We start from the raw sequence: 56,287 nt of genomic DNA, 5'->3' as shown, positions 1-56,287 counted from the left end.
TCAGCACCTGGCCGGGCTGCTCGCCGAGCACGGCCTGCGGTTGGAGCAGGGCACGCTACCCCGGGTGAACACCCGCACCTCGACCCGATTCGCGCAGATCATTCCGCCCGCGCGGGTGCGCTACCTGGCCGAGATCGCACAGACCGTGCGCGACTATCACGCGGTGACGGCCGCGCAAATCGTTGCGGCGCAACGGGTCCAGCGGGTCGAGCAGGTGGCCGCGGAACTGCCGGCGGACGAGGCGGTCGCCGAGCTGGCGGGCCAGGCCAGGGCCGCACTGACCGCCGAGAACGCGGCACTGCTCGCCGAATGGCCCGCGCTCGCCGCGACCTACCGTGGTGACGAGCAGGTGGTGCGGGTACGCGACCGCGAGATCCGCACGCCGCTGCGCCGGGAAACACTGTCCGGCAACTCGATTCCGCGCGTCGCGCTGCCCCGGTTCACCGATCACGGTGAGCTGCTTCGCTTCCTGCGCGCGGAGAACCTGCCGGGCCGCTTCCCGTTCACCGCGGGCGTCTTCCCGTTCAAGCGTGACAACGAGGATCCGGCCAGGATGTTCGCCGGTGAGGGCGACCCGTTCCGCACCAATCGGCGCTTCAAGGTGCTCAGCGAATACGCCGACGCCAAAAGGCTGTCCACCGCGTTCGACTCGGTGACCCTCTACGGTCACGATCCCGCCGAGCGCCCCGATATTTACGGCAAGGTCGGCACCTCCGGCGTCTCGATCGCCTCGCTCGACGACATGAAGGCGCTGTACGACGGTTTCGATCTGACCGCGCCGACGACCTCGGTGTCGATGACCATCAACGGGCCCGCCCCCACCATCCTGGCCTATTTCTTGAATACCGCGATGGACCAAGCGCTGGAACGTTTTTCGTCCGACGAAGGACGGGAGCCGACCGCCGACGAGACCGCCGATATCCGCGCGAAGACCTTGGCGACGGTGCGCGGCACCGTGCAGGCCGACATCCTCAAGGAGGATCAGGGGCAAAACACCTGCATCTTCTCCACCGAATTCAGCCTGCGCATGATGGCCGATATCCAGGAGTGGTTCGTGCGCAATGGCGTTCGCAATTTCTACTCGGTCTCGATTTCGGGATATCACATCGCCGAGGCCGGCGCGAACCCGATCAGCCAGCTCGCCTTCACCCTCAGCAACGGATTCACCTATGTGGAGGCCTATCTCGCGCGTGGCATGCGGATCGACGACTTCGCCCCCAACCTGTCGTTCTTCTTCTCCAACGGCATGGACCCCGAATACTCGGTGATCGGCCGGGTGGCCCGGCGCATCTGGGCCGTCGCCATGCGAGATCGCTACGGCGCCAACGACCGTTCGCAGAAGCTGAAGTACCACGTGCAGACCTCCGGTCGCTCGCTACACGCACAGGAGATGAACTTCAACGACATTCGCACCACACTGCAGGCGCTCATCGCCATCTACGACAACTGCAACAGCCTGCACACCAACGCCTACGACGAGGCGGTGACCACCCCCACCGAGGAATCGGTGCGCCGCGCGCTGGCCATCCAGCTGATCATCAACCGCGAGTGGGGCCTGGCGATGAACGAAAACCCGTTGCAGGGCAGTTTTCTCATCGACGAGCTCACCGATCTGGTGGAGGAGGCGGTGCTGGCCGAGTTCGACCGGCTCAGCGAACGCGGCGGCGTGCTCGGCGCGATGGAAACCGGGTACCAGCGCGGCAAGATCCAGGACGAGTCCATCCGCTACGAGCACCGCAAGCACGACGGCTCGCTGCCCATCGTCGGCGTCAACACCTTCCGCAACCCGCACGGCGAGCCGAAGCACGACATCGAACTGGCTCGCGGCACCGAGGCGGAAAAACAGTCCCAGCTGACCCGCGTCCGTGAATTCCAGCACCGGCACCGCGACCCCGCGCACGACGCCCTCGCCCGCCTCGAGGCCGTCGCCCGCACCGACGACAACATCTTCGAGGTCCTGATGGACGCCGCCCGAGTCTGCACCCTGCAACAGATCACCGACACCTTCTTCACCGTCGGTGGCCAATACCGCCGCAATGTGTGAGCTGAACGCTCAGCAGATGCACGCTGAGCGGTGCCTCGGTTCGGGGAATCGGAGAATCTGAACGAACAAAGCTGGTGGCGTGTGACAATCGCCGGGTCAAGGCCATCGGCGCGGTTGGGACGGCGGACATGGAGCTATCGGGTATTCGGATCGTCGACGCACATATCCACCAGTGGGATCCGTTCACCACCCCACGGGTGTTCAGCGGGACGGCGAAGTTGCTCAGGGCGCTGCCGCTGCCGATCGATCTGGCCAAACGGGTGGCGCCGCGCCGAGATCGCGAATTCACCGGGGACCCTACGGCTTTCAGCTGCCCGTACCTGCCTGCGGATTATCGGGCCGACGCCGGTGCCGAGCCGATCGACACGGTCGTGCACATCGAGGTCGGCTGGGTCGGCAAGGACGCGCTGGCCGAGGCCGACGAGACGGCGTGGGTGGCTCGATTGCCGTTCGGCGGCGACCATCCCGAGCTCGGCGCGATCCTCGGCTACGCGGATCCGGCGGCACCCGACTTCGCCGCGCTGCTCGACGCGCACCTCGCCGCCGCGCCGATGGTGCGCGGTATCCGTTCACACGCGGCGCACCATCCCGATCCTGATGTCCGGCCCTACACCGACCACGCGGGTGCGCTCGCCACGAAGGAATTTCTGAACGGGTTCGGCGAGCTTGCCGAGCGTGACCTGTCCTTCGAGGCATGGGTGTACTCGCACGCTCTGCCCGATGTGACGGCGCTGGCCGAGCGGTATCCGGAGGTGCCGATCGTGCTGAACCATCTCGCCACTCCGGCAGGCATTTTCGGCCCGATCGGCAAGCACACCGGCACCAATCCGAGCATGCGGCGCGCGCTGTTCCTGCGCTGGCGCGACGACCTGTCCGCACTCGCCGAACGACCGAATGTGGTCGCGAAGGTGAGCGGCCTGATGATGCCGGTCCTCGGTCACCCGGTGCCGCCGCGCGGCACCGCCACCCCGGTTCCGGTGCTGGTCGACCGCATTCACCCGCTCATCGAACACGCCGTCGACGTGTTCGGCGCGGACCGACTGATCTGGGGCTCGAATTTCCCGGTGGACAAACCGATCACCACCATCACCGGCAGCATCGAGGCGGTCGCCGCCTCGGTGACCGGGCACGGCGGCGGGCAGGCGGAGCTCGCGCACATCTTCCGGGATACCGCCAGGCGCGTGTATCGAATCGGCAACGCGGCAGCATGACGCCGAAAACCGTTATCCCGCAGGCGTAATGACCTCCGGCGGCAGGTACTGGGTGGCGAGCAGCGCACCGAGTCGGCAGGTGTGTTCGATGATGCGATCACCGTCGATGTCCATCGCGCCGGTGCGCCACGCGGTGAGCAGCTCGATGAAGCCGCCGATGCCGACGACGGTACTCATCCGGAACTCGAGCTCGTCGGCGTCCGGGCGCAGGTACGGCCGGGAAGTGACCACGAGCAGGTCGGTGGCCTCGGTGAGCATCGTTTTGCGACGTTGCTCGAGCACGGCGCTGCCCGCATGGTCGGCGAGCAGGATGCGGGCGCGCCCGTTGTCGTCGGATTGCAGGCGCACCGCGCGGGTCACCGCCGCGCGCAGGATATCCAGCGGGGGCAGCGCGAGGTGATCGGTGAAGATCGCGGTCAGGTCGGCGAACACCTCGGTGCAGACCACGTCCCACGCGGCGCCGAGCAGGTCGTCGCGGTCGGCGAAGTGCTCATAGAAGTAGCGGTCGTTGAGCGCGGTGCGCTGGCAGACGCCGCGCATGGTCACGGCCGCCCAGCCGTTCTCGATCCAGCTGTCGAGGGCCGCGTCGATCAGCCGCGCGCGGCGTTCGGCGCGCCGCTCCTCGGTGGTGCGGCCGCCCCAGGTCCGGGCCGGTACGCGCAGGCTCATGGTTGACAAAGTACTCCGCCGCGCGCCTAATTGGTGGCATGTGCGGCCAATTACCGATCGGCCGCGCTCGGCACCGGGTCGACACCGCCGTCTACGCCGCGGACACGGCCCATGACGCACGGGGCGGTGGCATGAGTAGCAACGCAATCGATCACGAGGTGATCATCGTCGGGGCGGGGTTCGCCGGTATCGGGGCCGCGATCAAGTTGCGGGAGGCCGGATTCGACGATTTCCTGATCGTCGACGAGGCCGACGGCGTCGGCGGCACCTGGCACTGGAACACCTATCCCGGTATCGCCGTTGACATTCCGTCGTTCAGCTATCAGTTCTCCTTCGAGCAGCGCGCCAGCTGGTCGCGGACCTACGCGCCCGGCCGGGAATTGAAGGCGTATGCCGAATCGTGCGTGGACAAATACCAGCTGCGACCGCGAATCCGGTTCGATACCAACATCACCGAGGCCGAGTTCGACGAGGACGGCTGCCACTGGCGGCTGCACACGGCCGACGGTGGCGAGCTCACCGCACGCTTCGTCATCAGCGCCACCGGGGTGCTGACCCGGCCCAAGCTGCCCGAGATCCCGGGCGTCGGGGACTTCGCCGGGGTCACCATGCACACCTCCCGCTGGGACCATCAACAGGACCTGCGCGGCAAGCGGGTCGCCATCATCGGCACGGGAGCGTCTGCGGTGCAGGTGATTCCGGAGACCGCGCCCGAGGTCGAGCAGCTCGTCGTCTTCCAGCGCACGCCGATCTGGTGCCTGCCCCGGCTGGACCTGCCGCTGCCCAAGCCGGTGCAGTGGGCGCTGCGGATACCCGGCGCGCGGTCGCTGACCCGGCTGATCAGCCAGACGTATGTGGAGATCACCTTCCCGATCGCCGCGCACTATTACCAGAGTCTGCCGACGGCCACACTCGGCGAGCGTGCCGGTCTCGCGCATCTGCGCAGCCAGGTGCATGATCCGGCGATTCGCGAAAAGCTCACGCCGCGTTACGCTTTGGGCTGCAAGCGGCCCAGCTTCTCGAACGACTATCTCGCCACGTTCAACCGCGACAATGTCGTGCTGGAGACCGACCCGATCGAGCAGATCACCAGCACCGGCGTGCGCACCGCCAGCGGCACCGAATACCCGGTCGACATCCTGGTTTTGGCGACCGGCTTCAAGGTGATGGAGTCCGGCAACATGCCGACCTACGACCTGCGCGGCATCGGCGGCCTCGATCTGGAGAAGTGGTGGGACGAGAACCGGCTGCAAGCCTATGAGGGCGTGAGCGTGCCCGGCTTCCCGAACTTCTTCTCGATCATCGGCCCGTACGGTTACAACGGCTCGTCCTACTTCGCGCTGATCGAGAACCAGACCAGGCACATCCTGCGCTGCCTGCGGCACGCCCGCGCGGGCAACGCGACGGTGGTCGAGGTGACCCGCGAGGCCAACGACCGCTTCTTCCAGGAGATGCTCGACCGCCGCGGCGGACAGGTGTTCTGGCAGGACAGCTGCGCCGCATCCAACAGCTACTACTTCGACAAGCACGGCGACGTGCCACTTCGCCCGTCGACCACGGTCGAGGCAGCTTGGCGCAGTGGACACTTCGACCTGACCGACTACCGGTTCGCAACGTCGGCATAACAGCGGCGAAGGTAAGCGCGCCCTCGAACGATTCCATCGCTACGTAGATCCCGGTCCCTGCGAGTGGCACCGGCGCACTGGCCGGTATCACCGGCACGGGTGGACTCAGCGTGGACGAGGATGGTAGCCACCACATCTGGTTCGACTACGAACTCGGCTGAGCACCGCCGGGGAAGGCCGCCGCGAGCTGCTGGGTGAGGGTTTGCCGTGCGGTGGCCAAGGACGGGCCGTACCAGGTGAGGCTGCGGCCCTCGACGAGCGCCACCGGGGTTCCCGGAAATGCGTCGGGGCCATCGGTTCTGGTGAAGACGTAGGGCTCGTCGGGCAGGACGGCGAGCTCGATACCGGTGGTCAATTCCCGCTCGGTGAGGCGGGGATAGCGGTCCGGGCGGTCGGCGTGCACGAGGTGCAGGCCGAGGCGCCCGGCCAGGTCGCCGGTGAAGGTGTCGCGGCCCACCACCATCCACGGATGGCGCCAGATCGGGATCACCGCGTTGCGGGACGGCGGCGGCGGTGCCGCCCAGACGGATTCGGCCTCGGCGAGCCACGGCGGGACGGGGACGCCGAGGGCAACGGTGAACAGGCGCGTCAGCGAGGCGAGCGCCTCGTCCACCGTCTCGATTCTGGTGACCCACACCGGAATTCCGGCCGCACGAAGGCGATCGACATCGATGCGCCGGTTCTCCTCCATGTTGCACAACACCAGATCGGGCGCGAGTTCGATGATGCGGCGCACCTGCGGGTTCTTGGTGCCGCGCACGCGTTCGACAGCGAGATCGGCCGGCTGCGTGCACCACTCGGTCGCGGCGACCAAGACGTGCGGACACGTCACGGCGACGGCCTCGGTCAACGAGGGCACCAGCGACACCACCCGTCGAGGTGGCGCCGCGAGCCGGACAGCGACGCCGAGATCGTCGCTGCAGCTCATCGGACCGGACGCCGGCCACGAACTATTGCCTGCCACGTCTACCAGCCTAGGCACGGCCCGGGCGCTGCCCGAAGTTCGGTGCAAGGGCAGCGGCTGGGCAACCCTCGGGCAGTTCCCGGGCGGGTCCCGCGCGCGCAGACTTAATGAGGCATCCGGTGTCGGGAAGTCCCGGTCCCTGTGTCACCGGACCTGATCCCGCCCCGAAAAGTCCGGAGACTACCGCAAGCCCCGACGCCGGATGCTCACCAAGCTCGATCAGGCCTCGAACATGCGATACAGCGCGGTGAGGTCGCGCAGGCCCGCCGCGGCGATCGGCTCTTCGGCCGAGGTCATTCGCATCGCCTTGCGCAACAGCAGCGGGTCGAGATCATCCGGTGCGGGCCGGAATTCGATCTTCGGTAGGTCCGGCAGCTCGGCATCGTCGCCGTACGGATCGGCGGAGTCGGTGGACTGCGGTTCGCGTTCGATGCCGCCGATGAGCGTGTCCAGGTCAAGGCCACGCAGCGTGAGGATCTCCCTGGGGCGCTCGTCCAGCCGTTCGGCAAGCAGGTAGCAGACCGCGGCCACGTGTTTACACGGCCACCCCGGGTCGGGGCAGGTGCAGGTGAAATCCAGGTCGGCGGCCGTGGTCGGCAGCAGCAGCGGGCCGAGCGCGGTCGGCAGCGCGCCGGACGCGATCTCGGCGAGCATGCCGGGCGCGTCGCGGATCGTCTCGATGAGTAGCTCGAGCTCCTCCTCCCGCAGCGGCCGGACGGTGAACACGGCGGTGAACGGACGCGGTTGACTGCCTTGCACTTCCGCGGTCACCGAGCCGGGCTCGATCCGGTAGCTGACCACCTGCCCGGCCCGCGCGTAGGTGCGCCCGCGCGACAGGCGCCCGGCGTCGGCCATCTGCTCGATCGCTTCCAGCAGCGCCTTGCCCCACCAGGTGCGTCCGAAACCGCCACGGCGACTGCGTGCCTCGACTCCGCCGCGCACCGGACGGCGCTTGCCGTACTCGTTGTAGTCGATGTAGGGACTCATTCGCCGACCGCCTCCGCGCCGAGCGTGAACAGCTCACGCAGGTCGTCGGTGCTCATCTCGGTAATCCAGTTCTCCCCCGCGCCGACGGCCAGATCGGCGAGTTGCCGTTTACCGTTGATCATTTCGTCGATCCGCTCTTCGATGGTGTCGACGCAGACCAGCTTGCGCACCTGGACATTGCGCTGCTGCCCGATCCGGTACGCGCGGTCGGTGGCCTGATTCTCCACCGCCGGATTCCACCAACGGTCAAGGTGCACCACATGATTGGCGGCGGTGAGGTTGAGTCCGGTGCCACCGGCCTTGAGCGACAACAACATCAGCGGCGGACCGTCCGGCTCCTGGAACCGGGTGACCATGCTGTCGCGACGCTGCTTGGGCACCCCACCGTGCAGGAACGGGACCTCCGAGCCGAACCGCTCGACCAGGTAGGGCGCGATGAGCTCGCCGAACTCGCGGAACTGGGTGAACAGCAACGCCTTCTCGCCGTCCGCGAGCACCGCGTCGAGCACGTCCTCCACCAGCGCCAGCTTGCCCGAGCGGTGGCCGCCGCGGTGCAGCACCGTGGAGCCGTCGCCGAGAAAGTGCGCCGGATGGTTGCACACCTGCTTGAGCCTGGTCAGCGCGCTGAGCACAGCGCCCTTGCGGGCCATGCCTTTCGCGTCCTTGATCTTGGCCAGCATGTCGTCGACCACCGCCTGATACAGCGCGGCCTGCTCGACGGTCAGGTTGGCGCGCACCGTCATCTCCAGCTTGTCCGGCAGGTCGGTGATCACCGCGGGGTCGGTCTTCACCCGGCGCAGCACGAACGGCTGGGTGATCATCCGCAGCCTGCTGATCGCGTTCTCGTCCCGCTCGCGTTCGATGGGCACGGCGAAGCGGGCGCGGAACGTCTGCGGGCTGCCGAGCACCTTCGGCACCGCGAAATCCATGATCGAGCGCAGCTCCTCCAGGCGGTTCTCCACCGGAGTTCCGGTGAGCGCCAGCCGATGTCGCGCGGGCAGGCCGCGGGCCGCGCGGGACTGCCTGGTGGCGGCGTTCTTGATGTGCTGTGCCTCGTCGAGCACGATCCGGTCCCACGTTTGCCGCTTCAGCTCGTCGAGATCGCGGGCGAGCAGCGAGTACGTGGTGATCACCAAGTCCGCCTCGGCTACTGCCGCATCGAGTTCGTCGCCGGAGCGCCTGCCGACCCCGTGATGCACCCACACCCGCAGGTCCGGCGCGAAACGCTCGGTCTCGCGTTGCCAGTTGCCGACGACCGACATCGGGCACACCAGCAGCGTTGGGCCCGGCATGCCGTCCAGCCGAGCGCCGTCCGGGCCGTCCTGCCGGACAATGCTCTCCTCCGACGCTCCGGCTGTCTTGCGACGCCGCCGCGCATCGAGCGAAATCACTTCCGCGCCTTCGGCACTCGCAGCTACCGGCGCAGGGGCGCGACGTGTCGCCTTGCCCTTGTTCGCCCGCGAGCCCTTGCCCGCGTGCGCACTCGCCGCTGCCTCACGTTCGTGCACCAGCAGCGCGAGCACCTGGACCGTCTTGCCGAGGCCCATGTCGTCGGCCAGGATCGCGCCGAAACCCATGCGGCTCATGGTCGCCAGCCAGGCGAGGCCGCGTTCCTGATAGGGGCGCAGCTGTGCCTTAAGGCCGGCCGGCGCGGTGATCGGTTCGAGCTCGCGAGTCCGGTCCAGGATGTCGGCGGCCCAGCCGGTGGCGGTGACCTCGGTGACCGGCACCTGTTCGACGCGGCCGCCGGCGAGTTCGCCGATCAGGTCGGCGAAGGTGATCTCGGAGGTGTCGGTGTGCGCGGCGACGTAGCGGGCGGCCGCGGCGAGCACCTTGTGATCGGCCTGCACCCACTCGCCGCGCAGCTGCACCAGGTCGGATTTGCTGCTGACCAGCCGTGCCATCTCGGCCTTGGTCAGGATGGTGTCGCCGAGCGCGAGTTCCCAGCGGTAGGAGACGAGTCCCGGCATGCCGACGGTACTTTCGGCGGCGGGCACCGCGCTCTCCACGCGCAGCCGCATGGTCGGGGCGCTGACGCTCCAGGCGCGCGGCAGCAGCAGGCGCACGCCGGAGGCCTGCAGGGCGTGCGCGCCGTGCTCGACCAGATCGACGACCACCTCGGTCGGCAGCAGCAGGTCCATCGAGCGTGGATCGCTCGGCAGATCGCGCAGCCGAGGGTATGCCCGCTGCGCCTCACCCAGCTTCTCCACCGCGATCCGCAGCAGGTTCGGATCAGCGTGCAGCAGCACGGGATTCGGCGCCTCGCCGTCGACCCGCAGGCACACCTCCAGGCGCCACAGCGCGACCGACTCGTCGGCGGTGCCGAGTTCGCCGTCCGGTTCGAGCAGGCGCAGCACCAGTTCCGGCTCGTCACCGGTCAGGGTGGCGCGCCAATGCTCCAAAGTCTCGGCGACCCGGTAGCTGCCCGCATCGAGGGCGACATCGCGGATGAGCGCGTCCACCAGCGGGTGCGCCGAGTCCGGCGGGTCGATCAGTGCCCGCGCGATCGGGTCGGTGAGTTCGGTGACCAGGTCGTCGAGCAGCGCGTTCGGCCTGCCCGCCACCTGCAGCGCGGCGGGCATGGCCACGGCCAGCTCGGCCAGCCAGGCGCGCTGCCGCTCGCCGCCGACCAGTCGCCAGCGCACCCACCACTGACCGTCGGCCCGGTGCACTTCCGGCACGATCCGGCCGGCCCGCGCCCAGCGCTCCACCCCATGCGCGACATGCGCGAGGAAGCGCAGATCGCCCGACACCGCCTCAGCCGGAAGTCGCTGCCGCAGCGCCGCGGCGGCGGCCGCCGGAGCCATCGCGTGCGCGCGAACCTGCTCGGTGTCCGCGCCGTCCGGGCCGATGACCAGTACGTCGGCCCGGTGCCGGAATTTGGACGCGCTCAATACGCTGCCCAACGGGTCGGGCAACGCAGCGAGGGGTGCGTCGTGCCAGAGCAGCAACCCGGATCCCGGCGACCACAGACCGTGCAGCATCAACCCATCCAAGCAGGTGGGTCCGACAGCGATCCACGCGCGGCGGTCCCGCTTCGCTGGATTTCTGGGCCTGGCCGGAACATACTTGGATATCCGCTGGTCAACGGAGGCAATCATGACGATTCTGCTCCAAGTTCTCGAGCAGAGCTTCACGCCGACGACGCCGTGGGAACGGCGCAAATTCACCTTCATCAACGCCGAGAAGATCGTCGGTATGCGGCTCGACGGTCAGTCCGGCGTGTGGCTCGACCTGTCCCGCCCCGGTGAATCACAGCGCCTGGCCAGAACCCTCGACTCGCACGACGCCATCGCCTTCCTGCTCGCCACCTTCGCCAAGCTCGCCGAGTGTGAGGAACGCGGCGGCTCGTGGCTGATCGGGCACGACGGCGCGAACGCCGAGTCGATTTCGGCCACTCGGTTCCCGCCGAGGGCAAGCGAGGTCGCCGATGACGACCTGCTCGCGCGGGCCTGGTTGTGAGGGTTGTGTCGCCGCGCTGCTGACAACTGCTCGTGTTTCGGGTTCAACGAATGTCGGTCCCTCCGTGTATCTCTGGCGCCATGGACATTCGGCGTTGGGTCGTTGGCGGGCTCGTCACGCTGTGCGCCGCCGGGTGCGGTCAGCTCGGCGTTACCCCGGTGGCACCCGCGCCGGGTAGTCCGACCCGGGTCGAGTTGGCGCGACTACTGGCCGGTGTGCGCGTGGTGCCGGATCGGCCGCATCCCGGCGGTTACGACAGAGGTTGCAAGGCGGGGCAGGGTTGTGTGTTCGGGCCCGCGTGGACCGACGACAACGATGGGCCGGGCGGACACGATGGCTGCGATACCCGCAACAACGTGCTGGCCAAGCAACTCGCCGGGGTGAGTTTCCGGGCGGGGACGCGTGATTGCGTGGTCGTCGGCGGCACGTTGAACGATCCGTACACCGGCAAGCGGATCCCGTTCAAGAAGGCCGACGCCAACGATGTGCAGATCGACCACGTGTATCCGCTGGCCGCCGCCTGGGATCTGGGCGCGGCAGGCTGGCCGCCCGAGCGGCGCGTCCGCTTCGCCAACGACCTCGATTTCACCCTGCTCGCCACCGACGGGCGCACCAACGAGGCCAAAGGTGACAAGACCCCTGCCGAATGGCTGCCACCCGCACGCGCTAACCATTGTTTCTATGCGGGCAAGTACCTCACCGTTGCCGCGCAATACGAGCTACCGCTGACCGAAGCGGACAGTGCGGTGTTGCAAGGGGTGGCGCGCACGTGCCCCTGAGCGTCAAGGTCCCACGACAAGGTCGCATGCCACCGGTCTACCTGTCGACCGAGCAGCCCCCGATCAGCTGCCGGTCGCGACAGGCCGCTTCGGGTCGTTGGACCACTGCGACCAGGACCCCGGGTAGAGAGCCGCATCGATACCGACGACGGCCAGAGCGGCCACCTGGTGGGCGGCGGTGACGCCGGAACCGCAGTAGACCGCGACCGGTTCGGCGGTGAATCCGGCGAAGCGGTCCCGCAATTCGGCCGGGGCCCGGAAACGCCCGCTGGCATCGAGGTTTTCGGCGGTGGGGGCGCTGATCGCGCCGGGGATGTGCCCGGCCCTCGGGTCGATCGGCTCGATCTCGCCGCGGTAGCGCTCGCCCGCGCGGGCATCGAGCAGCACGCCACGCCAGCGAGCCGCCGCGTCCGCGTCGATGACCTTCAGATGGCCGGGGCTCAGTTCGACGTCGCCGGGCTCCGGATCGGGCTCGGTACCGGTGGCGAGTTCGCCGCCTGCGTTCGTCCAGCCGGGCAGCCCGCCGTCGAGGATCCGCACGTCGGCGATGCCCGCCCAGCGCAGCAGCCACCAGGCGCGGGCTGCCGCCATGCCGCCGGTGGCGTCGTAGACGACCACCGGATCGGCGACGCGGATGCCCCAGCTGCGCGCGCATCGCTGCAGCTGCGCGATGTCGGGCAGCGGGTGCCTGCCGCGCGTGGGCGAGGGCGGCGCGGCCAGCTCGGTCTCCATGTCGACGAACACCGCGCCGGGGATGTGGCCGTCAAGATAGTGTTGCGGGCCGTCCGGGTCACCCAGCGACCATCGGACGTCCAGCAGGCGAACCCGCTTGTCCGACAATGTCTCCCGAAGCTCCACCGGCGAGATCAGTACCGCGCTCAACCCAGCTCCTAGTCCAGTAATCGCACCTTCGCGCACCGAATACTCCCTACCCTACGCATCTGAACTGGGCAATGTGGCTGCACCCCAGCGCTACTCGCCGGTAAGGACGACCTGGCGGGCGGTCGGACCATCGCGGCGCCGGGTGCTGGCGTCCGGCGAACGCCCTGGTCGCGACCGTTCGGCAATTCGGTCCAGTTTCGGCCGACTGGCCCGTGACGGACCAGTCCAGTTGCGGGCAGTATCGCCAAAATGTCGAACATTTCCCCGGCCATCACGGCGCCCACCAAGCCGGATCCAGGACCGGAAGCCACCGGGACCGGGCTCACGCAGCCGGTCGGCGCCGGCGTTGTCACCGCGCTGGTGGGTTTCACCAGTTCCTTCGCGGTGGTATTGAGCGGGCTGAACGCGGTCGGCGCCAACGCGGCACAGGCCGCCTCGGGGCTGCTCGCGCTGTGCGTGACGCAGGCGATCGGCATGCTGGTGCTCAGCTACCGGTATCGGATGCCGATCACGCTGGCCTGGTCGACGCCCGGCGCCGCGCTGCTGGCGAGCACCGGCGCGGTGGCGGGCGGTTGGCCCGCCGCGGTCGCCGCGTTCGCGGTCGCCGGGGTGTTGATCGTGATTACCGGCGTGTGGCAGCGGCTCGGCAGGCTGGTGGCCGCGATTCCGGTGGAGATCGCGCAGGCCATGCTGGCCGGGGTGCTGCTGCCGCTATGCCTCGCGCCGGTGAAAGCGGTGCAGTCCAGCCCGGCGGTGGTGATTCCGGTGATCCTGGTGTGGCTGGTCCTGCAGCGGGTGGCCAAGCGCTGGGCGGTGATCGCGGCATTTGTCACGGCGGCGGTCGGCTCGGGCATCAGTATCGCGGTGCAGCACAAGCACCTCGACTTCGCCGCGATGGCGCCGTCGGTGGAACTGACGCTGCCGCACTGGAATTGGCAGGCGATGATCGGTGTCGCGATCCCGCTCTACATCGTCACCATGGCCTCGCAGAACATCCCAGGCACTGCGGTCATGAAATCCTTTGGCTACCAGGTCCCTTGGCGGGCCGCGATGACCGTCACCGGCATCGGCACCATCATCGGCGCGCCCGCGGGCGGGCACGCGATCAACCTGGCCGCGATCAGCGCCGCCCTCTCGGCGGCGCCCTCGGCGCACCCCGATCCGAAGAAACGCTGGATCGCCACCTTCACCTCCGGCACCGTCTACCTCGTGGTCGCCCTCGGCTCGGCCGCGCTGGTCACCTTCATCGCCGTCGCACCAAAAGGCGTCCTGGAAACCGTTGCGGGCCTTGCCCTCCTCGCCACCCTGGCGGCCGCCTTGACCGGCGCGCTGAGCTCCGAAAAGCACCGCGAGGCAGGCATCGTCACCTTCCTGATCGCCGCCTCCGGCGTCGGTTTCCTCGGCATCGGCGCCGCGTTCTGGGCCCTCATCGCCGGGCTGGTGGTCCGCAAGGTACTGGCCCTCCGCGACTGACGCGGCCCGCGAGAGCTGTTGTGGCTCGGCCACGTCGGCAAGCGGTCAGGCAGGAGCCGCAGTGGCTGGGGCCGCAGTGGTGATCTCGCGATGGTCGGTTGGTTCGGCGATCGGCTGCGCTGCCGTTTTCGGAGTGGATTTCCCTCGGGCGAGGGCACCCAGTTTGGTGTGGTTGAAGAGCAGATTGAGGGTGAAAGATGTTGTCGCGCCCAGGGTTATGCCGCTGGTGAGCAGTATCTGCGCCGACGACGGGAAGTGGACGAACATGTCCTTCGCCATCACCGGCAGCAGGCCGACGCCGACGGCGGTGGCGACGATGGTGGCGTTTACCCGATCGCCGAGGTCCGCTTTGCGCAGGGTGTCGACGCCGACGACCGCGATGGTGGCGAACAGCACCAGTCCGACGCCGCCGACCACCGGCTCGGGAACCGCCGCGACCATCGCGCCGAAGCGGGGCAGCACCCCGAGCACCACCAGGATGGCGCCGCTGGTCGCGGTGACGTAGCGGCTGTAGACCCGGGTGGCGGCGACCGCGCCGACATTCTGATTGAAGATCGTGTCGATGAACGCGGTGAATATCCCGCCGAGCACGCCGGAGAGCCCGTCACCGACCAGGCCGCGCGCCAAATCGCCCTTGCCGATGGGCTTTCCGGTGATCTCGCTGATCGCAAGCATGCTCGCCGTCGATTCGGCGAACACGACCGCCATCACCACGCTCATCGCGACCACCCCGGTGATCGGGAACTCCGGCGCGCCGAAGTGAAACGGCTTCGGCAGGCCCACCCAGTCGGTCCCGGCGATACCGTCGGTGTCGATCAGCCCCATCGGGATGGCCGCGACGATACCGACCACCAGGCCGATCAGCACGCCGAGCTGAGCGACCATGCCGCGGCCGAGGCAGAGGAAGGCGACGGCGATCAGGAAGACGACCGCGGCGAGCGCGATATGGGACGGCGCGGCGAAGGTTGGCGCCTTCGGGTCGGTGCCGATGATCAGCCCGCCCGCCACTCCGATCAGCGAGACGCCGACCACGGTGAGCACGGTCCCGGTGACCAGCGGCGGAAAGAACCGAACCAGCCGGGCGAACGGCCAGGCCAGCGCGACGCCGACGACACCGCCGATCATCATCGACCCGTAGACCGCGGGCAGCCCGTACTCCTTCGCGATCATGATCATCGGATCGAGGCCGATGAAGGTGGCCCCGCAGATGATCGGCAGCCGCGCGCCCGCGAGCTTGGCCACTCCGAGGCTCTGCACCAGCGTGATCACCCCGGCGATCAGCAGGTCCGCACTGATCAGCAGGCCGATGGTGACCCGGTCGAGCCCCGCCGCCGCGCCGAACACCAGCGGCACGGTGATGCACCCGGTGTACATGATCAGCACGTGCTGGATGCCGAAGGTGAGCTGCCGCCCGAGCGGCAATCGGGTATCGACGGTATGCGCTGCCTCTGCCATGCCTACAGAACTAGTCGGTCTTCTTTACATCGAGCGCCCGCAATGTTTCCCCCGCGTGACATCACACCCAGATCTCTGGCAGGCCCGCTGAATCCGCTAGACGCGGCTCAGCAGGGTGAGCGGGTCTTCGAGCAGGCTCGCGGTGGTGGCAAGGAAGCGGGCGGCCAGTTCGCCGTCGATCATCCGGTGATCGAAGCTGATGCCAAGCGTGGTGACCCAGCGGATCGCGAGTTCGTCGCGGAACACCCACGGGCGCTTGCGGATCGAGCCGAGGCACAGGATCGCGGCCTCGCCGGGATTCACCAGCGGCACCCCGGTGTCGACCCCGAACACGCCGACATTGGTGATGGTGAACGTGCCGCCGCGCAGGTCGGCGGGGCTGGCGCGACCCGCTCGCGCGGTCTCGGCCAGCCAGCCGATCTCCCTGGTCAGATCGCGCAGGTTCAGCGACTGCGCCTCCTTGATGTTCGGCACCAGCAGTCCGCGATCGGTGGCAACGGCGACGCCGAGGTTCACGTAGTGCTTGGTGACGATCTCCTGAGCCGCCTCGTCCCAGAAAACGTTCATCTCCGGGAATTCGGCCAGTGCCGCAAGCACCGACCTCGCCACCAGCGCGAGCGGGGTAAGGGTCACTCCGGCAAAGGATTTGGTGCTGCGGAGATGGTCGAGCAGCTCCATCGACGCGGTGCAGTCCAGGGTGACGAAGGTGCTCGCCTGCGGGATGGAGCGGGCACTGGCCAGCATGGCGGCCGCGGTGCGTTTGCGGATGCCGCTGATCGGTGTGCGAACCTCGCGGGCCGGTGGGCGGATCACCCCGGCGGCGGGGTCGGTGCCTGCCGGTGCGGTCGCCACCCGCGTGGCCTGCGGTTGACCGGCCGGCGTGCGCGGTTGCGAGACCGGGACCGCGCCGCGCACGTCCTCGACGGTGACCGCGCCGTCCGGCCCGGAGCCCGCGACGAACCACAGATCGATGCCCAACTCGCGGGCGAGCCTGCGGGCGGCCGGTGTGGCGGCCGCCCGGGTGGTGGTCAGTGGCGGTCTGGTGGGCGAGAAGGTCGCCGCGGCTTCGTCTTCCACATCCGTAGGCGAAATCGTTTGCGCAGCAGGAGCTTCAGCCTGCTCTGGCACGGCCCGCTGCACTTCCTCCGTTTGCTGACCCGAATCTGCCTCCGTAACAACAGGTTCCGCAGCAACTGGCCTGCGCCGCCGCGATACTGTCTCCCCCTCCGGCCCGTAACCGACCAGCACCGCGGTCCGCCCCGCACCTGGCGCATCACTCGACACCTCGGCACCGTTCGTCCCGCCCGCTCGACTCGCCGATGCCGCCGCACTGTCGCGCACCCGTATCAACGGCGCACCGACCAGCACGGTCTCGCCCGGCTGCGCGAGCAATTCCACCACCAGTCCCGCGAACGGCGAAGGCAGCGCCACCACCGCCTTCGCCGTCTCGACCTCGGCGATCGTCTGATTCAGTTCCACCGCGTCGCCGACACTGACCGACCAGGACACCAACTCGGCGTCGGCCAGCCCCTCTCCCAGGTCGGGGAGCCGGAATTCCACGATGTCGCCCTGGCCCGGCTTGGCACGATCTTCCACGTGGGCACCTCTCACTACGGCGGACCGGCGTCAGGCGGCGAGCGTTCGATCGACCGCGGCGAGGATCCGGTCGGGGTCGGGCAGGTGGAACTTTTCGAGCTTAGCGGGGGGATAGGGGATGTCGAACCCGCCGACGCGCAGCACCGGCGCCTCCAGGTGATAGAAGCAGCGTTCGGTGATCCTGGCGGCGATTTCGGCACCGAGACCGGCGAAAACGGGCGCCTCGTGGGTGACGATCAGCCTGCCGGTCTTGGCGACCGACTCCTCGATGGTGTCGAAGTCGATCGGCGAGAGGCTGCGCAGATCGATCACCTCGAGCGAATGGCCTTCCTCAGCGGCGATTTTCGCGGCCGACAGGGCCGTGGCCACGGTGCCGCCATAGGCGACGACGGTGGCGTCCGAGCCGACGGTGCACACCCTGGCGCGGTCGAGCGGCAGGCCGCCATCGCGATCGAGCGCGAGGAAGTCGACGTCGGCCTTGTCCCAGTAGCGCCGCTTGGGTTCGAAGAAGATCACCGGATCGTCCAACGCGATCGCATGGCGGATCATCAGATACGCGTCGGCGGGGTTGCTCGGCGACATCACGCGCAGCCCGGCGGTGTGCGCGAAATAGGCTTCCGGCGATTCCGAATGGTGTTCTACCGAGCCGATCCCACCGCCGAACGGGATGCGAATCGTGATGGGCGCGTTCACCTTTCCCTGCGTCCGGTAGTGGATCTTGGCCACGTGCGAGACGATCTGATCGAAGGCGGGATAGACGAATCCGTCGAACTGGATTTCGCACACCGGCCGGTAGCCGCGCAGCGCCATGCCGAAAGCCGTTCCGACGATGCCGGATTCGGCGAGCGGGGTGTCGACGACGCGGTTGTTGCCGAAGTCCTTCTGCAGAGTGTCGGTGACCCGGAAGACGCCGCCGAGGCGACCGATGTCCTCGCCCATCAGGATGACTTTGGGGTCGTCCTCCAGTGCGCGGCGCAGTCCGGTGTTGAGCGCACCTGCGAAAGTGGTGATCATGAAGGGACTCCTTCCGGTCGCGCGGCCGCCTCGCTGGGATCGCCAGCCAGGTATTCCGCGTACTCGCGTCGCTCTTCGGTGATGAGCGCGTGCGGAGTGGTGTAGACGTGGTCGAACAGGTCCATCGGTGCTGGGTTCGGCATTTCGATGGTCGAGGTGCGCACCTGGCGGGCGACCTCGTCGGCGCGTTCGGCGACCTGACGCTCGAACGCGTAGTCGGACAGCGATTCTCGTTCCAGCAGCCTGCGCAGCCGGTCGATCGGATCGCGGCGGGCCCACTCCTCGGTCTCCGCGGACGAGCGGTAGCGGGTGGGATCGTCGGCGGTGGTGTGCGGGCCCATCCGGTAGGTCAGCGCCTCGATGAAAGACGGCCCGCCGCCGGACCGGGCGCGAGCCACCGCCTGCCTGGTCACCGCGAGTACCGCGAGCGCGTCGTTGCCGTCGACCTGCACGCCGGGGATGCCGTAGCCGTAGGCGCGGCGCACGATCGGGGTCTGGCTCTGCACCTTGACCGGTTCGCTGATCGCCCAGTGGTTGTTCTGGCAGAGGAACACCACGGGGGCGCTCCAGCTCGCCGCGAAACCGAGTGCCTCGGCGATGTCGCCCTGACTGCTCGCGCCATCGCCGAAGTAGGCGATGGTCGCGATCTCGGCGCCGTCCAGGTGCGCGGCGTAGGCGTAGCCGGTCGCGTGCAAGCCCTGCGAGCCGACGATGATGTTCGGGTTGGTCATATTGACCGCGTTCGGGTCCCAGCAGGAGTGCGCCACGCCGCGCCAGAGCCGGGTGAGCTCGGTGGGATGCACGCCGCGGCAGTACGCGACGGCGGCCTCCCGATAGCTGCAGAACACGTAGTCGTCCGGGTGCAGGGCGTGGGCGGAACCGACCTGGGTGGCCTCCTGCCCCAGTAGCGGGGCCCATAGACCGAGTTGGCCCTGCCGTTGCAGCGCGGTCGCCTCGGTGTCGATCCGCCGGGTGACGACCATATCCTCGTATAGGGTGCGTAGCTGCTCGGGCCCGACGTCGGCGACCAGGGCGGCGTGCTCGCGATCGAGGACACGGCGCCCGTCGGGCTGGACCAATTGAACCGGATACTCGACCTTGTCTGGCATCGGTAGCCGCCTCCTCACCATTCCGGTGTGCTCTACCTCACATCATCCAAGATAATGCGAACTGCGCAAGTGATCGACACGCGAATGCGCAGAATGCTCAATTCTTACCCCAGTCGTAATGTCATACTGCGTTCCATGACCAGAGAAACCGTCGACGTGACCCTGGACGCCACCGACGCCAGGCTTTTGCTGGAACTGGTCGCCAATCCCAGAGCCACCGGCGTGGAGCTGGCCGCCAGGCTCGGGCTGTCCCGCAACACCGTGCAGGCTCGGCTGTCGCGCTGGGAGGCGGGCGGCGTGCTCGGCAGTTTCGAGCGCCGGGTGCGGCCGCGCGCGCTCGGCTACCCGCTGTCCGCGTTCGTCGCGGTGGTCGTCGATCAGCACCAATTGGATTCTGTCGTAGACGAACTCGCCGAGGTGCCCGAGGTGACCGAGGTATGCGGCATGACCGGGCTCACCGATCTCACGGTCCGGGTGGTCGCCAGGGACGCCGACGACCTGTATCGAATCGCCGGGCAGATACTGAAGATTCCCGGCGTCGAGCGCACCAACATGGCGCTGGTGATGCGCGAACTGGTCGGGCCGCGCACCGCGCCGCTGCTGAATCGACTGTCGCGCGGTAACTGACCGATATTCGCGCGAGTTCCTGAGTGCCGGACCGGGTTTCCGGACGGGTGATCCCGGTTGCCGGATTCGTGGCGGCGGGTCGGCGCGGCCCCGCTAGGGTGCGGGAATGGAGATTTCGGGCAAGGTTGCGATCGTCACGGGGGCCGGAGCGGGCATCGGCGAGGCGCTGGCCCGCAGGCTGGTTGCCTGCGGTGCGCGCGTGGTACTGGCCGACCTCAACGCCGACGGAGCGACCCGCGTCGCCACATCTCTGGGCGCCGCCGCGATCGGGGTCGGCGGCGACGTCGCGGACGAGCGGGTGATCCGCGTGCTGATCGATCGCGCCGAATCCGAATTCGGCCCGGTCGACCTCTATTTCGCGAACGCGGGCATCGGCGGCGGCGCCGGGCTCGACAGCACCGACGCGCAGTGGGCGGCGGCCTTGGAGGTCAACGTGCTCGCGCACGTTCGCGCCGCACGGCTGCTGGTGCCCGATTGGCTGACCCGCGGCACGGGCTATTTCGTGTCGACCGCGTCGGCTGCTGGCCTACTCACCCAGCTCGGGTCCGCGCCCTACGCGGTCTCCAAGCACGCCGCGGTCGGGTTCGCCGAGTGGCTGTCGGTCACTTACGGCGACAAGGGCATTCGAGTGAGCTGCGTCTGCCCGATGGGTGTGGACACCCAGCTCCTGCACACCGGCCTGGTCCCACCCGAGCACGCCGCCGAAGCCGAACTCGCGGTCAAGGCCGTGAAGACCGCGGGCCCGGTCCTGTCCGCCGACCAGGTCGCCGAGATCGTCGTCGCGGGCATCGAAGCCGAGCACTTCCTCATCCTGCCGCACCCCGACGTACTGAAGATGTACCGCCACAAGGGCACCGACTACGACCGCTGGCTCGACGGCATGCGCCGCTTCCAAGCCGCCCTGCAAAGCTGAACCAGCTCAGCGGTCGACGACCATCTCCGGGTCGGTCGGCGGCTGATCGAGGACGGTGCCGGAACGGTCGCGGAGGAACTTGTCGAACATGGCCGCGACGTAGGTGCGCACCAAGGTGGTTGCGCGGTCCGCGGGGATGGGGCCGATGTATTGCTTAGTGGCGGGCCGGGCGAACTCGGGCACCAGCGCTGGCATGTCGGTGAAGTCGTAGTGGGCCGAATCCCGCAGCATCAGTTGACGTTTCCAGCCGGTGCCGTGCTGCCAGAAGGCGTCCAACGACGGCACGGCGTCGCCGACCTCGGCGATCTGCTGGCTCGTCAGCACCAGCACCGGCCGGTCGACGCCCTCGGTGGCCGCGCGTCCGAAATCCTCGTCGATGCCGATCTGCCCGTCGAGATCGATCGCGGCGTCGATGCGGCGGTCGTCGTGCATCGTCTCGACGGCGGTGAATCCGCCGAGCGAGTGACCGATCATCCCGATCCGGTCCAGGTCGAGGGCGCGATCGAGGCCCGAGGGCAGGTCGCGATGTTCGGCGTCCGGGTTGTCGCCGTGGGCCAGTCCGGTGAGGGAGTTCAAGACGAGCTGGGTATCGAGCATTCTGGCAGCCGCGTATCGATGCCGGGTTTCCTTGTCGAATGCCGGCATTGGCGCGAACTGGGCGAACCTGCCACCGGGGAACTCCACCACCGGCGCCTCGTAGGTGTGGTCGATGGTCACCACCACGTAGCCCCGGCTGGCGAGATCCTCGGCCAGACCGGTGCCGAGCACTCGCGTGACGCCCGCTCCCGGGGTGAAGAGAACCACTGGATATGCCGATCCGGGGAGCGCGGGGGGACCGCTGTAGGAGTTCGTGAGCAGGCCGGGCAGTTCGATACCGAAGCGCTTCTCGAGTTCCGGGATCAGCACGGTCGACGCGTAGTGTGCCCGCGGATACTTGTCGATCTGAGCAGCCGGGTAGAACACCGACACCATCAACTCACGCGACCGCTCCGGCTTGAACGGGTCAGGTCGCGCAGCGTCGACCAGGTGCAGAGTCGTTGTGCCGACCGGAGATTGGCCACCCAGCCGCGGCAGCACCGTCACCCCAATCGGCGAAGCACCGGAAAAACCGGTACTTCCCGCTACTAATGCGGCGACGGATAACAGCACAGCGAACAGCCGATTGATCAACATTCCCCCACGAGGTGAAAGCACGTCCTATCGTGGCCACTCCCAGGCCGCGGTACCGACGCTAACAGCAAAACCGTTGCCGCACACCCTCAGTCGGTGACGAGGGCGCTGGCGGCGGTGCGGATGACGGCCGGAATCTCCACGGGCTTACGGGTTTCGGCGTCTACGTAGACGTGCACGAAGACGCCGGTGGCGGCTAGCTCGAGCGCACCGTCGGTGTCGCGGAAGATGGCCAGGTCGTAGGTGATGCTGGAGCGACCGAGGCGCGAGATGCGCAGGCCGACCTGCAGCTGATCCGGGAAGCTGAGCGAGCCGACGTATTGGCACGAGGTCTGGGCGACCACGCCGAGCGCGGGCAGGTCACGGATGTCGGTGCCGGTGGCGTGCATCAACCACGCGTTGACCGCGGTGTCGAAGTACGAGTAGTAGGTCACGTTGTTCACGTGGCCGTAGTGGTCGTTGTCCGCCCAGCGGGTCGGCATCGGCCAGAGGACCGGATACTGCTGCGTCACCCGGCCGACGATAGCTCAGCGTGGGTGGCGCCCTGGCGGTGGTCGCGCGGGCTGAGGCCGAAGTGGCGTTTGAAGGCGGTGCTCAGCGCGAAGGCGCTGCCGTAACCGACTTGGCGGGCGATGGATTCGATGGTGGCGTCGGATTCGGCGAGCAGGTCGGCGGCCAGCGCGAGGCGCCATTCGGTGAGGAAGGACATCGGCGGCTCGCCGACCAGGTCGGTGAAGCGGCGGGCCAGCGCGGCCCTGGACACCCCGACGGCCTCGGCCAGGCTGGCCACCGTCCAGCCGTGCGCCGGATTGTGTTGCAGCAGCCGCAGCGCCTTGCCGACCAGCGGGTCGCTGTAGGCGTGGTACCAGGCGGGCGCGTCGTTGCGCGCGAACCAGGCGCGCAGGGCCGCGATCAGCACCATGTCCAGCAGGCGGTCGAGCACGGCGCCCTGGGCGGGCTGCTCCTTGACGGCCTCGTCGACCAGGATGTCGAGCAGGCGGGTGTCGAAGTCGCCGCGCTGCAACACGATGACCTGCGGCAGCGCGCGCAGCAGGCGCTGGCTGGCCGCGCCCGCCGACTCGTAGGTGCCGGTCACCATCACGGTGGCGCCGTAGGCGTCGGTCCCCCACTGGCGCACGCCGAGACTCAATGTCTCGCAGAGGGTTTCGCCGTCGAGCGTCTTCGTCACGTTGCCGGGATGGATGACGATGTCCGGCTCGGTGGCCGGATCGTCGGCGACCGTGTAGTGATCGGGTCCGCGGAAGATCGCGACGTCGCCTTCGCACAGCTGACGCGGCGGCGCGTTGTTGTCCAGCATGATCCACGCGCCACCGCGCACCATCGACACCACGGCGAGCGCCGCCTCGTCCTGAATACGCAGCGACCACGGCGGCTTCAGCATCGAGCACATGACGAACGCGCCGCGGGCACGTGGACCTTCGAGCAGACTGGCGAGCGCATCCACGTCATCCACAGTAGACGATCACGCATGGTTATGAGCTGCTGAACTATGTCTCGTCCAGCCCTCTGACGATGTACTCGAGTCATGACAAACAGCAACACAAACGACCTCATCCTCGTCACCGGCGGGACCGGCAAGACCGGCAGCCGCGTCGCCGCTCGACTCGAGCAGGCGGGCCACTCGATCCGGCTCGGGTCGCGCTCGGCCGAGATCCCGTTCAGCTGGGCAGACCGCGATACCTGGCCCGCCGCACTGGCCGGCGCGCACTCCGCGTACGTCGCGTTCCAGCCCGACCTCGCGGTGCCCGGCGCCCCCGAGGCGCTGCGCGCGTTCGCGGCCGCGGCGAAGGAGAGCGGCGTGCGCAAGCTGGTGCTGCTGTCCGGCCGCGGCGAGCCGGAGGCGGCGGAATGCGAGGAGATCGTGCAGGAATCCGGTCTCGATTGGACCATCGTCCGGTGCGCCTTCTTCGCGCAGAACTTCAGCGAGGGCGCGTTCACCGACTACATCCTGGCGGGCGAGGTAGCGCTGCCCAATGGTGCGGTGCCGGAACCGTTCGTGCACGCCGACGACATCGCCGACGTCGCTGTGCGCGCGCTCACCGAGGACGGGCACCAGGGCGAGGTCTACGAGTTGACCGGGCCGCGCGCGCTCACCTTCGCCGAGGCGGTCGCGGAGATCGCCGAGGCGACCGGGCGCGAGATCGCCTTCATCCCGGTCTCGCGCACGGACTTCGTTGCGGCACTGACCGATTACCAGGTGCCCGCCGATGTGGTGAGCCTGCTCGACTACCTGTTCGGCACGATCTTGGACGGCAGGAACTCGAAGACCGCCGACGGTGTGCGCCGGGCTTTGGGCCGTGCGCCAAAGGATTTCACCGAATACGCACGTGAGACGGCCGCGACCGGCATCTGGAACATCCAGGGCTAGTGGATGGTTGGAACAAGTAGAGGCTGTGCAGACGACCCGTGGAGCCGGATCGCATCGGCGCGATCCGGCTTCCGGACCGGTGGGCCGAAGATGTCCCGCCCCGGATCCCGCGAGGTCGCGCCGGTCTTCGCCGACATCGAGCGGGTGGGGCGCACGCAAAAATCTCATCGGTACCGTCGAGATGATGGTGACTTCGACGGCTGATCGAACAACCCGCATGGCCCGGGCCGCCGTGTTCACGGTGTTCGGCTTGAACGGGTTCCTGCTGGCCATGTGGGTTGTGCACATTCCGCCGATCACCGATCGGACCGGCGTCTCGAAGTCGACGCTCGGGATGTTCATCCTGCTGATGGCAGGCGCGGGCATCGTCGGCATGCGCATCGCGGGACCGCTCGCCGACCGGTTCGGCAGCCGGACACTGGTCGCCGCCGCCGCGATCATCGCGTCCGTGGCGGTGATCGGGCCCGGCCTGGCTACCGGGCCGGTCGCCTTGGCGATCGCGTTGGCCTGCTTCGGTTTCGGCAACGGCGCGCTGGACGTGTCGATGAATACCCAAGCGGTGCACGTGGAACGGGCCTACGGACGCCCGATCATGGCGGCCTTTCACGCGCTCTTCTCCGGCGGCGGCCTGCTCGGATCGCTGATAGGTGCCGCGACCTTGCGGGCCGGGCTGGATTTGCGAGTGACGTTGGCATCGGCGGCAATCGCCTGCATGGCGCTGACGTTCGCGGCGCTGCCACGACTGCTCCGCGACACCGATCCCCCGGCAGCCGAGCCGCACCTGCGCCGAACACCAACGGCCCCAACGGACTCCAACGGACGTGAGCACCGCCGGAAGGTACTGGCGCTGGCCGCGATCGCGTTCGCGGTGCTGCTCACCGAGGGCGTGGCAGGCGACTGGAGCACCCTGCAGATGCGCGAGCACCTCGACGCCGACGCGGCCACCGCGGCACTGGCTTTCGGCGCCTTCTCGGTCGCCATGACCGCGGGCCGCCTGGCCACCGATCGGGTGAGCGGCGCATTCGGCCGGGTCGCCGTCGTCCGCTACGGCATGCTGATCTCGGCGCTCGGACTGGCCATGATCCTGGCCTCCGCCTGGATTCCGCTGACCCTGCTCGGCTGGGCGTTGACGGGCCTCGGCCTGTCCGGCAGCGTCCCGCAGATATTCACCGCCGCGGGCAATCTCGGTTCCGGCAAGGCCGCGACCGATATGTCGCGCGTCTTCAGCTTCGGCTATCTCGGCCTGCTGGCCGGACCCGCGGTGATCGGCTGGCTCACCGCGGTGGTCCCGCTGACCACCGCGATCGCCGTTCCGCTCATCGCGGTGCTCGTGTGCTGCCGCTATGCAGGCGTCGTCGCTCCGGCCCGCGCCGAATCCAGGTAGCCGCGGCTACTTCGGCGGCACCAAGCACAGCGTCATCGGATCCGGTTTCGGGTAGACGATGGTGCTGTCCTCGGTGTACTTGCTGCCGCACGCGGACTTGTTCGCCGTGCCGAGAATGATGCGGCCGATCTTGTAGTCGGCGGACGCGGTGCACGGCACCTTGGTGCTGGCGCCGAGCATGTTGCCGTCGACGCAGTCGCCTTCCTTCACATTGAGCCGAAGGCAGAGCGTGTATTCCTTGCCGCCGGTCTGGTAGTAGCTTGCGTAATCCTTGGTCGCGCAGTCCTTGTTGGCGCCGTCGATCCGTTCCGCCACCACGTAATTGGCCTCGGGGTCGGAGCACTCCTTGGTGGCGAATTCGGCCTTGAAGGTGGTGCCGGACAGTTTCGCGCACTCGCCGACCGCGACCTTGTCACCGTCCGGGCGGAGCAGCACGACGAGCCCGATGACCAGGCCGATCGCGACCACGGCGGCGATCGTGAGGAAAACAGCTTTGCCGCGACCACCCGACCGCGACGGCGGCGCGGGCGGCGGAAAATTGCCGGGCGGAAATCCGGGCGGCCCGGGCGGCGGGAAACCGTTGGGCGGCGGAAAGCCGTTATTCGGTGGCGGATAGCCGTAACCCGGCTGTGGTTGGTACCCCTGCGCGCCGGGTGCCTGCGGATAACCCGGCTGGCCGTAGCCCTGTCCACCAGGTTGCCCCGGATACGGATAATTAGGTGGTGGTGTAGTCATGGATTCCCCTCCCCAGGGTTCAAGCAATTCCACCGCACACGGCGGCAGACGAACTCACAGAATCTAGCCGATCGATCCGGATTCCGGGTGCTCGCCGATTGCCGACCTCGTCACAGATAGAGGCCCGAATTGATGGGATCATCCTTGACCGATTGAATTTTGGTGTCGCCGTCGCGCAGCGCCACCAATTCCGCCAGCGTCGCGCCGTCCGGGCAGGCGGCATCGGCCGGCGTATCCGGACGACGTTCCCTGGCGAGCCAGGCCGCCGACTCGGCGGGTGACAACCGGCCGACCTCGAGCTGAGCCAGGCAGCGGCCCGGCCGGGTGACCGCGGGGTGCAGCCGGGACAGGTCCTCGTTGGTGGTGATCGCGACCAGCACGTCCCTGCCCTGGCCGAGCATCCCGTCGGTCAGGTTGAGCAGCCGCGAAAGGCCCTGACCCGCAGTCTCTTTCGCCTCGCCGCGAATCAGCTCGTCGCAGTCCTCCAGCACCAGCATGCGCCAGCGCTTGGCGGCGTCGTCGCCGTCGACGCCAGCCGCAACGTCCATCAGGTAGCCGGGCTTGCCGAACATCACTTCGGGGTCGAGTACACAGTCGAATTGACACCACGGCGCCCACGCCCGCGCGAGCGCACGCAGCGCGGTGGTCTTCCCGGTGCCCGGCGGCCCGTGCAGCAGCACGAGACGGCCGCGCACGTCCGCAGCCGTCAACGCCATCAGCCGGTCCATGGCGCCCGCGACATCCTCGGGGTAGTTGCCGCGGATCGTCGGCCACTCCGGTGCCGAGATGGTGTGGCCGCGGCGCTGCGGCCCGTGGCCTGCCATGTGCCAGAAGCCCATCTCGATGGTCTCGCCCACCTCGGGCTGCGCGGCCGCGCCCTTGATCGACTCGGCGAGCACGGTGGCGGCCAGCTCGTCGGTCTCGGCGGTGACCTCGACCATCGCCGACCCGCCGGACCAGCGGATGGCGCGCAACGACCAGCCGGTGCCGACCACCAGGGTCGCGGTGCTCTCCTCCTCCTGCACCGACCGCACCACCTGGCCGTATTCGGGGCGCAGCAGCGCCTCCGGGTTGATCCGTTCGAACCGCGCGATGTGCGCGCAGGGTTGATCGCCGCGCAGGAACGGCGTCACCGCGAGGGCGTCGATCGCGTCGCGGGTCGAGTAGGCGGAGTCGACGGTGACGGCCCACGGCAGCCGCTCGGCGAGATCGGCCGAGGGTGCGCTCGGGTCGATCAACCGAAGCGGCTCATTACGAGAGGACACTCCGAGCATGATCAGGGTTACCGGCCCGCCGTGTCCAGCAAATTAAATCGTGGACGATCATCTTCCGACCGCACGCACGCAGATCGTGGTCGGCTCCGGCGTCGAATAGACCAGGCCCCATTGCGCTCTGGTGTCCACCCCGCACAGCAGGCGATCCATGGTGCCATGGACGATCCTGCTCACCTGGTAGCTGTGCGGGCCGCACGCCGCCTTCGGGCCGACGAACCCTGGCAGATCCGCGAAGCAGTCGTTTTCGGCGGCGTTGAGCGTCAGGCACAACCGGTAGCCGTCCGGTCCGGACCGCTTGTAGTAGGCGTAATCGGGGCTCGGGCAGGTGTCGATGTCGTTGTCCACCCGCAGCGCCACTCGGTAGTTGGCGTCCGGGTCGGCGCAGTCGGCCTGCGCGAGCTCCGCGGCACTGGTCGCGCCCCACACCTTCGCGCAGCTCCCGGCCGTGATCTTGGCTTCGCCCGGTGCCGATTTCATGTTGAGGAAGACGCCGACGACCAGGCACACCGCCACCCCGACGCCGAGCACGGCGAGCTTGCCGATCCAGCGCGAGTGCCACGGTTTCCGGCGCACCGGCACCACGACCTCGAGACCCGTTGCGCCGTCCTCGGTTTCGGTGGGCGGCGGAAAGCCCTGTGACATAGCTGTTTCCCCCTGAGGCGATTAGGTCCGGAGAAACTATCTCATGATCGAAAAACGACCCTCCGCCCTGCTCGGCGGAGGGTCGTTCTCGTGAATCCGGCTGCCTTACAGCGCCTTCAGTTCCTCGGTGACAGCGCCGACGGACTTCTTCGCGTCGCCGAACAACATCGAGGTGGTGTCGGCGTAGAAGAGCGGGTTGTCGATGCCTGCGAAGCCGGAGTTCATCGAGCGCTTGAGCACGATAACGCTCTTGGCCTGGTCGACGTTGAGCACCGGCATGCCGTAGATCGGGCTGCTGGCGTCCTCGCGGGCGGCCGGGTTCGTGACGTCGTTGGCGCCGATGACCAGGGCGACATCGGTGCGGGAGAACTCGCCGTTGATGTCGTCCATTTCCTTGAGCGCGTCATAGGAGACCTCGGCCTCGGCGAGCAGCACGTTCATGTGACCGGGCATGCGACCCGCGACCGGGTGGATGGCGTACTTGACCTCGACGCCCTTGGCTTCGAGCAGTGCCGCCATTTCCTTGACCGCGTGCTGGGCCTGGGCCACCGCCATGCCGTAGCCGGGGACAACGATGACCTGGTTGGCGTAGGCCATCTGGATCGCGGCGTCGGCGGCGGAGGTGGCCTTGGCCTGCTTGGCCTCGCCGTCGCCGCTGGCGCCCGGAGCCGTTCCGCCGCCGCCGAATCCGCCCGCCACGATGGCCGGGATGGACCGGTTCATGGCCTTGGCCATCAGGTTGGTCAGGATGGTGCCGGACGCGCCGACGATCATGCCGGCCACGATCATCGCGGTGTTGTTCAACGCCAAACCCGCTGCGGCGGCCGACAATCCGGTCAACGCGTTGAGCAGGGAGATGACAACGGGCATGTCCGCGCCGCCGATCGGCAGCACCACCGCGAGACCGAGCACGCCGGCCAGCACCAGCACCGCGATCATCCACAGTTGGGACACACCATCATTGGTGGCGCCGATGCCGATCACCACCGCCGCGGCGATTGCCCCGATCAGCAACAGCAGATTCAGCGGCTGCTGCAGCTTGCCGAGCCCGAGTGGACGACCGGGCAGGATCTCTTGCAGCTTGCCGAACGCGATCAGCGAGCCCCAGAACGAGATCGAGCCGATGATCGCCGCGAACAGCGAGCCGACAACGATGTGCACGGTCGGCTCTTCGTCGAAGTGCGAAAAGCCTTGGCTGTTGATGAATTCCGACCACGCGATGAGCGCGACCGTGCCACCGCCGACGCCGTTGAACGCGGCGACCAGCTGCGGCATGGCGGTCATCTTGGTGAACCGGGCCGGCGGCACACCGAGCGCGATACCGACCACAAGACCGGCGACGATCAGGATCCAGTTGCTGGTGTGGCGCACCGAGATCAGCGTCGCGACCACGGCGATGAACATGCCTACCGCGGCGATCAGGTTGCCGCGCACCGCGGTCTTCGGGCCGGTCAGGCCCATCAGGCCGTAGATGAACATGCCGAAGGCGATGATGTAGAGGCCGTTGACCAGGTAGGTCACGTTGTCGAAGGTATGCATCACTTCTCCGCCTTCACCGGGGCCGCTTTTTTGCCCTTGAACATGCCGAGCATGCGGTCGGTCACCACGAAACCACCGATGACATTGAGGGTTCCGAACACCACGGCGACGAACAGGATGATCTGGGTCAGGATCGACGGGTCCTGCACGTTACCGAGGGTGACCAGCGCGCCGAGCACGACGATGCCGTGAATGGCGTTGGTACCGGACATGAGTGGGGTGTGCAGGGTGTTGGGCACCTTGGAGATGACGGCGAAACCGACGAACCCGGACAAGACCAGGATCGCGATGTTCGCGAGGAGTTCGGTGTACATCAGGCTTCCACCTCACGTGTCACGCAGGAATCGGCGAGCACCTGATCGCTGAAGTCGGGCGCGAGCTTCCCGTCCACCAGCATCAGTTCCAGCAGCGCCGAAATGTTCTTCGAGTACAGCTCTGAAGCGTGCTCCGGCATGGTCGCGGGCAGGTTCAGCGGGGAGGCGATGGTGACCTCGTGCTTGACCACCACCTCGCCGGGCTCGGTGAGCTCACAGTTGCCGCCGGTCTCTCCGGCCAGGTCGACGATCACGCTGCCGGGCTTCATGCCCTCCACCGCGGCGGCGGTCACCAGTCGCGGCGCGGGACGGCCGGGCACCAGCGCGGTGGTGATCACCACGTCGAAGCCCTTGATCGCGTCCTCCAAAGCCTGCTGCTGCTTTGCCTTTTCCTCGTCGGTGAGCTCGCGGGCGTACCCGCCCTCACCGGCGGCATCGATGCCGAGATCGAGCCACTGGGCACCGACCGAGCGCACCTGATCGGCGACCTCGGGACGCACGTCGTAGCCCGTGGTGCGGCCGCCGAGGCGCTTGGCCGTGGCCAGCGCCTGCAGACCGGCGACACCGACACCGAGCACCAGCACCGTCGCGGGCTTCACCGTGCCCGCCGCGGTGGTGAGCATCGGGAAGAAGCGGGTCGACTCCGACGCGGCGAGCAGCACGGCCTTGTAACCGGCGACGTTGGCCTGCGAGGACAGCGCGTCCAGCACCTGCGCACGCGAGATGCGCGGGATCGCTTCCACCGCGAACGCTTGCACGCCAGCGGTTTTCAGCTTGCCGATCTGGTTGTCCGCGTTGCGCGGGGCCAGGAAGCCGATCAGGGTCTGCCCACTCGACAGCTTGGCCACCTCGGCGTCGCTGGGCGGGGCCACCTTCACGACCACCTCGGCCGACCACGGATCGCCGATCGTCGCGCCCGCCGCCTCGTAGGCGCTGTCGGGAATGAGTGCGCCGAGCCCGGCTCCGGACTCGATCACCACCTGCACGCCCTGCTTCAGCAGGGTCGGAATGATCTTCGGCACCAATGCGACACGTCGTTCGCCCGCGTTGGACTCGCGAACGACTCCGACACGCGCGCCGCGTGGCGACTCGTCGCCTACGCTCTGCGTTGTCTCCACTATGTCAGTTCCTTCTCGTGCTGAGCTTCAGGCATCAGATGGACGACCGGACGATGTTACTTCAGAGTAAGGTCGCCCAAATCATCGCTACTGTACCTGCCGTTTTGTGCAGACCGCTGAGACGCCCGTCACAAGATCATGCCCGATTCCGCCGGTTTGCCGGATCCGCCAGGTCGTCGTGAACATCGTGGTCACCTCCAGCGCTGTCGGCCGTTCGGATGAGCGCCGATACTGATGTTTGTCGCTACCGGGGACCGCGACAAGAGCGAACCAGCAGGTCCCTTGCTTACCTCTGGGTTCGTCAGCAGGTCAGGGCATGGTCGCGGGCGCGAATAGTGACGTGCGTCATGGGCGTTTCGCGCGCGGGGCTGTTCCGTGCCGCTCGTACGCCGTAAGGTCCTGCGGTGTGAACGACTGCGTCTTCTGCCGCATCGTGGCCGGCGAGGCCCCGGCAACAAAGGTGTACGAGGACGACACCCTCTGCGCCTTCCTCGATATCCGCCCGGTTGCCCGCGGCCACATGCTGGTGGTGCCGAAACAGCATGCCACCGAGCTCGAGGATCTCGACGCCGAGCTCGGCGCGTACGTGTTCCGCGCCGGGCATCGGCTCGCGCTGGCCGTCCGGCGAAGCACCCTGGCCGCCGACGGCGCCAACCTGCTGCTCAACGACGGTACGGCCGCCTTTCAAACTGTCCCCCATGTGCACCTGCACGTGATCCCGCGCAAGCACGGCGACAAGTTCCGGTTCGCCGCCGGGTTCGTTCTGCGCCGCCCGCACGACGCCGAGTCCACCGCCGCCGCCATTCAAGGTGGCATCGCGGCGCTCGAGCGTGACGAAAAGCCGGACCACGGTGGAAAATTGGGCATGGAAAGCCCGGACAAAGGAGCGCAGGAATGACCGACCCGACACTGGACCGGACCGAGCTGACGGCCCGGCTGTCCGAACAGTGGGACGCGATCGCCGCGCTGGTCGCCGACATCGACGAAAACCAGTGGCGGGCAACGACCTCGCTGCCGGGCTGGACCGTGTTCGACGTGGTCGCGCATGTCATCGGCACCGAGTCGTGGCTGCTCGGCGAGCGCCCGCCGCCGCACGACCCGCTCACCGTGAAGACCGATGTGAGCACGCTGCCGCATGTCCGCAACGAGACCGCGGTGTTCAACGAGATCTGGGTGGACAGGCTGCGTCCGATGTCCGGTGTCCGGCTGCTTGAAGTGTTCCGCGAGACCGTTGACCGCAGGCGAAAAGCTTTGGCCGCCATGGGCGACGACGAATGGCAGGCGCAAACGCAGTCCCCGATCGGGCAGGTCAGCTACGGCCGGTTCATGCGGGTGCGACTGTTCGACTGCTGGATGCACGAACTCGACCTTGCCGACGCACTCGACGTTCAGGTCGAAGAGGATGGGCCGCGTGGCGAGCTCGGGTTCGCCGAGTTCCTTGGCAGCGTGCCTCGGGTGGTAGTGAAAAAGGGTGGGGCGCCGGAGGGTTCGCGGATCACCTTCGCCCTCACCGGGTCGCTGGCCAGGACGCTGCACATCCAGGTAGCGGGCCGGGCAGGTTATGTGGACTCGTTCGACGAGCCCGCCACTGTTGAAATCCAGTTGCCGTCGGAGCTTTTCGTTCGGCTCGGCGGCGGACGCACCACCGCGGACGAGCATCTGGACGCGATCGCCATCAGCGGCGACGAGGAGCTCGGGCAGCGACTGATCCGCAATCTGGCGTTCACGATCTGATCCGGTGCGACTCTTCCTGTCCAGCTACCGATTCGGGGCGCACTACGATCGGCTCGCGGCATTGGCCGGCGAGCCGGGCCGAGTCGCGTTGATTCCCAATGCTTGTGACGCCTGGCCCGAGGCGTGGCAGGCGGCGATCACCAGCGACATGGTGCCACTGCGCAAGCTGGGCTACGCGCCCGAAACGGTAGACCTTCGCGACTTCGTCGACGGCTCAGCGGAATTGGAGCGCACGCTGGCTTCGTTCCCGCTGTTGTGGGTGCGCGGCGGCAACACCTTCGTGCTGCGTGCCCAATTCGCCCGCAGTGGAGCCGATGTCGTGCTTCCCAAGCTCCTCGCCGCCGATGCCCTGGTGTACGCGGGCTACAGCGCGGGCGCCTGCGTAATGACCCCCGACCTGCACGGGCTCGAATCGGTGGACGATCCCGCCGAAGTCGCCCCCGCATGCGGTATCGAACCGCGTTGGGACGGACTGGGTTTGATCGACCGACCGATCGTGCCACACATCGACTCCGCCACCGACCCGACCGGCGAATGCGGGGAGCTCGCCGAGTCCTATCGCGCGGCAGGCATCGCGCACTGGGCACTCACCGACGACGACGCGATCGTCGTCGACGGCGACCGCACCGAGGTACTGATCAGTCGAGCGGCGTCATGAACGACCACAGCCGCTGCTCGAGGTCACGCGCGCTGTAGTCGCGATAACCGTAGAACTGGTCGGTGGGCTCGGACAGAATCTCGGCGCCCGCCGCCTTCGCGTGCCGGAAGTGCGCGTCCACGTCCTCGACGACGATCGACATACCCTCGGTGCAGGCGCCGAGGGTGATCGGCGACTGCAGCTTGAACTGCTCGGAGACCGCGTGCAACCAGATCACGCCGTCGCCCGCGGTGATCTCCGCGTGGTGCACGGTGCCGTCCTCGCCCCTGCTGATCCGGCCGGGCTCCATGCCGAACACGGTGGTCAGATACTCGTGGGCGGCGGCGATATCGCGGTAGACGAGCGTCGGAATGCGCCGCTGAATCTTGGTGTCGAGCATGGCCATGTCCTCCAATGTGTCCAGCAGCTCCCGTGTTTCGAGGCTGCGGTGGGCGGTGAGAGTGGCGGACATCGTGGTCAGCCGCTGACGCAGCCGGTGACCGACGGCCAGCCTGCGATCGAGTTCGGCCACGTGCCGGAGCATCACGCCGGATAGATCCCAAGCGGGATCGTCGAGGGCCGCCGCCACCTCGTCCAAGCGCAGGCCGAGATTGCGCAGCAGGCCGATCCGATACAGCCGCTGCACGTCGTCGTTCGAATACAACCGGTGCCCGGCGCCGCTGCGACCCGAGGGCGAGAGCAGGCCGATCTCGTCGTAATAGTGCAGGGTGCGCACGGTCAGCCCGGTCGCCGTGGCCAGCTCGCCGACCTTGACGTATCCGTTGGTGTTCGCCACACCTACGACGCTATGACCTCACGTCGCGTGAGGTGCAAGTTCGGGCTTCGGCTCGCGGCCGAACACGACCCAGCGCATCGCGCTGTACATGTAGACGGCCTCACAGGCGCCCGCCAGCAGCCGGGACAGGTGGTATTCCAGGCCTAGCGCGGTGAGACCGCTGCCGACGCCGAGGATGAACGCGACGTAGTTGATCGCGACCACCACGCCGTACACCGCGGCCTGTTTGCCGACGGGCGCGTGCGAATGGAAGTTGAAGGTGCGGTTGAGCACGAAACTGATCCCGAACGCGCAGATATAGGCGATGGTGACCGACAGCCAGACGGGCAGGCCCCACCAGCCGTGGAAAATGGTGAGCAGCAGCAGGTCGACGCCGAAGGTAAAGCTGTTGATCAGCGCGAAGCCGAGGAAGGTCGGGGCGACAAGCCGACGTAGACCCCACGGCAGCCGCGCGACCACGCCCTCGCACCATCGGGTGAACCGGTCGGCGACCGTGTCGGTGGTTTTCGCCAGCTCGTGCACGCGGCCAGCCTGCCAGCGGCAGATGTCCGCAAAGTGAACCGCGCAAGAGCCCGAATCGCCGACCAACCAACCCAGCTCGTCAGCTGATCTGAGCCGCGTGCGTGGCCTTGCTGCCTGGGCAGGTTAGCGTGGGATTGTGGAGCTGCATGACCTGATCGATGGACTACCCGATGGCGCCGTAGTCACCGACCCCGACCTGCTCGCGAGCTACCGGCAGGACTGGGCGCGGGATCCCGACGCGGGCACGCCACTCGCCGTGGTGCGCGCGACCAGCACCGACGATGTGGCGGCGACCCTGCGCTGGGCGCACGAGCGGCGGATCGCGGTGGTGCCGCGCGGCGCTGGCTCCGGCCTTTCCGGCGGTGCCACCGCGGTGGACGGCGGCCTGGTGCTGAGCACCGAGCGGATGCGGGCGATCGCGATCGACCCGGTCACCAGGACCGCGGTGGTGCAGCCCGGCCTGCTGAACGCCGAGGTGAAGCGCGCGGTCGCCGAGCACGGGCTCTGGTATCCGCCCGACCCGTCGTCATTCGAGATCTGCTCGATCGGCGGGAACGCGGCCACCAACGCGGGCGGACTGTGCTGCGTGAAGTACGGCGTGACAACCGATTACGTGCTCGGCATGGAGGTGGTGCTCGCCGATGGCACGGTGCTGCGGCTCGGCGGACCACGGCTCAAGGATTCGGCGGGGCTGTCGCTGACCAAGCTGTTCGTCGGCAGCGAGGGCACCCTCGGCATCATTACCGAGCTGACGTTGCGCCTGCTACCCGCGCAACCGCCGCAGAGCACGGTCGTCGCGGCCTTCGCGACGCTGTCGGGTGCCGTCGACGCGATTCTCGCGATCACCGGCGAATTGCGGCCCTCCATGCTGGAATTCATGGATTCGGTGTCGATCAACGCGGTCGAGGACGAGCTGCGGATGGGACTGGATCGCAAGGCTGCCGCATTGCTGGTCGCCCGTTCGGACGCGCCGGGCGAATTCGCCAGGCGGGAAGCCGAAATCATGGTCGCCGCATGCGAAAAAGCGGGCGCGGCAGAGGTTTTCCATACCGAGGACCCGGAGGAGGGCGAAGCCTTCACGGCGGCACGACGTTTCGCCATTCCCGCAGTGGAAAAGCTGGGCACGCTGCTGCTAGAGGATGTCGGCGTGCCACTGCCGCGACTGGGCGATCTGGTGCGCGGCGTCGCCGAGATCGCGGAACGCAACGACGTGATGGTTTCGGTGATCGCGCACGCCGGCGACGGCAACACCCACCCGCTGATCGTGCACGACCCGGACGACGCCGCGATGACCGAGCGCGCGCACCGCGCCTTCGGCGAGATCATGGACCTGGCGATCGCGCTCGGTGGCACCATCACCGGCGAGCACGGCGTCGGGCGGCTGAAGAAGGCGTGGCTGCCTGATCAGCTCGGCGCCGATGTGATGGCATTGACCCACCGCATCAAGGACGCCCTCGACCCGCACGGCATCCTCAATCCAGGCGCGATTCTTTAGCCCACGGAACATTCCCGACCGTGAAGGAGTTTCACCAGATCATGACCACCAGGCTCGAGCACAACGTCGCCGACACTCGTTTCGAGATCTACCTCGACGACACCCTCGCGGGCTACGCCGATTACGCCCAGCGCGACGATCCGAAAGTCCGCGACTTCCATCACACCATGACCTTCCCGGAATTCCGTGGCCGTGGCGTCGCCGCCGAGGTCGTCGAATACGCGCTGAAGGACTCGCGCGACAACGGCTACGCCGTCATCCCGACCTGCTGGTACGTCGAGAAGTACATCGGCGAGCATCGCGAGTACGCGGACCTGGTCGGCTGAGCGCACAACACTGATTCACCATCGACGCCGCCTTGAACATCACGCCCTCGAATAGCGAAGGCCCCGAACGCGGTTCACGTTCGGGACCTTCGCTGTCAAGACGTCAGCGCAGCAGCGCGCGGGACATGACGAGCCGCTGGATCTGGTTGGTGCCCTCGTAGATCTGGGTAATCTTCGCGTCGCGCATCATCCGCTCAACCGGGAAGTCGGTGGTGTAGCCGGCGCCACCGAACAGCTGAACGGCGTTGGTGGTCACCTCCATCGCGACATCGGAGGCGAAACACTTTGCGGCAGCGGAGATGAAGCCGAGCTTCTTCTCGCCGCGCTCGGCGCGGGCGGCCGAGGTGTACACCATGAGGCGGGCGGCCTCGATCTTCATCGCCATGTCGGCGATCATGAACTGGGTGTTCTGGAAGTCGGCGATGGCCTTGCCGAACTGCTTGCGGTCCTTGGTGTAGGCGATGGCCGCGTCCAGCGCGCCCTGCGCCAGGCCGACGGCCTGCGCGCCGATGGTCGGGCGGGTGTGGTCGAGGGTCTGCAGCGCGGTCTTGAAGCCGGTGCCCGGCTCGCCGACGATGCGGTCACCCGGCACCCGGCAGTTCTCGAAATACAGTTCCGCCGTAGGCGATCCCTTGATACCGAGCTTGTGCTCGAGCGGGCCGACCACGAAACCCTCGTCGTCCTTGTGCACCAGGAACGCCGAAATACCGTTGGCGCCCTTGTCCGCATCGGTCACCGCCATCACGGTGTACCAGGAAGACTTGCCGCCGTTGGTGATCCAGCACTTGGAGCCGTTGAGGATCCAGTCGTCGCCCTCCTGCTTCGCGCGGGTGCGCATGCTGGCGGCGTCGGAACCGGCCTCGCGCTCGGACAGCGCGTAGGAGGCCATCTCGCCGTTGACGATGTCGGACAGCACCTTTTGCTTGAGGTCCTCGGAGCCGTTGAGGATCAGGCCCATGGTGCCGAGCTTGTTGACCGCGGGGATGAGCGACGAGGAACCGCAGACGCGGGCGACCTCTTCGATCACGATGCAGGTGGCCACCGAGTCGGCGCCCTGGCCGCCGTAGGCCTCCGGCACGTGCACCGCGTTGAAGCCCGCGGCGTTCAGCGCGGTGAGCGCCTCCTCCGGGAAGCGCGCGTTGCCGTCGACGTCCTTGGCGTGCGGAGCGATCTCCTTCTCCGCGAGACCGCGGATGGCCGCACGCAGTTCGTCGTGGAAGTCCTCGAGCTTGAACAGGTCGAAATCGGGGTTTCCCGCCATGGGGCTCACTCCTGGTCGTCGGTACATGTCGGCACTCAGTGCCACATTGTCTTCCAGTGTACGCCCAGGAACGGCCGCAACGTGCGGATTCTTCCTGGCACCCAGTGTCAGATTGGTCGCACTGACCTGGCTCAAAGACTACCGAGTTTGCGTGCGACCAGATCGGCGACCTGCCGGGGTGGGGTGTCGCGCGGGAACACCGCGACCACCAGCTCATCTGCGCCGGCGCGCCGTCCCGCGCCGCGCGGAATCGCGGCCAGTTCGACGCGCAGATCCGCCGCACCCGCGTCCGACTCACCGCGCACCATGCGGCGCAGCAGATAGTTGTGCGTCGCGGTCACCGCGGCGGTGTATTGCACCCGGGCCAGATCCGGCACCTCCGGCAGCCGGTCCCGCAGATAATCGGTGAACAGCCGCTCATACCGGAAGACCGTCACGATCTCGCGCTCGCGCAGCGCGGGCACCCGCCGCACCACGTGATACCGCCGCTCCGCGATCTCGCGCCACTGAGTGAACCGCTCGAACACCTGAACAACGGCCTCGCACACCGTCTCCCACGGATCGCCCCGCGACGCCCCGAGGAACTCCGCCGCCTGCGCCAGCTGCGACTCGTGATCGGCGAAGATCACATCCTCTTTCGACCGAAACTGCCGAAAGAACGTCCGCCGCGAAATCCCAGCCGCCTCCGCGATCTCCTCAACAGTCGTCGCCTCATATCCCTTCTCGGCAAACAACCGCAACGCCTGATCGACAACAGTCAGCCGAAACCGAGTGTTGTCGTCGCCGCTACGCGGGCGGATGTCACCAGTAGTCACGCCTTCACCGTAGCGAGACCAACCGGCGCGCCCGGGCGGCGCGGCACCCTTTCGAATATTTCGTTTGTTTCGTATACTGCGAATAAGGAGGTCGTGGTGGTGAACATGAAGGCGGCGAAGCGCACCGAGCCCGGGAAGATCGACCCCGAGGTGGCCGCACGCGCAATGCGGAGGATCAAGGATTACCTCATGCGGCACCCCGCAGAGCAGGACATCCGGGTCACCCAGGAGCACCCCGGTGAAGAGGCCCTGGTCCTGCCCCGAGAAGCTGTCAGCCTGCTGGCATTCATCCTGGCTCAGGCCGCAGAAGGCCGCGGCGTTTCGGTGGTCCCCTCGCACGCCGAACTCACCACGCAGCAGGCAGCGGACATGCTGAACGTCTCCCGCCCTTATGTTGTCGCGCTGTTGGAAGCCGGTGGCATCCCGTTCCGGCTGGTCGGCCGACATCGGCGGATCCGGTACGAAGACCTCGAGGCGTACCAACAAGAAACCGAGGCAAGGAGCAAGGTCGCAGCAGACGAGCTCGCCACCCTCGGCCAAGACCTCGGTATCTGACGACAACGTGTCGGTGCAGGACCCAGTCGTAATCGAGGCGAGTCATATGGTCGCCAAAAGATCTTGTAAAGCGACCATTTGACTCACCTCGATGGGCGAGAACGACCATTTGACTCACCTCGACGTGCGCCCTTCCCAAAATCTCGAGAACAGCACCACAGCCAACCAGCCAGGCTGGAACTGCCACATTCCTGACCAAACAGCAGGTTAAGGCCGGGGACCCCACCTCACGCGCCCAGCACTACTCGATCATTCCCTGGGATATGTACACCTAACCGGATGTGTACACCTAAGGACTCGATGCGTGTACATATCCGGATCAGTACAGCTAAGGACGACCCAAGGCGAGCAGCCCTGAAAGCTGAAGACCTGTCCAGGTTTTCCCGTGAGTAGTGTGGTGGCGTCGTGTGCCGTACCCGGCTGTAGTTAGCGGTCAGGCGCGTAGTGTCGCGTTCCGGCGTGGTCATCTGGCTGTGGTGGCGTTATAGAGATTTTCAAGATCAAGTGAGTCAAATGGTTGCTACCAGAGATCATTTAGCGACCATATGACTCACCACGATGCTCGCTATCGGTGCGGTACCCGGGTTCACCACAAATCCGCACCCTGACTCGGGATCCGCACTCAGAATAGCGCCCTAAAGTCGGTGCGTATCCCGAGTGTGGGTGCGGATTCCGTTGCCCGCGTGGGGAGTTGGGGGATGCTCACCGTTTGTGTGAGCTGCACACCGCGTGTACTGGGGGTGCGGCTTACACGGTGGGTGTGCAGATTACCGAAAGGGTGTGTATCGCTGTGGTGCAGGGGTTTTCGGGGTTAGCCGAGGAGTTTGGTGCGGAGGGCTTGGTCTTTTTCGAGGACCATCTTTTCCAGGCCGGCTTGGAATTGCTCCATGCGGGTGCGGAGGGTGGGGTTGTGGGCGGCGAGGATGCGGACGGCTAGTAGGCCGGCGTTGCGGGCGCCGCCGATGGAGACGGTGGCTACAGGGACGCCTGCGGGCATTTGGACTATGGAGAGGAGGGAGTCCATGCCGTCGAGGTATTTGAGGGGGACGGGGACGCCGATGACGGGGAGGGGGGTCGCGGAGGCGACCATGCCGGGGAGGTGGGCGGCACCGCCCGCGCCGGCGATGATGACCTGCAGGCCGCGGGCGGCGGCATCGCGGGCGTAGTCGAGCATGCGCTGGGGGGTGCGGTGGGCCGAGACGACGCCGACCTCGAAGCGAATGCCGAACTCCGCCAACGCTTCCGCGGCGGCCTCCATGGTGGGCCAGTCGGAGTCGCTGCCCATGATCAGGCCGACCTGGGGGGTACTCGCGTCACTCATGGGGATCCCATCCATCGGTCCATACCGCTTGCGACATCCACTGTGCCGCGCGCTCAGCTCGTTCCCGCACCACGGCGACCTCGTCACCGAGAATGTTGATGTGCCCGATCTTGCGGTCGGGGCGTTCACCCTTGCCGTACATGTGCACCTTGGCATCGGGCATCCGCGCGAAGAGATGATGCAGACGCTCGTCCATCGACATCGCGGGCGCCTCGGCAGCGCCGAGAATGTTGGCCATCACGGTGACCGGGGCCAACGGGCAGGTGTCGCCGAGCGGGTAATCCAGCACCGCGCGCAGATGCTGCTCGAACTGGCCGGTGCGGGCACCGTCCATGCCCCAGTGCCCGGAGTTGTGCGGGCGCATCGCCAGCTCGTTGATCAGCAGCGTGCCGTCGTGGGTTTCGAACAACTCCACGGCCATCGCGCCGACCACACCGAGCTCCTTGGCCAGGTTGAGCGCCAGCGTCTCCGCCTCGGCGGCCAGATCGTCGTCGAGATCCGGCGCGGGCGCGATCACCACGGCGCACTGGCCGTTGCGCTGCACGGTCTCCACCACCGGCCAGGTCGCGGCCTGCCCGAACGGCGAACGCGCCACCATCGCCGACAGCTCGCGCTTCAAATCAACCTTCGCCTCGGCGAGCAGCTGTGCGCCGTGCGCGAGCTGATCGGTCACGATCGCCGCGGCCTCATCCGCCGACTCCGGCATCCACACCCCACGCCCGTCGTAACCGCCACGCACCGCTTTGAGCACGATCCGCCAGTCCTGCTCGTCGCCGAAGCGCACCACGTCGGCGACCGAACCCACCGGCGCGAACGCGGGCACCGGCAGACCGAGCCCGGACAGCTTGACCCGCATGGCCAGCTTGTCCTGCGCGAAGATCAACGCGCCCGGCGGCGGCTGCACGTTCACGCCCTCGGCGACCAGCGCCTCGAGATGTTCGGTCGGCACGCCCTCGTGGTCGAAGGTCAGCGCATGCGACCCGATCGCGGCCTTGCGCAGCGCGGTCAGATCGGTGTGGCTGCCGAGCACCACCTCGGGGCTGACCTGGGCCGCCGGGTCGTCCGGATTCTCGGCGAGCACGCGGAGCCGCTGGCCGAGCGCGATCGCGGCCTGATGCGTCATGCGCGCCAACTGACCACCGCCGATCATGGTGACGGTGGGCATAGCTGAGGGATCAAAGGACCGGCCGGTGCTCACGTTCAGCAATATTGTCATAACCGGCGGAAATGTCCCCACGCGGGAGCGGCTCATTCGCTTCCCCAGCAAGCCCCTGCCACCAGGACGCACCGGGGCACCGGCACCGGGTAGCGGTACACTCGGCCCCGTGTCTTTCGTCGACGACGTGGTGAGCGTCCTTCCCAAGCCTCTCGCGGAGATCGCGTACCGGCATCGGGAACTGATCAAGTTCGCCATTGTCGGTGCGACGACCTTCGTGATCGATAGCGGCATCTTCTACGCGCTGAAATGGACCGTGCTTTCCGAGAAGCCGGTCACCGCGAAAATCATCTCCGGTGTCGTCGCGGTCATCGCGTCGTACATCCTGAATCGCGAATGGTCGTTCCGGAATCGCGGCGGCCGCGAACGCCATCACGAGGCCTTGCTGTTCTTCGGGGTCAGCGGCGTCGGCGTTGTCCTCGCCTTCATCCCGCTGTGGATCTCGAGTTACGTCTTCGACCTGCGCCAGCCCGATGTGAGCTTCACCGTCGAGAATGTCGCGGACTTCATCAGCGCCTTCATCATCGGCAACCTGCTGCAGATGGCGTTCCGGTTCTGGGCGATGCGCCGCTGGGTGTTCCCCGACGAAATGAACGAGATCGCCGCCGAATTCGAAGATTTGGTCGAAGAGGAATTCCGCCGCAAGTGACGTTCCGCCGCGACTGACTCAGCGCGGCTCGGTGACCACCGCGTTCACCGTGCGATACGCCGACGAGCCGAGGAACACCGCGAACAACGCGGGCCTGCGCCGCTGCAATTCGAGCCGCCCGCCATCGGCCTCCACCAGCGCCCTGGCCAACGCCAATCCGACACCGGTCGAGCCGCCCGCGGAGAAACCACGGTCGAAAATGTGCGGCGCCAATTCGTCGCGCACCCCGTCGCCTTCGTCGGCGACCTCCACACACACCAGCGGATCCCGGTCGACCCCGGGCCGCACCGTGCGCACCGACACCGTGCAGGTGCCGCCGCCGTGCATCAACGCGTTGTCGACCAGCACCGAAACCGCCTCGCGCAACCGCGATCCGGTGATGGGCGCCAGCAACGACTCGTCCCCGATCAGCTTCAGCGACCTGCCCTTCTCGGTGAACGGATGCGTCCACTCGGCGACCACCCCGCGCAGTTCCGCCATCACCGGCACCGGATCGAGATCGGCGGCGTCCTCGTCGCGGGAGGCGCGCACCAGCTCGTCGATCGCGTCGGTGAGCCGATCGACCTGCGCCATCGCCTCCTCGGCCTCGTGCACCACTTCTTGATCGGCGTGCGTGGACAACTCGTCCAGCCGTAGCCGCACCGCGGTGAGGCGGCTGCGCAGCTGATGCGAGACGTCCGCGACCAGGGCATGCTCCCGTTGCAGCCGCCCGGCGATCTCCACGGTGGCCGAGTCGAGCACGTCGGAGACCCGATCGAGTTCGGAGATGCCGTGCCTGCGCGGGTCCGGCCGGAAGTCGCCCATGGCGAGCCGTGCCGCTCGTGCCGCCACATCGCGCAGCGGATCGGCCACCCGGCGCGCGGTGATCACCGCGACCGAGACCGCCGCGCCGAGCGAGGCCAGCACCGCAAGGGCCACCACCGCGACGGCCTGACGCTGCCTGGCGTGCATCGGCGCCGAGGGCACCTCCAGGCGCAGCGACCCCTTGGTTCCCATCGACAGCGACTCGACCAGGGGGTCGGAAACCTGCGTCACGCCGACGTCGAGGCGGGACGCGTTGTCCTGTGGCGCCGGATAGATGATGGTGAGCTTGCCGTCCTGCGGGAGCAGCGGCTCCACCGACCGGGTGTCCAGCTCGCCGAGCACCATGCCGTCGCCCTGTTCCTGGACGATGATCGCCGTGGCGATCCGCTCGAGCTTGCTCTGCAGGTCGTCGCGGGTGATGTCCTCGACCCACAGCCAGGCCGTGTAGATCAGCGGCAGGCCGAGCACCACCGTGGTGAGCGTCAGCACGGTGAGCATGGATCGCAGGATTCGACGTCGCACGTCAGTCGGTATCTTCGGCGCGTGAGCGAGGGCCCTGCGTGGTCACGCAGGCTGCCGCGGGGCAAGACCCGATCATGCGGTGTTCAGGCGGAATCCGACACCGCGCACGGTGACGATGCGCCGCTCGGCCATCGGGCCCTCGTCGCCGATCTTGCGGCGCAGCCAGGACATGTGCATGTCCAGGGTCTTGGAGCCGCGCAGTTCGGCGTCGCCCCACACCTCGCGCAGGATGGTTTCGCGCGGCACCACCTGACCCGCGCGATCGATCAGCACCTTCAGCAACTCGTATTCCTTGTTCGCCAGGCCGATCTCGACGCCGTTCACCAGCACCCGGCGCGCGGCAGGCTCCAGCCGGATGCCGCCGACCTCCACTGTGTCGTCGCCGATCCCGCTGCGCCGCAACAACGCTCGCACCCGAGCCAGCAGCTCGGCGAGACGGAACGGCTTGCCGACGTAATCGTCGGCGCCCGCGTCCAACCCGACCACGAAGTCGACCTCGTCGGTGCGCGCGGTGAGCATCAGCACGGCCAGGTCGGCGCCGCGGGCGCGGACCTGGCGGCACACCTCGAGCCCGTCCATGCCTGGCAGGCCGAGGTCGAGAATGAGCAGATCGTGATGGCCCTCCAGTGCCCGCTCGAGCACGGCGGGGCCGAAGCGCTCGACGGTCACCGAGTACCCCTCGCGCCCCAGGGCGCGCGACAACGGCGCGGCGATCGCCTCGTCGTCTTCTGCTAGCAGTACGGCCGTCATACGCCCAGGTTAACGGGCTTACCCGTTAACCGCCCCCTAGCCATCATGCGTGATGCCTCATTCATCGGTAGTCGCCGTGCTCGCTCCTGTGCTCGCCTCGTCCGTTATCTCCGTTTTCGACGTCGAAAACTTGGTGGTACATCAACGCGTGCACCTTCTGCACCGCCGGGATGTCATCGAACTCGAGCGGCTCCGACGAGGACGATTCGATGATCAACGTGCCGGTGCCGAGCATCCGATCGAACAGCCCGTGCCGGAACTGCACGCTCGAGATGCGGCTCATCGGAATGTCGATGCCGGTGTGCGTGAGCACACCCTGGCGGACCAGCACGCGCCGGTCGGTGATGATGAAGTGCGTCGACTTCCAGCTGAGAACCGGTGCGACACAACGCCACACGACGACGATCAACCACACCGCGAGCACCGCGATCAGCAATGCCGTCCGCGCCGTGCCCTCGGCTTTGCGCGAAGCGAGTCCCCCTGCGAAACCGGCGAGTGCGGTGATCACGATCAACGTCACGATCGGCCAGAACAACATCTTCCAATGCGGATGACGGTGCAGGATCAGCTGCTCTTCCGGCGCAAGCACATCCTCCGGATAACCCATGGCGGGAACACTACCGCGTGAAGATGCCGAAATGCCGGACACCGAACCGCGTCGTGCTGCACAATCGTCTGCCTGCGTGTGCCGAACCCGCGCGTCCTAGAGTATTCGCTCTCGGCAAGAAAGTTCTCCGATCGATCTGGCTCGAACGCTCTGTCCGCAAACAGCTCTGCTCGAACAAAGCCGAATACGACCGTGGAGGAATGCGTGACCAAAGACCTGACCCAGCTGGAAATCCTGACCGAACTTCAGCCGGTGGCCGAACAGAATCTCAACCGGCACCTCGCACTGGCGAAGGACTGGCACCCGCACGACTACATCCCGTGGGACGAGGGCCGCAACTTCGCCGCGCTGGGCGGGCAGGACTGGGCACCAGAGCAGTCCAAGCTGAGCGAGGTGGCCAAGGTCGCCATGATCACCAACCTGCTCACCGAGGACAACCTGCCCTCCTACCACCGCGAGATCGCCGAGAACTTCTCCCAGGACGGCGCGTGGGGCACCTGGGTCGGCCGCTGGACGGCCGAGGAGAACCGGCACGGCATCGCCATTCGCGACTACCTGGTGGTCACCCGCGGCGTCGACCCGGTCGCCCTCGAGCAGGCCAGGATGATCCACATGACCAACGGGGTTTCGGCGCCCGACAACTGGGGCGGATTCATGGAATCCGTTACCTACGTGACGTTTCAGGAGCTGGCGACCCGCGTCTCGCACCGCAATACCGGCCGGGTCTGTGACGACCCGATCGCCGACCGCATGCTGCAGCGCATCGCCGCCGACGAGAACCTGCACATGATCTTCTACCGCAACATGTGCGGCGCGGGCCTCGACCTGGCGCCCGATCAGGCCATGCTGGCGATCACCAAGATCCTGACCCACTTCATCATGCCCGGCGCGGGCATGCCCAACTTCCGCCGCAACGGCGTGCTGATGGCCAAGCACGGCATCTACGACCTGCGCCAGCACCTGGAGGACGTGGTGGCGCCGGTGCTCAAGCAGTGGAACATCTTCGAGCGCAACGACTTCGGGCCGCGCGGCGAGCAGGCGCGGGAGGAGCTCGGGGTGTTCATCGAGAAGCTGGAGCAGGACGTGCTCAAGTTCGAAGAGCAGCGCGACCGCATGTTCGCCCGCGAGGCCGCGAAGGCCGCCGCGCTGCAACCCGCGTAAACGCCAACAGCCGCACTATTTCTGATGTCAGAAATAGTGCGGCTGTTTCGTTTTCAGTATTCGGCGCGCAGGTGGGTGACATCGCCGGCGGAGACGGGCTGGTCGCCGATCAGCAGGCGGCCCGCGTCATCGATATCGGTGGCGACGCCGGTAAGCGTTCGGCCGCCTGGCAATTCGGCACGCACCTGCACGCCCAACGTCGCGCACCGCGCGCGGTAGGCGGCGGCGAGGTCGGTGGTCTGCCAGCCCGCGTCCCGCCACGCCGTGAAACGACGGGCGAATTCGGTCAGCATCGACTGCACGAGCAGCGTCCGGTCGGCGTTCTCGGCGCCGGCGATAGTGAGCGAAATGGCATGCGGCACCGGCAGTTCCGCCTCGGTGAGGCTGACGTTGAGCCCCATGCCGATGACCACCGCCGGTGCGTCGTTGCTTGTCGCGACCTCGGCCAGGATGCCCGCGACTTTGCGGCCATCAATCAGCACATCGTTGGGCCACTTGAGGTTCGCGTCCACACCGGCCGTCGCGCGCAGTGCGTCCACCACGGCGATGCCGGTGAGCAGCGGCAGCCAGCCGAGCACCGCGGGCTCGATCCCGTCCAGTCGCACCAACAGCGACAGGGAGATCTGTGCCCGCGGCGGGCTGACCCAGGTGCGTGCGTGTCTACCGCGCCCTTGCTCCTGCGCCTCTGCAAGGAGTACCGCGCGATCGGCGTCCGGTTCGCCTGCGCGCGCGATCAGGTCCGCGTTGGTGGACCCGGTCGACTCCACCACCTCGATGTGGCGGAAAAACGACAGCTCGGGCTGTTCGATGAGACTGCGTCGCAACTGCTCTGCATCCAAAGGAGACCTGGTCACACGGGCAGGCTACTTGGTGCGCGGTGGCCTGACCGACAAGGTCGACATCGACTATCCGACGAGGATGTACTCGTCACTCGGTGCGCGTGCCGCACCATCGGCCCCCTCGGCATGCCCATGGGTGACCTCGGGCTTGCCTTCCGGATCGAGGATCGTCGGTTCGCTCTCGAAGTTGTGACAACTCGTCCACGACGACGCCGCCGCGTATTCCGCGACTGTCTTGCTCCATTCCCACATATCTGGGCTCCTCCCCCTGAGCACGAAAACTGGACTCCTCCAGGGTAACTGGGCCCCCAGGTGGAGCGATAGCGGTTTACTACCGGCGCAAACGCGCCAAACGACCCGGAAATTCACCAAAACAACACGATCTAGCTGCGCTTTTTACCCACCGGTAGCCCCTACTGGGTTAGTGGGAAACACTGTCACTCGTTACACTCCGGAGCCATGACGAGTGTCCAGCAGCAGTCCGCGCAAGATCCAGCGGGCGCCCCCGACATCCACACCACCGCCGGGAAGCTGGCTGACCTGCGGAATCGGCTGGATGAGGCGCAGCACCCGATGGGTGAGGCCGCGGTCGACAAGGTGCACGCCAAGGGCAAGATGACCGCCCGTGAGCGCATCCTCGCGCTACTGGACGAGGGTTCCTTCGTCGAACTCGACGCGTTGGCGCGGCACCGCAGCGTGAACTTCGGCCTTGCCGAGAACCGGCCGCTCGGCGACGGCGTGGTGACCGGCTACGGCACCATCGACGGCCGCGACGTCTGCATCTTCAGCCAGGACGTCACCGTGTTCGGCGGCAGCCTCGGCGAGGTATACGGCGAGAAGATCGTCAAGGTGATGGACCTGGCGCTCAAGACCGGCCGTCCGCTGGTCGGCATCAACGAGGGCGCGGGCGCGCGCATCCAGGAGGGCGTCGTCTCGCTCGGCCTCTACGGCGAGATCTTCCACCGCAACATCCAGGCCTCCGGCGTGATCCCGCAGATCTCGCTGATCATGGGCGCGGCCGCGGGCGGGCACGTGTACTCCCCCGCGCTCACCGACTTCGTGGTGATGGTCGACGGGACCAGCCAGATGTTCGTCACCGGGCCCGATGTCATCAAGACGGTCACCGGCGAGGACGTCACCATGGAAGACCTGGGTGGCGCGCACACGCACATGGTGAAATCCGGTGTCGCGCACTACGTTGCCTCCGGCGAGCAGGACGCGCTCGACTACGTCAAGGACCTGCTGTCCTACCTGCCGAGCAACAACCGCGCCGAGGCGCCGCGCTTCCCGGCCACCGACCCGATCGACGGCGCCATCGAGGACTCGCTCACCGACGAGGACCGCGAGCTGGACTCGATCATCCCGGACTCGCCGAACCAGCCCTACGACATGCACGAGGTGATCCGTCGGCTGCTCGACGACGACGAGTTCCTCGAGGTGCAGGCCGAGCGCGCGATGAACATCATCGTCGGCTTCGGCCGGATCGACGGCCGCAGCGTCGGCATCGTGGCCAACCAGCCCACCCAGTTCGCCGGCTGCCTGGACATCGACGCCTCGGAGAAGGCCGCGCGGTTCGTGCGCACTTGCGACGCGTTCAACGTCCCGATCCTCACCCTGGTCGACGTTCCCGGCTTCCTGCCGGGTACCGGCCAGGAGTACAACGGCATCATCCGGCGTGGCGCGAAGCTGCTCTACGCCTACGGCGAGGCCACTGTGGGAAAGATCACGGTGATCACCCGCAAGGCCTACGGCGGCGCGTACGACGTGATGGGTTCCAAGCACATGGGTGCCGACGTGAACCTGGCCTGGCCGACCGCGCAGATCGCCGTGATGGGTGCCTCCGGCGCCGTCGGCTTCGTCTACCGCAAGCAGCTGGCCGACGCCGCGAAGGGTGGCGAGGACGTCGATGCGCTGCGGCTTCAGCTGCAGAACGAGTACGAGGACACCTTGGTGAACCCCTACATCGCCGCCGAACGCGGCTACGTGGACGCGGTCATCCCGCCCTCGCACACGCGCGGCCAGATCGTTTCGGCATTGCGGCTGCTCGAGCGCAAGATGGTATCGCTGCCGCCGAAGAAGCACGGCAACATCCCACTGTGATTCCCGCCGCAACACCCGTCGGTGATCCAGCGATACGCTCGATAGGCCGCGCACACTGGAGGTAGCGACGCAATGAGTGGATCCGAGGATGATCGCATCATTCGCCCGCTGATTTCGACCGAGGAACACGCCTGATCAGGCAAAGAGAGGATCTGGCACTGTGACGACCGTGGCAGAAGAAGATGTTTTGACCGCCGCCGAGCTCGATCTGACCGTCGGCTCGATCACCGACGAGGTCGAGGCGCCCGACGCGGCTGTCGCCGAGTCGGCGGCCCAGGCCGCGGCGCCGTTCTTCACCGTCGTGAAGGGCAACCCGAGCGATGAGGAGATCGCGGCGCTGGTCTGTGTGCTCTCCGCGGCCGCGGCGGGCGCGGCGCCCGGTTCGTCGGGCCCGGCGGACATGTGGGGTCGCCCCAGCTTCCTGCACCGGGGCACCTCGCCGTTCTCCCCCTACGCCTTCCCGCAGCAGTCGCACCTGCGCGGGTGACCGCGTTCGTTCTCGCCTCCGCGTCACCGGCCCGTCGGGAAGTACTCCGTTCGGCGGGCATCGATCCGATCGTCCGGGTCTCCGATGTGGACGAGGACGCGATCCAAGCCGCGCTGCCCGACGGCACCTCGCCCGAGGTGGTCGTCGTCGAGCTGGCCAAGGCCAAAGCCGCGGCGGTCGCCGCGACGATTCCCGAGCTCGGCGCCGATTGTGTTGTCGTCGGCTGTGATTCGATGCTGCTGGTGGACGGCGAGCTCCAGGGCAAGCCGCACACCGCCGAGGTGGCCAGGGCCCGCTGGGGCGAAATGGCCGGGCGCAGCGCCGATCTGGTGACCGGACACTGCGTGCTGCGCATCCAGGACGGTCGGATTACCGCCGAAGCCATCGACTGTAGTTCCACCACAGTGCATTTCGCCAAGCCGGAACCCGACGAGCTGGACGCCTACATCGCCACCGGCGAGCCGCTCCAGGTGGCGGGCGCGTTCACCCTCGACGGGCTCGGCGGCTGGTTCGTCGACCGCATCGATGGCGATCCGTCGAGCGTGATCGGCATCGGTCTACCACTGCTGCGCCGACTGCTTGGCGACGTTGGGGTCGCCGTTACGCAGCTGTGGGGCCACTCGGCCACCTGACGGCGGCGCGATCAGCGGCTCCGACCCGGTCGCGTCCCCGGCCACCGGCACCGTGACAACCTCACGGCTGTCCGGCTCGCGGCGTATCTCCTGCTCGCGGCGCGCCATCATCTCCAGCCGGACCACACACAGTTCCGGCTCGACGAACGGATGCAGCCGCACATTCACGTCGCCGCGCGCGCCGCTGCGGTCGAGGACCTCTTTGATCAGGCCGAGATGCACACCGCACACCACTTCGGAGTGCGTGCGCGCGAGTTCACGCAGCGGGCAGGCGGTGAGCCGGATCAGTGCCTGCTCGGCCGTCTCGTTCGGATCGCGTTCCGGCGCGAAGCCGAGCTCCGAAAGCACCGTCATGGCGACGTCTTTGGCGTCGTCGAGCGATTCGATCCGATGGTCACCGGCATCGAGCTTCGCGCCCCAGGACCGCCCGGCCGCGATGGCCGCCTCGGAACGCCTGCGCGGATCGGGGCCGAGTTGATCGGCGAGCACCTGCGCGAGTTCCTGATAACCGACCGATCGCTGCACCGCGCTGTATCCGATGCGCGGACGTCCGCGACCGCGGGGCGGTTGCTGAAATTGCCGCACCAAGGATTCCCGGGTGAGCACGTCCAGATGAAACCGAACCGTGGTGACATGTTGTCCGGTGATTCTGGCCAGTTCCTGGGCATCGAGAGGCTCGCTGGCGCCACGTAAGATCGCGAGCAGTCGCCGCCGCGGCCAAGAATCGGACATAGCTCACCCCTCCTCCCGGGAGACTTTATCGGATGCAGGTGCGATTTATTCGCTCATTCAGCCGATTTGTGATCTGAAACGAGAGCCACTAACGCCTCACACATACCATCGCTGTGAGACCCGAACCGCTGAAACCACCGTCTACCACGCGTGAAGGACCCACATCGTGCCCGCTGCTCCGGACCCTCATCCCGCATTCGGTTCTTACGCACATCCTCACCGACTAGTAACCACGGAGTGGCTGTCGGCAAACATCGGCACGTCAGGACTCAAGATCGTCGAGTCCAACGAGGACATATTGCTCTATGACATCGGACATGTTCCCGGCGCTACCAAGATCGATTGGCGGGGCGATCTGAACGATCCGGTCACTCGTGACTACATCGACGGAGCCCGATTCACCGAGTTGATGCGCGCCAGGGGAATCGAGCGAGACGATACCGTGGTGATCTACGGTGATCGGGGCAACGCGCAGGCGGCGCACACATTGTGGGTTTTCACTTTGTTCGGGCATCAAGATGTGCGGTTGCTGGACGGCGGTCGCGGCGCCTGGATTTCCGAGGAACGCGACACCACATTCGACACCCCACATCTCATCCCCAGCGACTATCCGGCCGTCAAACGCGACGACAGCAGCGCCCGCGCGTTCCGCGAAGACGTGCTCGCGCACCTCGGCAAGCCGCTGATCGACGTGCGTTCGCCCGAGGAGTACTCCGGCACATTAATCCAGCCGCCCATCAACCCGGAGGACGCGGCGTTGCGCGGTGGGCACATCCCGACCGCCGCGAACATTCCGTGGACCGAGGCGTTCAACAACGACGGCCGGTTCCGCTCGCGCGCCGAACTGGACGCGATCTACGGCGCGCACGCCGCCGAGGACGATCTGGTGGTCTACAGCCGGGTCGGCGAACGTTCCAGCCACACCTGGTTCGTGCTTACCTATCTGCTCGGGTTCGACACCGTGCGCAATTACGACGGCTCGTGGACCGAATGGGGCAATTCGGTGCGCATGCCGATTGCTCAGGGGACTGAACCCGGTGCGGCACCGGTCGGTACCGCCCGCCGGGCCCGCGGCAGGTAGCGCAAGCACGCCTTTCTGTAGGGGTGGCCCCTCGGCGATCCGCGACCTACTGTTCAGTAGGACTGGCCGAGTTCGGCGTCTGTTGGCAGACTGCCTACACTCGCCCAGACGTAGTTTCGTCGACCACGGGGCGACCAAAGATTTCACACAGGAGGCTCAGTGCCCAGCCACGCCAGCGCACGGATCACGAAGGTACTCGTAGCTAATCGAGGCGAGATCGCCGTGCGCGTGATTCGGGCCGCCAAAGACGCCGGCATCGGCAGCGTCGCGGTTTACGCCGAGCCGGATGCCGAAGCCCCGTTCGTGAAGCTCGCCGACGAGGCATTCGCACTCGGCGGCCAGACCTCGGCCGAGTCGTACCTCGTCTTCGACAAGATCCTCGATGCCGCGTCGCGCTCCGGTGCCGACGCCATCCACCCCGGCTACGGATTCCTTTCCGAGAACGCCGACTTCGCTCAGGCCGTCCTCGACGCCGGGCTGATCTGGATCGGCCCGTCGCCGCAGTCGATCCGCGACCTCGGCGACAAGGTCACCGCGCGGCACATCGCCGAGCGCGCCAAGGCGCCGATGGCCGCCGGTACCAAGGACCCGGTGAAGAACGCCGACGAGGTCGTCGCCTTCGCCAAGGAGTACGGCGTGCCGGTCGCGATCAAGGCCGCCTTCGGTGGCGGTGGCCGCGGCATGAAGGTCGCGCACACCATCGAGGAGATCCCCGAGCTGTTCGAGTCGGCCACCCGCGAGGCGGTCGCCGCGTTCGGTCGCGGCGAGTGCTTCGTCGAGCAGTACCTTGACAAGGCCCGCCACGTCGAGGCGCAGGTCATCGCCGACCAGCACGGCAACGTGGTGGTCGCGGGCACCCGCGACTGCTCGCTGCAGCGTCGCTTCCAGAAGCTCGTCGAGGAGGCGCCCGCGCCGTTCCTGTCCGACGACGTGCGCGCCAAGATCCACGCCTCGGCCAAGGCGATCTGCCGGGAAGCCGGCTACTACGGCGCGGGCACGGTCGAGTACCTGGTGCAGGGCGAGACGGTGTCGTTCCTCGAGGTGAACACCCGGCTGCAGGTCGAGCACCCGGTCACCGAGGAGACCGCGGGCATCGACCTGGTGCGCCAGCAGTTCCGCATCGCCAACGGCGAAGAGCTGACGATCAAGGAAGACCCGACGCCGCGCGGTCACTCGTTCGAATTCCGCATCAACGGTGAGGACGCCGGTCGCGGCTTCCTGCCCGCGCCGGGCCCGGTCTCGGTCTACAAAGAGCCGAGCGGCCCCGGTGTGCGAGTGGATTCCGGCGTGGTGGAAGGCAGCGTGATCGGCGGGCAGTTCGACTCGATGCTGGCCAAGCTGATCGTCACCGGCGAGAACCGCACCCAGGCGCTCGAGCGGGCCCGGCGCGCGCTGGCCGAGTACCAGGTCGACGGCCTTGCCACGGTCATCCCGTTCCATCGGGCCGTCATCGAGGATCCCGCGTTCATCGGTGACGGCACCACGTTCGACGTCTACACCAAGTGGATCGAAAACGAGTGGAACAACACCGTCGAGCCGTACACCGGCGCGGCCCAGGCCGACGAGGACGAGGACCTGCCCCGGCAGAAGGTGGTCGTCGAGGTCGGCGGCCGTCGCGTCGAGGTGTCGCTGCCCGGGCAGTTCAGCCTCGGTGGCGGTGGCCCCGTCGCCGCGGGCAATGGCGCCGGTGTGGTCCGCAAGAAGCCCAAGCCGCGCAAGCGTGGCGGCGCCGGTGCCGGTGCGGCCTCCGGTGACGCGGTCACCGCGCCCATGCAGGGCACCGTCGTCAAGGTGGCCGTGGAAGAGGGCCAGACCGTCGAGGCGGGCGACCTGATCGTGGTGCTCGAGGCCATGAAGATGGAGAACCCGGTCAACGCGCACAAGGCCGGTGTGGTTACCGGACTGTCCGTCGAGGCCGGTGCCGCGATCACCCAGGGCACGGTTCTCGCCGAGATCAAGTAACGCCTGATCGAACGACGCGCGGATCGGCTCACCGAGCTCGCGTCGGATTCGATGCGACCAAGTAGTGCAACTCGCGTAAACGCAGGGCGAACACCGCTTCGAGCGGGCGCGGGACAACAACGTCCGCGCCCGCTCTGTCGTATCGTGGTCCGGTGACCAGTACGCAGACCGTCTCCGTCGTCGCGGAGATGATCCGCGCCCGTCGTGCGGCGGGAAACCGCGCCGATGGGAAGCGGCTGGTGCTCGTCGTCGAGGGTGGCGGCAGTCGCGGCGTCTACTCCAGCGGCATGGTGTCGGCCATCGAGGAACTCGGCCTCGGCCAGGTCTTCGATGCCGTCTACGGCACCTCCGCAGGCGCGATCAACGGCGCCTGGCTGCTCGGTGGCCGCGCGCGCTCGGGCATGCGTTCCTGGACCGATCCGGAGATCATGCACCGCGCCATCGATCCGGCCAGGTTGTTACGCGGGCGGCCCGCCTTCGATCTGCGTTACCTGGTGCATCAGGTCTACGATGGCGCCGAGGGGATGAACTTCCCGGCGATCTTGGCCAACTCCACCACTTTTCACCCCATCGCCACCGACATCCGCACCGGCAACGCGGTCGACCTGCACCCCCACATCGTGGACAAACGCTCCCTCATGCGCGCGCTGCGGGCCTCCGCGGGCCTGCCCATCCTCGCGGGTCCACCGGTCGCCCTAGGCGGCGCGCACTACTTCGACGGCGGCCTCACCGAAACCGTCCCGGTGCGCACCGCTGTCCGTGACGGCGCCACGCACGCCCTCGTCCTGCGCACCCGCCGCATCGACGAACACCGTCCGCCCGCCTCGCTGCTGCACCGCGTCGTCGGCGGCGGCTACCTGCGCGCCACCGCCCCCGGCGCCTACCGCGCCTGGATTCAGCGCCCGCACCAGCAGGCCATCGAAGACCGCGCCCTCGCCGACCTCGGCGACGCCGTCCTGCAGATCCACCCGCCCCTCGGCTCCCCCGATATCGACAGCGCCGCCCGCGACACCACCCTGCTCGCCGCGGCACTGGAAATCGGCCGCCGCGCGGTGCACACGGTGCTCGCCGACACGGCTCGCGTCGCCTGACAGTTCCCCAGCACTCATGGCAACGCACCGTTGTCGATGCGTTTGTCCTGTCGCATGAGAGTTGCTCCGGTCTCGCCTGATCTGCTCCGATCCGGTTCGGACGAAGCACCTCGAACGAGAAGGGCTCGGGCAGAGTCGGTCTCATGCGAAGTGCTCAAATCAGCTCGTAGCACCTGCGCAGATCAGATAAGTCAGGACAGCCGCTGGAAAATCCGCACACCCGGCGCACCATGTGCAGAGCGGTTGATCGATGCCGACGCGACGGCCGGTCAGTCCAGCCGGACGGCGACGCCATTGGACAGGACGAAGTCGTGTAGCTCCAGGTGGGCCGGAGCCGCGGTGGGCGGCACGTCGAAAACCAGTTGGGTGGTTGCGGATTGGCCGGGGGATAGTTCGAACGAGTAGTTGTAGCCGTGCTGGGCGGACTGCCACATGGTCGCGGTGACATTGTGGTCGAACGGGGTGCCCTGCGCGTCGAACAGGCGCTGGCCGACCGGGAGGAACCACTTCGACTCGTCGGAGATGTTCTGGACGTCGAGGGTGACGATCACGAACGACCCTGTCGCCGACTGGAGGCCGACGCGGTGCACGCCGGTATCGACGTTGCGCACGACGAACTCGAACTTCCCGTCCCGCACCGGCGTACCCGCGGCCGGAAGTCCCGGCGACTCGGGCTGATCCGGCGGTGGCGCCGGATTCTCCTCGGCCATCGCCGTCGGCCGCGGCGCACCGGTCCCGCCCGAGTCACCGGTTCGACTGCCTGCCAACAGCGCGACGCACCCCGCCGCCAGCATGAACGGCGTCAGGAAGATGACAA

Annotated in this window: 55 protein-coding genes and 1 pseudogene (2 of these 56 cut by a window edge); 25 read left to right on the top strand and 31 right to left on the bottom strand. The window is 67.4% G+C overall.

The annotated features are described in order from the left end of the window. Both icmF and ACIA8C_RS27520 read left to right on the top strand, forming a co-directional pair. Positions 1–2,044, top strand: the 3' portion of a protein-coding gene (icmF, locus tag ACIA8C_RS27525) for a fused isobutyryl-CoA mutase/GTPase IcmF (RefSeq protein WP_397139531.1). The gene continues 1,175 nt to the left of window position 1, outside the view; 2,044 of the gene's 3,219 nt are visible here — the last part of the coding sequence; its start codon lies off the left edge, out of view; the stop codon is at positions 2,042–2,044. Between the two features lie 74 nt (positions 2,045–2,118). Further along, positions 2,119–3,255 carry an amidohydrolase family protein gene (locus tag ACIA8C_RS27520; RefSeq protein ID WP_397139529.1) on the top strand — a complete coding sequence of 379 codons (1,137 nt, stop codon included), beginning with the start codon at positions 2,119–2,121 and terminating at the stop codon, positions 3,253–3,255. Between the two features lie 12 nt (positions 3,256–3,267). Here ACIA8C_RS27520 and ACIA8C_RS27515 read toward each other — a convergent pair whose 3' ends face one another. Further along, on the bottom strand, positions 3,268–3,924 hold the full coding sequence (locus ACIA8C_RS27515; protein ID WP_397139527.1) for a TetR/AcrR family transcriptional regulator: 657 nt from the start codon (positions 3,922–3,924) through the stop codon (positions 3,268–3,270). A gap of 131 nt (positions 3,925–4,055) precedes the next feature. Here ACIA8C_RS27515 and ACIA8C_RS27510 point away from each other — a divergent pair, with 131 nt between their 5' ends. Together ACIA8C_RS27510 and ACIA8C_RS27505 are read left to right on the top strand one after the other, a co-directional pair. After that, the gene (locus ACIA8C_RS27510) at positions 4,056–5,549 is read left to right on the top strand and encodes a flavin-containing monooxygenase (RefSeq protein WP_397139525.1); all 1,494 of its coding nucleotides are present in this window, start codon (positions 4,056–4,058) and stop codon (positions 5,547–5,549) included. Positions 5,550–5,596: 47 nt separating this feature from the next. Continuing rightward, the gene (locus tag ACIA8C_RS27505; RefSeq protein WP_397139642.1) at positions 5,597–5,710 is read left to right on the top strand and encodes a DUF3224 domain-containing protein; all 114 of its coding nucleotides are present in this window, start codon (positions 5,597–5,599) and stop codon (positions 5,708–5,710) included. Here ACIA8C_RS27505 and ACIA8C_RS27500 read toward each other — a convergent pair. The 3 genes from ACIA8C_RS27500 to ACIA8C_RS27490 form a co-directional block, all read right to left on the bottom strand. Further along, on the bottom strand, positions 5,695–6,513 hold the full coding sequence (locus ACIA8C_RS27500) for a helical backbone metal receptor (protein ID WP_397139523.1): 819 nt from the start codon (positions 6,511–6,513) through the stop codon (positions 5,695–5,697). The genes ACIA8C_RS27505 and ACIA8C_RS27500 overlap by 16 nt on opposite strands. Positions 6,514–6,732: 219 nt before the next feature. Further along, entirely contained in the window at positions 6,733–7,500 is a 768-nt protein-coding gene (locus tag ACIA8C_RS27495) for an SWIM zinc finger family protein (protein WP_397139521.1), read from the bottom strand. Next, positions 7,497–10,484, bottom strand: a complete 2,988-nt coding sequence (locus ACIA8C_RS27490) for a DEAD/DEAH box helicase (protein ID WP_397139519.1) — start codon at positions 10,482–10,484, stop codon at positions 7,497–7,499. Before ACIA8C_RS27490 ends, ACIA8C_RS27495 begins: the two co-directional genes overlap by 4 nt. A gap of 115 nt (positions 10,485–10,599) precedes the next feature. On the opposite strand from ACIA8C_RS27490, the gene ACIA8C_RS27485 reads away from it, so the two are divergent. Next, on the top strand, positions 10,600–10,962 hold the full coding sequence (locus ACIA8C_RS27485) for a hypothetical protein (protein ID WP_379286355.1): 363 nt from the start codon (positions 10,600–10,602) through the stop codon (positions 10,960–10,962). Positions 10,963–11,042: 80 nt separating this feature from the next. Beyond that, complete coding sequence (locus ACIA8C_RS27480; protein ID WP_397139517.1) at positions 11,043–11,741, top strand: HNH endonuclease family protein; 699 nt, start codon at positions 11,043–11,045, stop codon at positions 11,739–11,741. A 63-nt stretch (positions 11,742–11,804) separates the two neighbouring features. Here ACIA8C_RS27480 and ACIA8C_RS27475 read toward each other — a convergent pair whose 3' ends face one another. Next, complete coding sequence (locus tag ACIA8C_RS27475) at positions 11,805–12,611, bottom strand: sulfurtransferase (RefSeq protein ID WP_397139640.1); 807 nt, start codon at positions 12,609–12,611, stop codon at positions 11,805–11,807. 261 nt (positions 12,612–12,872) lie between these two features. Between ACIA8C_RS27475 and ACIA8C_RS27470 the strand changes: the two genes are divergently transcribed. After that, positions 12,873–14,096 carry a benzoate/H(+) symporter BenE family transporter gene (locus ACIA8C_RS27470; protein WP_397139515.1) on the top strand — a complete coding sequence of 408 codons (1,224 nt, stop codon included), beginning with the start codon at positions 12,873–12,875 and terminating at the stop codon, positions 14,094–14,096. A 45-nt stretch (positions 14,097–14,141) separates the two neighbouring features. Here the strand turns inward: ACIA8C_RS27470 and ACIA8C_RS27465 are convergent, their stop codons facing one another. The 4 genes from ACIA8C_RS27465 to pdhA all read right to left on the bottom strand — a co-directional run bounded on the left by ACIA8C_RS27465 (position 14,142) and on the right by pdhA (position 19,270). Next, positions 14,142–15,551 carry a uracil-xanthine permease family protein gene (locus tag ACIA8C_RS27465; protein WP_397139513.1) on the bottom strand — a complete coding sequence of 470 codons (1,410 nt, stop codon included), beginning with the start codon at positions 15,549–15,551 and terminating at the stop codon, positions 14,142–14,144. 96 nt (positions 15,552–15,647) lie between these two features. Further along, complete coding sequence (locus ACIA8C_RS27460; protein ID WP_397139511.1) at positions 15,648–17,147, bottom strand: dihydrolipoamide acetyltransferase family protein; 1,500 nt, start codon at positions 17,145–17,147, stop codon at positions 15,648–15,650. A 30-nt stretch (positions 17,148–17,177) separates the two neighbouring features. Beyond that, positions 17,178–18,161, bottom strand: coding sequence for an alpha-ketoacid dehydrogenase subunit beta (locus ACIA8C_RS27455; protein ID WP_397139509.1), 984 nt, complete (start codon positions 18,159–18,161; stop codon positions 17,178–17,180). Then, positions 18,158–19,270: a pyruvate dehydrogenase (acetyl-transferring) E1 component subunit alpha gene (pdhA, locus tag ACIA8C_RS27450; protein WP_397139507.1), complete on the bottom strand. Its 1,113-nt coding sequence runs from the start codon at positions 19,268–19,270 to the stop codon at positions 18,158–18,160. The genes ACIA8C_RS27455 and pdhA overlap by 4 nt, the downstream gene beginning before the upstream one ends. Before the next feature lie 135 nt (positions 19,271–19,405). On the opposite strand from pdhA, the gene ACIA8C_RS27445 reads away from it, so the two are divergent. Next, positions 19,406–19,897, top strand: coding sequence for an Lrp/AsnC family transcriptional regulator (locus ACIA8C_RS27445; protein ID WP_397139505.1), 492 nt, complete (start codon positions 19,406–19,408; stop codon positions 19,895–19,897). A gap of 106 nt (positions 19,898–20,003) precedes the next feature. Further along, entirely contained in the window at positions 20,004–20,810 is an 807-nt protein-coding gene (locus ACIA8C_RS27440) for an SDR family oxidoreductase (protein ID WP_397139503.1), read from the top strand. 6 nt (positions 20,811–20,816) lie between these two features. On the opposite strand, the gene ACIA8C_RS27435 is transcribed toward ACIA8C_RS27440, so the two are convergent. From ACIA8C_RS27435 to ACIA8C_RS27425, 3 genes are all read right to left on the bottom strand, one after another. Continuing rightward, positions 20,817–21,983 carry an alpha/beta hydrolase family protein gene (locus ACIA8C_RS27435; RefSeq protein ID WP_397139501.1) on the bottom strand — a complete coding sequence of 389 codons (1,167 nt, stop codon included), beginning with the start codon at positions 21,981–21,983 and terminating at the stop codon, positions 20,817–20,819. Positions 21,984–22,069: 86 nt separating this feature from the next. Next, positions 22,070–22,462, bottom strand: a complete 393-nt coding sequence (locus ACIA8C_RS27430; protein WP_397139638.1) for an acyl-CoA thioesterase — start codon at positions 22,460–22,462, stop codon at positions 22,070–22,072. A gap of 26 nt (positions 22,463–22,488) precedes the next feature. Further along, the gene (locus ACIA8C_RS27425; protein WP_397139499.1) at positions 22,489–23,445 is read right to left on the bottom strand and encodes an AraC family transcriptional regulator; all 957 of its coding nucleotides are present in this window, start codon (positions 23,443–23,445) and stop codon (positions 22,489–22,491) included. Between the two features lie 81 nt (positions 23,446–23,526). Here ACIA8C_RS27425 and ACIA8C_RS27420 point away from each other — a divergent pair, with 81 nt between their 5' ends. Further along, positions 23,527–24,369, top strand: coding sequence for an SDR family oxidoreductase (locus ACIA8C_RS27420; protein WP_397139497.1), 843 nt, complete (start codon positions 23,527–23,529; stop codon positions 24,367–24,369). A 184-nt stretch (positions 24,370–24,553) separates the two neighbouring features. After that, positions 24,554–25,753, top strand: a complete 1,200-nt coding sequence (locus ACIA8C_RS27415; protein ID WP_397139495.1) for an MFS transporter — start codon at positions 24,554–24,556, stop codon at positions 25,751–25,753. Positions 25,754–25,759: 6 nt separating this feature from the next. Here the strand turns inward: ACIA8C_RS27415 and ACIA8C_RS27410 are convergent, their stop codons facing one another. The 6 genes from ACIA8C_RS27410 to ACIA8C_RS27385 form a co-directional block, all read right to left on the bottom strand. After that, entirely contained in the window at positions 25,760–26,488 is a 729-nt protein-coding gene (locus ACIA8C_RS27410; RefSeq protein ID WP_397139493.1) for a hypothetical protein, read from the bottom strand. A 110-nt stretch (positions 26,489–26,598) separates the two neighbouring features. Next, positions 26,599–27,762, bottom strand: coding sequence for a DUF5925 domain-containing protein (locus ACIA8C_RS27405; RefSeq protein WP_397139491.1), 1,164 nt, complete (start codon positions 27,760–27,762; stop codon positions 26,599–26,601). 48 nt (positions 27,763–27,810) lie between these two features. Further along, positions 27,811–28,404 carry a hypothetical protein gene (locus ACIA8C_RS27400; protein ID WP_397139489.1) on the bottom strand — a complete coding sequence of 198 codons (594 nt, stop codon included), beginning with the start codon at positions 28,402–28,404 and terminating at the stop codon, positions 27,811–27,813. Between the two features lie 105 nt (positions 28,405–28,509). Beyond that, entirely contained in the window at positions 28,510–29,925 is a 1,416-nt protein-coding gene (locus tag ACIA8C_RS27395; RefSeq protein WP_397139636.1) for an NAD(P)(+) transhydrogenase (Re/Si-specific) subunit beta, read from the bottom strand. Between the two features lie 17 nt (positions 29,926–29,942). Continuing rightward, complete coding sequence (locus tag ACIA8C_RS27390) at positions 29,943–30,257, bottom strand: NAD(P) transhydrogenase subunit alpha (RefSeq protein ID WP_107654393.1); 315 nt, start codon at positions 30,255–30,257, stop codon at positions 29,943–29,945. Then, entirely contained in the window at positions 30,257–31,375 is a 1,119-nt protein-coding gene (locus ACIA8C_RS27385; RefSeq protein WP_397139487.1) for a Re/Si-specific NAD(P)(+) transhydrogenase subunit alpha, read from the bottom strand. Before ACIA8C_RS27385 ends, ACIA8C_RS27390 begins: the two co-directional genes overlap by 1 nt. 406 nt (positions 31,376–31,781) lie before the next feature. On the opposite strand from ACIA8C_RS27385, the gene ACIA8C_RS27380 reads away from it, so the two are divergent. Genes ACIA8C_RS27380 through ACIA8C_RS27370 form a run of 3 tightly spaced genes read left to right on the top strand, consistent with a single transcriptional unit; the run spans position 31,782 to position 33,767 of the window. Beyond that, on the top strand, positions 31,782–32,273 hold the full coding sequence (locus ACIA8C_RS27380; protein WP_397139485.1) for an HIT family protein: 492 nt from the start codon (positions 31,782–31,784) through the stop codon (positions 32,271–32,273). Next, positions 32,270–33,109, top strand: a complete 840-nt coding sequence (locus tag ACIA8C_RS27375; protein WP_397139483.1) for a maleylpyruvate isomerase family mycothiol-dependent enzyme — start codon at positions 32,270–32,272, stop codon at positions 33,107–33,109. Before ACIA8C_RS27380 ends, ACIA8C_RS27375 begins: the two co-directional genes overlap by 4 nt. 4 nt (positions 33,110–33,113) lie before the next feature. Continuing rightward, positions 33,114–33,767: a Type 1 glutamine amidotransferase-like domain-containing protein gene (locus tag ACIA8C_RS27370; RefSeq protein WP_397139481.1), complete on the top strand. Its 654-nt coding sequence runs from the start codon at positions 33,114–33,116 to the stop codon at positions 33,765–33,767. On the opposite strand, the gene ACIA8C_RS27365 is transcribed toward ACIA8C_RS27370, so the two are convergent. Together ACIA8C_RS27365 and ACIA8C_RS27360 are read right to left on the bottom strand one after the other, a co-directional pair. Next, complete coding sequence (locus ACIA8C_RS27365) at positions 33,748–34,542, bottom strand: MerR family transcriptional regulator (protein WP_397139479.1); 795 nt, start codon at positions 34,540–34,542, stop codon at positions 33,748–33,750. The genes ACIA8C_RS27370 and ACIA8C_RS27365 overlap by 20 nt on opposite strands. A gap of 18 nt (positions 34,543–34,560) precedes the next feature. Beyond that, positions 34,561–35,064, bottom strand: a complete 504-nt coding sequence (locus ACIA8C_RS27360) for a GtrA family protein (RefSeq protein ID WP_397139477.1) — start codon at positions 35,062–35,064, stop codon at positions 34,561–34,563. Positions 35,065–35,200: 136 nt separating this feature from the next. Between ACIA8C_RS27360 and ACIA8C_RS27355 the strand changes: the two genes are divergently transcribed. Together ACIA8C_RS27355 and ACIA8C_RS27350 are read left to right on the top strand one after the other, a co-directional pair. After that, complete coding sequence (locus ACIA8C_RS27355; protein ID WP_397139475.1) at positions 35,201–36,559, top strand: FAD-binding oxidoreductase; 1,359 nt, start codon at positions 35,201–35,203, stop codon at positions 36,557–36,559. Between the two features lie 41 nt (positions 36,560–36,600). After that, complete coding sequence (locus ACIA8C_RS27350) at positions 36,601–36,885, top strand: GNAT family N-acetyltransferase (RefSeq protein WP_397139473.1); 285 nt, start codon at positions 36,601–36,603, stop codon at positions 36,883–36,885. A 103-nt stretch (positions 36,886–36,988) separates the two neighbouring features. Here ACIA8C_RS27350 and ACIA8C_RS27345 read toward each other — a convergent pair whose 3' ends face one another. Together ACIA8C_RS27345 and ACIA8C_RS27340 are read right to left on the bottom strand one after the other, a co-directional pair. After that, positions 36,989–38,146 carry an acyl-CoA dehydrogenase gene (locus ACIA8C_RS27345; protein ID WP_397139471.1) on the bottom strand — a complete coding sequence of 386 codons (1,158 nt, stop codon included), beginning with the start codon at positions 38,144–38,146 and terminating at the stop codon, positions 36,989–36,991. A gap of 131 nt (positions 38,147–38,277) precedes the next feature. Continuing rightward, positions 38,278–38,961 (bottom strand): TetR family transcriptional regulator, encoded by a 684-nt coding sequence (locus tag ACIA8C_RS27340; RefSeq protein ID WP_397139469.1) that lies wholly within the window; start codon positions 38,959–38,961, stop codon positions 38,278–38,280. 105 nt (positions 38,962–39,066) lie between these two features. Here ACIA8C_RS27340 and ACIA8C_RS27335 point away from each other — a divergent pair, with 105 nt between their 5' ends. Then, positions 39,067–39,516, top strand: coding sequence for a helix-turn-helix domain-containing protein (locus ACIA8C_RS27335; RefSeq protein ID WP_397139634.1), 450 nt, complete (start codon positions 39,067–39,069; stop codon positions 39,514–39,516). An 811-nt stretch (positions 39,517–40,327) separates the two neighbouring features. Here the strand turns inward: ACIA8C_RS27335 and purE are convergent. Next, the gene (gene purE / locus ACIA8C_RS27330) at positions 40,328–40,837 is read right to left on the bottom strand and encodes a 5-(carboxyamino)imidazole ribonucleotide mutase (protein ID WP_397139467.1); all 510 of its coding nucleotides are present in this window, start codon (positions 40,835–40,837) and stop codon (positions 40,328–40,330) included. Further along, positions 40,830–42,002 carry a 5-(carboxyamino)imidazole ribonucleotide synthase gene (locus ACIA8C_RS27325; protein WP_397139465.1) on the bottom strand — a complete coding sequence of 391 codons (1,173 nt, stop codon included), beginning with the start codon at positions 42,000–42,002 and terminating at the stop codon, positions 40,830–40,832. The genes purE and ACIA8C_RS27325 overlap by 8 nt, the downstream gene beginning before the upstream one ends. 160 nt (positions 42,003–42,162) lie before the next feature. Between ACIA8C_RS27325 and ACIA8C_RS27320 the strand changes: the two are divergent. Continuing rightward, positions 42,163–42,687, top strand: a pseudogene (locus tag ACIA8C_RS27320) (GtrA family protein); the annotation flags it as partial. Between the two features lie 33 nt (positions 42,688–42,720). Here ACIA8C_RS27320 and ACIA8C_RS27315 read toward each other — a convergent pair. The 3 genes from ACIA8C_RS27315 to ACIA8C_RS27305 form a co-directional block, all read right to left on the bottom strand. After that, positions 42,721–44,028 carry a sensor histidine kinase gene (locus ACIA8C_RS27315; RefSeq protein ID WP_397139463.1) on the bottom strand — a complete coding sequence of 436 codons (1,308 nt, stop codon included), beginning with the start codon at positions 44,026–44,028 and terminating at the stop codon, positions 42,721–42,723. A 72-nt stretch (positions 44,029–44,100) separates the two neighbouring features. Then, positions 44,101–44,778 carry a response regulator transcription factor gene (locus ACIA8C_RS27310; RefSeq protein ID WP_378717306.1) on the bottom strand — a complete coding sequence of 226 codons (678 nt, stop codon included), beginning with the start codon at positions 44,776–44,778 and terminating at the stop codon, positions 44,101–44,103. Between the two features lie 61 nt (positions 44,779–44,839). Next, positions 44,840–45,385: a PH domain-containing protein gene (locus ACIA8C_RS27305; RefSeq protein ID WP_396995866.1), complete on the bottom strand. Its 546-nt coding sequence runs from the start codon at positions 45,383–45,385 to the stop codon at positions 44,840–44,842. A gap of 204 nt (positions 45,386–45,589) precedes the next feature. Between ACIA8C_RS27305 and ACIA8C_RS27300 the strand changes: the two genes are divergently transcribed. Beyond that, positions 45,590–46,546 (top strand): acyl-ACP desaturase, encoded by a 957-nt coding sequence (locus ACIA8C_RS27300; RefSeq protein ID WP_397139461.1) that lies wholly within the window; start codon positions 45,590–45,592, stop codon positions 46,544–46,546. Positions 46,547–46,599: 53 nt separating this feature from the next. Here the strand turns inward: ACIA8C_RS27300 and ACIA8C_RS27295 are convergent, their stop codons facing one another. Together ACIA8C_RS27295 and ACIA8C_RS27290 are read right to left on the bottom strand one after the other, a co-directional pair. Then, positions 46,600–47,400 carry a biotin--[acetyl-CoA-carboxylase] ligase gene (locus ACIA8C_RS27295; RefSeq protein ID WP_397139459.1) on the bottom strand — a complete coding sequence of 267 codons (801 nt, stop codon included), beginning with the start codon at positions 47,398–47,400 and terminating at the stop codon, positions 46,600–46,602. 51 nt (positions 47,401–47,451) lie between these two features. Next, positions 47,452–47,637, bottom strand: coding sequence for a hypothetical protein (locus ACIA8C_RS27290; protein ID WP_397139457.1), 186 nt, complete (start codon positions 47,635–47,637; stop codon positions 47,452–47,454). A gap of 207 nt (positions 47,638–47,844) precedes the next feature. Here ACIA8C_RS27290 and ACIA8C_RS27285 point away from each other — a divergent pair, with 207 nt between their 5' ends. The 3 genes from ACIA8C_RS27285 to ACIA8C_RS27275 all read left to right on the top strand — a co-directional run bounded on the left by ACIA8C_RS27285 (position 47,845) and on the right by ACIA8C_RS27275 (position 50,604). Next, the gene (locus ACIA8C_RS27285; protein ID WP_397139455.1) at positions 47,845–49,485 is read left to right on the top strand and encodes an acyl-CoA carboxylase subunit beta; all 1,641 of its coding nucleotides are present in this window, start codon (positions 47,845–47,847) and stop codon (positions 49,483–49,485) included. 160 nt (positions 49,486–49,645) lie between these two features. Continuing rightward, complete coding sequence (locus ACIA8C_RS27280) at positions 49,646–49,972, top strand: acyl-CoA carboxylase subunit epsilon (protein ID WP_397139453.1); 327 nt, start codon at positions 49,646–49,648, stop codon at positions 49,970–49,972. After that, positions 49,969–50,604 carry a nucleoside triphosphate pyrophosphatase gene (locus tag ACIA8C_RS27275; protein WP_397139451.1) on the top strand — a complete coding sequence of 212 codons (636 nt, stop codon included), beginning with the start codon at positions 49,969–49,971 and terminating at the stop codon, positions 50,602–50,604. The genes ACIA8C_RS27280 and ACIA8C_RS27275 overlap by 4 nt, the downstream gene beginning before the upstream one ends. On the opposite strand, the gene ACIA8C_RS27270 is transcribed toward ACIA8C_RS27275, so the two are convergent. After that, positions 50,530–51,336: a helix-turn-helix transcriptional regulator gene (locus tag ACIA8C_RS27270; protein WP_397139449.1), complete on the bottom strand. Its 807-nt coding sequence runs from the start codon at positions 51,334–51,336 to the stop codon at positions 50,530–50,532. The genes ACIA8C_RS27275 and ACIA8C_RS27270 overlap by 75 nt on opposite strands. A 166-nt stretch (positions 51,337–51,502) precedes the next feature. Between ACIA8C_RS27270 and ACIA8C_RS27265 the strand changes: the two genes are divergently transcribed. The 3 genes from ACIA8C_RS27265 to ACIA8C_RS27255 all read left to right on the top strand — a co-directional run bounded on the left by ACIA8C_RS27265 (position 51,503) and on the right by ACIA8C_RS27255 (position 55,470). Continuing rightward, a complete protein-coding gene (locus tag ACIA8C_RS27265) occupies positions 51,503–52,417 on the top strand; it encodes a sulfurtransferase (RefSeq protein WP_397139447.1) in 915 nt (304 codons plus the stop codon). 159 nt (positions 52,418–52,576) lie between these two features. Then, a complete protein-coding gene (locus tag ACIA8C_RS27260; RefSeq protein ID WP_397139445.1) occupies positions 52,577–54,379 on the top strand; it encodes an acetyl/propionyl/methylcrotonyl-CoA carboxylase subunit alpha in 1,803 nt (600 codons plus the stop codon). Positions 54,380–54,531: 152 nt separating this feature from the next. After that, a complete protein-coding gene (locus ACIA8C_RS27255) occupies positions 54,532–55,470 on the top strand; it encodes a patatin family protein (RefSeq protein ID WP_397139443.1) in 939 nt (312 codons plus the stop codon). A 269-nt stretch (positions 55,471–55,739) separates the two neighbouring features. On the opposite strand, the gene ACIA8C_RS27250 is transcribed toward ACIA8C_RS27255, so the two are convergent. Continuing rightward, positions 55,740–56,287, bottom strand: partial view of a protein kinase gene (locus ACIA8C_RS27250; RefSeq protein WP_397139441.1) — the final stretch only. It continues 1,669 nt past the right edge of the window; only the last 548 of its 2,217 coding nucleotides appear in the window; the start codon falls outside the window, past its right edge; the stop codon is at positions 55,740–55,742.

The sequence above is a fragment of the Nocardia sp. NPDC051321 genome, from assembly GCF_044455225.1.
Taxonomy (GTDB): domain Bacteria; phylum Actinomycetota; class Actinomycetes; order Mycobacteriales; family Mycobacteriaceae; genus Nocardia.
The sequence above is the reverse complement of the archived record's forward strand: the minus strand, read 5'-3'. Positions and strand labels throughout refer to the sequence as shown.

Bases quoted from the DNA above. Each gene is read 5' to 3' on its own strand.
- ACIA8C_RS27515 (WP_397139527.1), bottom strand. From the start codon at position 3,924: ATGAGCCTGCGCGTACCGGCCCGGACCTGGGGCGGCCGCACCACCGAG.
- ACIA8C_RS27510 (WP_397139525.1), top strand. From the start codon at position 4,056: ATGAGTAGCAACGCAATCGATCACGAGGTGATCATCGTCGGGGCGGGG.
- ACIA8C_RS27495 (WP_397139521.1), bottom strand. From the start codon at position 7,500: ATGAGTCCCTACATCGACTACAACGAGTACGGCAAGCGCCGTCCGGTG.
- ACIA8C_RS27490 (WP_397139519.1), bottom strand. From the start codon at position 10,484: ATGCTGCACGGTCTGTGGTCGCCGGGATCCGGGTTGCTGCTCTGGCAC.
- ACIA8C_RS27485 (WP_379286355.1), top strand. From the start codon at position 10,600: ATGACGATTCTGCTCCAAGTTCTCGAGCAGAGCTTCACGCCGACGACG.
- ACIA8C_RS27480 (WP_397139517.1), top strand. From the start codon at position 11,043: ATGGACATTCGGCGTTGGGTCGTTGGCGGGCTCGTCACGCTGTGCGCC.
- ACIA8C_RS27470 (WP_397139515.1), top strand. From the start codon at position 12,873: ATGTCGAACATTTCCCCGGCCATCACGGCGCCCACCAAGCCGGATCCA.
- ACIA8C_RS27465 (WP_397139513.1), bottom strand. From the start codon at position 15,551: ATGGCAGAGGCAGCGCATACCGTCGATACCCGATTGCCGCTCGGGCGG.
- ACIA8C_RS27455 (WP_397139509.1), bottom strand. From the start codon at position 18,161: ATGATCACCACTTTCGCAGGTGCGCTCAACACCGGACTGCGCCGCGCA.
- pdhA (WP_397139507.1), bottom strand. From the start codon at position 19,270: ATGCCAGACAAGGTCGAGTATCCGGTTCAATTGGTCCAGCCCGACGGG.
- ACIA8C_RS27445 (WP_397139505.1), top strand. From the start codon at position 19,406: ATGACCAGAGAAACCGTCGACGTGACCCTGGACGCCACCGACGCCAGG.
- ACIA8C_RS27440 (WP_397139503.1), top strand. From the start codon at position 20,004: ATGGAGATTTCGGGCAAGGTTGCGATCGTCACGGGGGCCGGAGCGGGC.
- ACIA8C_RS27435 (WP_397139501.1), bottom strand. From the start codon at position 21,983: ATGTTGATCAATCGGCTGTTCGCTGTGCTGTTATCCGTCGCCGCATTA.
- ACIA8C_RS27430 (WP_397139638.1), bottom strand. From the start codon at position 22,462: ATGCCGACCCGCTGGGCGGACAACGACCACTACGGCCACGTGAACAAC.
- ACIA8C_RS27420 (WP_397139497.1), top strand. From the start codon at position 23,527: ATGACAAACAGCAACACAAACGACCTCATCCTCGTCACCGGCGGGACC.
- ACIA8C_RS27415 (WP_397139495.1), top strand. From the start codon at position 24,554: ATGGTGACTTCGACGGCTGATCGAACAACCCGCATGGCCCGGGCCGCC.
- ACIA8C_RS27410 (WP_397139493.1), bottom strand. From the start codon at position 26,488: ATGACTACACCACCACCTAATTATCCGTATCCGGGGCAACCTGGTGGA.
- ACIA8C_RS27405 (WP_397139491.1), bottom strand. From the start codon at position 27,762: ATGCTCGGAGTGTCCTCTCGTAATGAGCCGCTTCGGTTGATCGACCCG.
- ACIA8C_RS27400 (WP_397139489.1), bottom strand. From the start codon at position 28,404: ATGTCACAGGGCTTTCCGCCGCCCACCGAAACCGAGGACGGCGCAACG.
- ACIA8C_RS27390 (WP_107654393.1), bottom strand. From the start codon at position 30,257: ATGTACACCGAACTCCTCGCGAACATCGCGATCCTGGTCTTGTCCGGG.
- ACIA8C_RS27375 (WP_397139483.1), top strand. From the start codon at position 32,270: ATGACCGACCCGACACTGGACCGGACCGAGCTGACGGCCCGGCTGTCC.
- ACIA8C_RS27350 (WP_397139473.1), top strand. From the start codon at position 36,601: ATGACCACCAGGCTCGAGCACAACGTCGCCGACACTCGTTTCGAGATC.
- ACIA8C_RS27345 (WP_397139471.1), bottom strand. From the start codon at position 38,146: ATGGCGGGAAACCCCGATTTCGACCTGTTCAAGCTCGAGGACTTCCAC.
- ACIA8C_RS27335 (WP_397139634.1), top strand. From the start codon at position 39,067: ATGAAGGCGGCGAAGCGCACCGAGCCCGGGAAGATCGACCCCGAGGTG.
- purE (WP_397139467.1), bottom strand. From the start codon at position 40,837: ATGAGTGACGCGAGTACCCCCCAGGTCGGCCTGATCATGGGCAGCGAC.
- ACIA8C_RS27325 (WP_397139465.1), bottom strand. From the start codon at position 42,002: ATGCCCACCGTCACCATGATCGGCGGTGGTCAGTTGGCGCGCATGACG.
- ACIA8C_RS27310 (WP_378717306.1), bottom strand. From the start codon at position 44,778: ATGACGGCCGTACTGCTAGCAGAAGACGACGAGGCGATCGCCGCGCCG.
- ACIA8C_RS27305 (WP_396995866.1), bottom strand. From the start codon at position 45,385: ATGGGTTATCCGGAGGATGTGCTTGCGCCGGAAGAGCAGCTGATCCTG.
- ACIA8C_RS27290 (WP_397139457.1), bottom strand. From the start codon at position 47,637: ATGTGGGAATGGAGCAAGACAGTCGCGGAATACGCGGCGGCGTCGTCG.
- ACIA8C_RS27285 (WP_397139455.1), top strand. From the start codon at position 47,845: ATGACGAGTGTCCAGCAGCAGTCCGCGCAAGATCCAGCGGGCGCCCCC.
- ACIA8C_RS27270 (WP_397139449.1), bottom strand. From the start codon at position 51,336: ATGTCCGATTCTTGGCCGCGGCGGCGACTGCTCGCGATCTTACGTGGC.